35 protein-coding genes and 2 pseudogenes are annotated in these 42,577 nt (G+C 41.5%); 26 read left to right on the plus strand and 11 right to left on the minus strand.

Annotated elements, in window-relative coordinates:
* The first annotated feature begins 955 nt into the window (after positions 1–955).
* Both H6G92_RS15425 and H6G92_RS15430 read left to right on the plus strand, forming a co-directional pair.
* Positions 956–2,722 (plus strand): multicopper oxidase family protein, encoded by a 1,767-nt coding sequence (locus tag H6G92_RS15425; protein WP_199344834.1) that lies wholly within the window; start codon positions 956–958, stop codon positions 2,720–2,722.
* Positions 2,723–3,143: 421 nt separating this feature from the next.
* Positions 3,144–4,268 (plus strand): hypothetical protein, encoded by a 1,125-nt coding sequence (locus tag H6G92_RS15430; protein WP_190894528.1) that lies wholly within the window; start codon positions 3,144–3,146, stop codon positions 4,266–4,268.
* 431 nt (positions 4,269–4,699) lie between these two features.
* On the opposite strand, the gene H6G92_RS15435 is transcribed toward H6G92_RS15430, so the two are convergent.
* Entirely contained in the window at positions 4,700–6,340 is a 1,641-nt protein-coding gene (locus H6G92_RS15435; RefSeq protein ID WP_190894529.1) for an iron uptake porin, read from the minus strand.
* An 898-nt stretch (positions 6,341–7,238) separates the two neighbouring features.
* Here H6G92_RS15435 and phnC point away from each other — a divergent pair.
* The 3 genes from phnC to phnE all read left to right on the plus strand — a co-directional run bounded on the left by phnC (position 7,239) and on the right by phnE (position 9,930).
* Entirely contained in the window at positions 7,239–8,036 is a 798-nt protein-coding gene (phnC, locus tag H6G92_RS15440; RefSeq protein WP_190894530.1) for a phosphonate ABC transporter ATP-binding protein, read from the plus strand.
* A gap of 43 nt (positions 8,037–8,079) precedes the next feature.
* Positions 8,080–9,081, plus strand: coding sequence for a phosphonate ABC transporter substrate-binding protein (phnD, locus tag H6G92_RS15445; RefSeq protein WP_190894531.1), 1,002 nt, complete (start codon positions 8,080–8,082; stop codon positions 9,079–9,081).
* Between the two features lie 75 nt (positions 9,082–9,156).
* Complete coding sequence (gene phnE, locus H6G92_RS15450) at positions 9,157–9,930, plus strand: phosphonate ABC transporter, permease protein PhnE (RefSeq protein ID WP_190894569.1); 774 nt, start codon at positions 9,157–9,159, stop codon at positions 9,928–9,930.
* A 10-nt stretch (positions 9,931–9,940) separates the two neighbouring features.
* Here the strand turns inward: phnE and phnF are convergent, their stop codons facing one another.
* Complete coding sequence (phnF, locus tag H6G92_RS15455; protein WP_190894532.1) at positions 9,941–10,699, minus strand: phosphonate metabolism transcriptional regulator PhnF; 759 nt, start codon at positions 10,697–10,699, stop codon at positions 9,941–9,943.
* A 106-nt stretch (positions 10,700–10,805) separates the two neighbouring features.
* On the opposite strand from phnF, the gene phnG reads away from it, so the two are divergent.
* The 11 genes from phnG to phnM all read left to right on the plus strand — a co-directional run bounded on the left by phnG (position 10,806) and on the right by phnM (position 19,781).
* The gene (gene phnG, locus H6G92_RS15460; RefSeq protein ID WP_190894533.1) at positions 10,806–11,264 is read left to right on the plus strand and encodes a phosphonate C-P lyase system protein PhnG; all 459 of its coding nucleotides are present in this window, start codon (positions 10,806–10,808) and stop codon (positions 11,262–11,264) included.
* Between the two features lie 49 nt (positions 11,265–11,313).
* On the plus strand, positions 11,314–11,916 hold the full coding sequence (gene phnH, locus H6G92_RS15465; protein ID WP_190894534.1) for a phosphonate C-P lyase system protein PhnH: 603 nt from the start codon (positions 11,314–11,316) through the stop codon (positions 11,914–11,916).
* On the plus strand, positions 11,906–12,358 hold the full coding sequence (locus tag H6G92_RS15470) for a GNAT family N-acetyltransferase (protein WP_190894535.1): 453 nt from the start codon (positions 11,906–11,908) through the stop codon (positions 12,356–12,358). Before phnH ends, H6G92_RS15470 begins: the two co-directional genes overlap by 11 nt.
* 109 nt (positions 12,359–12,467) lie before the next feature.
* A complete protein-coding gene (locus H6G92_RS15475) occupies positions 12,468–13,670 on the plus strand; it encodes a carbon-phosphorus lyase complex subunit PhnI (protein ID WP_190894570.1) in 1,203 nt (400 codons plus the stop codon).
* Complete coding sequence (locus H6G92_RS15480; RefSeq protein WP_190894536.1) at positions 13,667–14,089, plus strand: fosfomycin resistance glutathione transferase; 423 nt, start codon at positions 13,667–13,669, stop codon at positions 14,087–14,089. The genes H6G92_RS15475 and H6G92_RS15480 overlap by 4 nt, the downstream gene beginning before the upstream one ends.
* Positions 14,086–15,294 (plus strand): alpha-D-ribose 1-methylphosphonate 5-triphosphate diphosphatase, encoded by a 1,209-nt coding sequence (locus tag H6G92_RS15485; RefSeq protein WP_190894537.1) that lies wholly within the window; start codon positions 14,086–14,088, stop codon positions 15,292–15,294. The genes H6G92_RS15480 and H6G92_RS15485 overlap by 4 nt, the downstream gene beginning before the upstream one ends.
* Positions 15,295–15,332: 38 nt before the next feature.
* Entirely contained in the window at positions 15,333–15,893 is a 561-nt protein-coding gene (locus H6G92_RS15490; RefSeq protein ID WP_190894538.1) for a phosphonate degradation HD-domain oxygenase, read from the plus strand.
* A 47-nt stretch (positions 15,894–15,940) separates the two neighbouring features.
* Positions 15,941–16,813 carry an alpha-D-ribose 1-methylphosphonate 5-phosphate C-P-lyase PhnJ gene (locus H6G92_RS15495; protein ID WP_190894539.1) on the plus strand — a complete coding sequence of 291 codons (873 nt, stop codon included), beginning with the start codon at positions 15,941–15,943 and terminating at the stop codon, positions 16,811–16,813.
* Between the two features lie 71 nt (positions 16,814–16,884).
* A complete protein-coding gene (gene phnK / locus H6G92_RS15500) occupies positions 16,885–17,658 on the plus strand; it encodes a phosphonate C-P lyase system protein PhnK (RefSeq protein ID WP_190894540.1) in 774 nt (257 codons plus the stop codon).
* Positions 17,659–17,748: 90 nt separating this feature from the next.
* On the plus strand, positions 17,749–18,474 hold the full coding sequence (phnL, locus tag H6G92_RS15505; RefSeq protein WP_190894541.1) for a phosphonate C-P lyase system protein PhnL: 726 nt from the start codon (positions 17,749–17,751) through the stop codon (positions 18,472–18,474).
* Positions 18,475–18,491: 17 nt separating this feature from the next.
* Positions 18,492–19,781, plus strand: coding sequence for a phosphonate metabolism protein PhnM (gene phnM / locus H6G92_RS15510; protein WP_242059150.1), 1,290 nt, complete (start codon positions 18,492–18,494; stop codon positions 19,779–19,781).
* Positions 19,782–19,856: 75 nt separating this feature from the next.
* Here the strand turns inward: phnM and H6G92_RS15515 are convergent.
* A pseudogene (locus tag H6G92_RS15515) lies at positions 19,857–20,120 on the minus strand (hypothetical protein); the annotation flags it as partial.
* A gap of 346 nt (positions 20,121–20,466) precedes the next feature.
* Positions 20,467–20,568: pseudogene (locus H6G92_RS40855) on the minus strand (short chain dehydrogenase); the annotation flags it as partial.
* Positions 20,569–20,685: 117 nt separating this feature from the next.
* Between H6G92_RS40855 and H6G92_RS15520 the strand changes: the two are divergent.
* The 4 genes from H6G92_RS15520 to H6G92_RS15535 all read left to right on the plus strand — a co-directional run bounded on the left by H6G92_RS15520 (position 20,686) and on the right by H6G92_RS15535 (position 24,112).
* Positions 20,686–20,931 carry a transposase gene (locus H6G92_RS15520; protein WP_190894543.1) on the plus strand — a complete coding sequence of 82 codons (246 nt, stop codon included), beginning with the start codon at positions 20,686–20,688 and terminating at the stop codon, positions 20,929–20,931.
* A 253-nt stretch (positions 20,932–21,184) separates the two neighbouring features.
* A complete protein-coding gene (locus tag H6G92_RS15525; RefSeq protein WP_190894544.1) occupies positions 21,185–21,691 on the plus strand; it encodes a DUF4112 domain-containing protein in 507 nt (168 codons plus the stop codon).
* 153 nt (positions 21,692–21,844) lie between these two features.
* Positions 21,845–22,777, plus strand: coding sequence for an alpha/beta fold hydrolase (locus H6G92_RS15530; RefSeq protein ID WP_190894571.1), 933 nt, complete (start codon positions 21,845–21,847; stop codon positions 22,775–22,777).
* A 669-nt stretch (positions 22,778–23,446) separates the two neighbouring features.
* On the plus strand, positions 23,447–24,112 hold the full coding sequence (locus H6G92_RS15535; protein WP_190894545.1) for a class I SAM-dependent methyltransferase: 666 nt from the start codon (positions 23,447–23,449) through the stop codon (positions 24,110–24,112).
* 299 nt (positions 24,113–24,411) lie between these two features.
* Here H6G92_RS15535 and H6G92_RS15540 read toward each other — a convergent pair whose 3' ends face one another.
* The gene (locus H6G92_RS15540) at positions 24,412–26,127 is read right to left on the minus strand and encodes a fasciclin domain-containing protein (RefSeq protein ID WP_190894546.1); all 1,716 of its coding nucleotides are present in this window, start codon (positions 26,125–26,127) and stop codon (positions 24,412–24,414) included.
* 1,150 nt (positions 26,128–27,277) lie between these two features.
* Positions 27,278–30,535 (minus strand): PAS domain-containing protein, encoded by a 3,258-nt coding sequence (locus tag H6G92_RS15545; RefSeq protein WP_190894547.1) that lies wholly within the window; start codon positions 30,533–30,535, stop codon positions 27,278–27,280.
* Positions 30,536–30,746: 211 nt separating this feature from the next.
* Between H6G92_RS15545 and H6G92_RS15550 the strand changes: the two genes are divergently transcribed.
* Positions 30,747–31,172, plus strand: a complete 426-nt coding sequence (locus H6G92_RS15550) for a hypothetical protein (protein WP_190894548.1) — start codon at positions 30,747–30,749, stop codon at positions 31,170–31,172.
* A gap of 155 nt (positions 31,173–31,327) precedes the next feature.
* Here H6G92_RS15550 and H6G92_RS15555 read toward each other — a convergent pair whose 3' ends face one another.
* On the minus strand, positions 31,328–32,536 hold the full coding sequence (locus tag H6G92_RS15555; protein ID WP_190894549.1) for a NupC/NupG family nucleoside CNT transporter: 1,209 nt from the start codon (positions 32,534–32,536) through the stop codon (positions 31,328–31,330).
* Between the two features lie 121 nt (positions 32,537–32,657).
* On the opposite strand from H6G92_RS15555, the gene H6G92_RS41135 reads away from it, so the two are divergent.
* Positions 32,658–32,756, plus strand: coding sequence for a hypothetical protein (locus tag H6G92_RS41135; RefSeq protein ID WP_390625445.1), 99 nt, complete (start codon positions 32,658–32,660; stop codon positions 32,754–32,756).
* Between the two features lie 2 nt (positions 32,757–32,758).
* Here H6G92_RS41135 and H6G92_RS15560 read toward each other — a convergent pair whose 3' ends face one another.
* The 4 genes from H6G92_RS15560 to H6G92_RS15575 form a co-directional block, all read right to left on the minus strand.
* Entirely contained in the window at positions 32,759–33,616 is an 858-nt protein-coding gene (locus tag H6G92_RS15560) for a hypothetical protein (protein WP_190894550.1), read from the minus strand.
* Positions 33,617–33,747: 131 nt separating this feature from the next.
* Positions 33,748–36,015, minus strand: coding sequence for a caspase, EACC1-associated type (locus H6G92_RS15565; protein WP_190894551.1), 2,268 nt, complete (start codon positions 36,013–36,015; stop codon positions 33,748–33,750).
* 57 nt (positions 36,016–36,072) lie between these two features.
* The gene (locus H6G92_RS15570; RefSeq protein ID WP_190894552.1) at positions 36,073–36,453 is read right to left on the minus strand and encodes a hypothetical protein; all 381 of its coding nucleotides are present in this window, start codon (positions 36,451–36,453) and stop codon (positions 36,073–36,075) included.
* 611 nt (positions 36,454–37,064) lie between these two features.
* Positions 37,065–38,465 carry an amidohydrolase gene (locus H6G92_RS15575; protein WP_190894553.1) on the minus strand — a complete coding sequence of 467 codons (1,401 nt, stop codon included), beginning with the start codon at positions 38,463–38,465 and terminating at the stop codon, positions 37,065–37,067.
* Positions 38,466–38,546: 81 nt separating this feature from the next.
* Between H6G92_RS15575 and H6G92_RS15580 the strand changes: the two genes are divergently transcribed.
* The 4 genes from H6G92_RS15580 to H6G92_RS15595 all read left to right on the plus strand — a co-directional run bounded on the left by H6G92_RS15580 (position 38,547) and on the right by H6G92_RS15595 (position 42,418).
* Positions 38,547–39,326, plus strand: coding sequence for a cysteine hydrolase family protein (locus tag H6G92_RS15580; RefSeq protein WP_190894554.1), 780 nt, complete (start codon positions 38,547–38,549; stop codon positions 39,324–39,326).
* Between the two features lie 152 nt (positions 39,327–39,478).
* Positions 39,479–39,934, plus strand: coding sequence for a cupin domain-containing protein (locus H6G92_RS15585; RefSeq protein WP_190894555.1), 456 nt, complete (start codon positions 39,479–39,481; stop codon positions 39,932–39,934).
* Between the two features lie 420 nt (positions 39,935–40,354).
* The gene (locus H6G92_RS15590) at positions 40,355–42,016 is read left to right on the plus strand and encodes an ISL3 family transposase (protein WP_190894556.1); all 1,662 of its coding nucleotides are present in this window, start codon (positions 40,355–40,357) and stop codon (positions 42,014–42,016) included.
* Between the two features lie 51 nt (positions 42,017–42,067).
* On the plus strand, positions 42,068–42,418 hold the full coding sequence (locus tag H6G92_RS15595; RefSeq protein WP_190894557.1) for a four helix bundle protein: 351 nt from the start codon (positions 42,068–42,070) through the stop codon (positions 42,416–42,418).
* The last annotated feature ends 159 nt before the right edge of the window (positions 42,419–42,577 follow it).

Raw genomic sequence — 42,577 nt, forward strand, 5'->3', positions numbered from 1 at the left:
TATGAAATTTCAAAATTCGATATCTCAAACTCTTACTCTCTGTGTTTCTGCGCGACGCTACTTGCTTGCGCAAAGGCGAGACGCTCTTGCTACCTTGCTTCCCCATAGGGGTAAAAGTTTCTTAACCTGCTCAAGGCAGTGGCTGCTCTGCATCAGATAAATTTATACCCGAATTCAGCAACGCCCTCTACTGAATCTGTTTTGTCAGCTTCATCCTGCCCTCCCAGAGTCCAGATGCAACGCCAAAATTCGCTACTAACTTGTGAAAATCTCTGCTAAGTTTTTCCCTAAAATCAGGATCTTATCTGGTCAAAAATTTTTTGAAAGTGAAAACTATATTCAAATCTAATTCACATCAGGTGCGAACTGAAAACGCCTTTTCTCCTTTAACAGGGCAAACGCATCTAAAATTAACAAAACTAAATCCACAAAAGTCCTTGTTTGTGTAGTGACTTACGCACTGTACAAATGAACCCTAATGTGTTTTAGGGTATTTGGTTGTTTCAAGCGCTTTGCATAACCCTAATTTCTTCGCATATTTATATTTGCGTAGGCGTAGCCCGTCTTAGATATCGCTGGATGCTAAAAATGGCTGAAATAACCAAATTGCCTATATTACTTATGTACAATGCGTAAATTCTATGTGTGTTCAACGCAGAAATCAGATTTTTCGTTCATCTTATTTTTTAACCGTATATGGAAGCTAAAAAAATCATGTCATGTATTCTCAATTAGTAGTATTTATAGCGAAAAAATAGAACCTTATTGAGAAAATGGCATTTTTGAGGAATCCTACCTGATTCCTCAAGAGACTCCATGAGTTGTAATCACTTGGAGCAATGAAGATTTATTTTCCCTATTCCCTATTTTCAAGGCAGGATTTCAGATCAAACTCTGATCAAACAGGCTTTTCAGTCTCAGTATTTTTTCAAAAATCAAATCTGAGTCCTATATTATGTATCCCCATACAAAAAAAGTACCAATATTAACCAGAAGACAGTTTATCTTTGCAAGTGCAGCCAGTGGAACAGCATTCCTTGCTACTGCCATGCTTAAAGCAAATAGAACTCATGCAAGCATCCCTGCGGAGATCACAAAGTTTACCGAACCTCTACCCATCCCATTCGCAGCTTCTCCACCCAGCACTTTGACCATCGCCCGGAGTTCGCATTCGTTCCACAGCAACTTAGGGGCAGGCCCAACCTTGGCTTATGGTGGTTTATCTATTCTTGGGCCAACTATCGAAGTTACAAGAAACACACCCCTTAGCATCAACGTATTTAACAATGTTGTTGGAGACCATCCGTTTTTGCAAGCAGTTGACACGGGGTTGCATGGTACTCTAGAGTCTGACAAAACCAGCCCAAGAATGTCGTTGCATCTGCATGGTAGCAACACTGAAGCTAAAAGTGATGGATACCCAAAGGATACCTTTACACCAGGGCAGACTTACCTGTACAACTTCAACAACAATCAGGAAGCAGCCACGCTGTGGTATCACGACCATGCGATGGGAATTACTGGTTTGAATGTCTTAGCCGGTCTTGCTGGGTTTTACTTCATCAGGGACATTGACGATCCTGTGGGTGGCAATGGACCACTGGGCTTGCCAGCTGGCGCTCCCTATGAAATACCGCTGGTAATACAAGACCGTTCTTTCAACAGCGATGGCTCCGTGTCTCACCCCAATCAGCCACCCTGGTTAGTAGAGTATGTCGTTGATGTCGCTACTGTCAATGGTAAAGCGTGGCCGAATCTGAATGTAGACCGTACTTTATACCGATTTCGGATTGTCAATGGCTCAAGCGCACGGACTTACAATCTCAAGCTGTCATCAAAACAGCCAATCATCCAAATCGGTACCGACCAGGGTATGCTCAATGCTCCGGTGTATTTATCCCGTCTGCTGCTCTCTCCTGGTGAACGGGCTGATGTGTTGATCGATTTCTCCAAAAGTCTGCCGGGAGACAAAATTGTCCTAGAAAATGATGCCATTTCACCATATCCATTTGGCAGGGCAAATTTCATCATATTTAGTCCCGAATTGCCCGAAATTATGCAATTCACAGTGAACGCGGGTGCTGCTGCTCCCAAGCCAGTCCCTAATATACTGCGACTGTATAAGCCACCGATAAAACCAATTGCTGTTAAACCTACACGGCAAAGGTTCCTGACACTGGTAGAGATTGCAGGGCCAGATGGGCCGATTGTATTGTTGATGAACTATCTCTACTGGGATGAGCCACTCAAAAACCCGGAACTCATGGAGCGGCCGAAAGTGGACACCGTGGAGCAGTGGAACATCATCAATCTTCAGCCTGTTGCCCACCCAATGCACTTGCATCTAGTGCCATTCCAGATATTGAATCGACAAAAGATTAATCCCACCAAGTATCTCAAAGCATACTATGCTACCGGGCCTCGTACAGTCATTTCAAGTCATGGAATGGGTGGCTCCACGATGCCAGGTGGTTATCCACCACCTGATCCTACGTCTTTTGCGATCGGGCCGGCAAGACCGCCAGCAGCAAACGAAGCCGGATGGAAAGATACAGTACTAGTCAATCCCTATGAGGTCACCCGCCTGATCGTTCCATTTGGAGCTCAAGCAGCAGAGAACTTACCGTTCGGCAACTCGTTTGTTGGAACCTACGTTTGGCACTGCCATATGCTTGGACATGAGGACAATGAGATGATGTTGCCTTACGAGGTAATAGCTTAGACCACTACTGATTCAAAAAATCAAGTAGTAAAATTCGGCGTAAATAAGCTACGCATTTTAAATGTCTCAAAGTCTTAATGGGGCATGAATTAAAAATTGCGAATTACCGAAACAGTGCTGAGTGCCCAGTTAGAGTGCTGAGTAAAAACAATAAAAATCGCACTGGTTCAACGCCCTAAAGATTGCTAACAGCACTCAGCACTCCTGAAGAATTACGCAAAGCGATACTAGCTTCTAGAACACTGATTCAATAATCCCAAAAACCAAGCGGATGTGGTTGGAAAGAGCGAAAATTGCTGACTTAAATTTCAAGAAAGCCAGGTTTTTAATCCGTATTTTAAATGCTGAATCAGAGTTCTAGAAAAAAGTTGTGAAAGTGTACATCTTATGTATAACAGCATTTAGCTTCCAGGTAAATTTCATGAAAGTACTCTCCACGCTAGCTATTAATAGTTATTCTATTTCCGTCTGTTTTCTTGGTATTGTTTCACCTGTTTATGCAGTATCCCTAAGCAAAAATGATAATTATTTTACTACCGAAAACACTCTCTCATCTGCTATCAGTAGTGTAGAAGGACAACTAGAAAATGAAAACGTTGACTTTTACAATTTTTCAAATTTGGATACTGGAAATTTATTTACTGTAGAGGTAGATTCACAATCATTCGATCCACTTCTAGGCCAGTTGGATGATTTTGGTAATATCATCGCAATCAACGATGATCAATCTGATAGCAATGTTCTACCGATACTAACCGGAGAGATACCCACTAGCGGCAGCCTGAACTTTGCCGTATCTGGTTTGAGAGACATTTTCCTTAGAGGAGACCACTTTGAATCTGGTTCATATACATTCTCATTAAAAACATTTCCTTTTCCCAGCACTTCAACGAATGTAACACTGGCCAACAGTGGCTTTGAAAGTGGCAATTTTACGGGATGGACAACACTAGGATCTACTAGTATTGAAACCATAACATTCGGTAGTGGTTCAACAGAGGGAAATTTTCAAGCTTTATTGTCAACTGGTGGTGCTACATTTGATGGTTCAATTATAGAAAAACTTCTGGTATTAGAAGATAATTCGTTGAATAATTTTGACGAAAAAGAAGTGATTAAAGGCTCCGCTATTCAACAAAAATTCACAGCTAAATCTGGAGATGTTTTGAGCTTTGATTGGAATTTCTTGACCAATGAGGTCTTACCACCAGTTACTTTTTCAGACTTCTCTTTTGTTTCAATCAGTTCCTCAGATAATTCAGTTAGTTCATTATTAGAATTAGCTGATGTAACTGATACCACATCGGAATTTTCTCTGACAGATTTTTTTCAAGAGACTGGTTTTGGCACTTTTTCCTTAAAGTTGCCCACCACAGCAACATACACCTTAGGACTTGGGGTTATAGATGTGGGAGATAACGATTTTGATTCTGGACTTTTAGTTGACAATTTTAAATTAACCTCTGTTCCTGAACCCACTAATGAGCTAGGTTTATTGGGCTTTAGTACCTTAGTCCTATTAAGATTCTGGAGAAAAATCTTGTAGCTTCGTAGATAAAGGTGACTATTTTTGGGCGACTGGGTAATTAAACAGGGTAAGAGCATCTCAATTAGGCTTGACATAAGGGCTGAGAGGAATTTAATGTAGAGTCAATGAAACCGGAACTGAGAATTCGAATCATGTAATCGTTATCCATATCAGTCCGTTTCATTTTTTGTCGGAGACTACGTTTGTAAGCTTCATGTTTCTTATGTGACATTAAATCAATCAAAGTTTGGAAACTTCGTTTAACTTCAATTGCATCAAGACCTGTTTTGTTGTCAAGAATCTCAGCGGCTTGATGAACCCAGTGATAAGCAACAGTAATTGGAGTGAATAAAGTTCAAAGCTGTCCCTCTCCGGCTCGGAGAGGGACGATTTTGCGTAGTAAAATCAGGGAGAAATCTTTTTGATTGAGCTTCAGCAAAGACTTTGGGTTAGAAAGTAAAAGTAGTACGCACTACTCCCAGATAGATATTAGAGTTGTTGCTGTTACCCTCAGGATTGAAGATGGTGATTAATCCTGGGGTAATAGCAATATTGTCATTCAGCCTATATCTATAAAAAGCCTCTAAATGATAGGAGATATCATCGTCTTGACGGCGATTATTATCACTGACGAATTGATTGTCAGCAACGTAAGGCGGTACACCAAAGACAAGACCACCAAAATTTCCTTTCCTACCCAAATCAGGAAAGCCTAGCTGAACGGCCCAGTTCCAAATATCTGCATTACTCCTAGCAACAGCTGTATTTTCAGCTTGGGCATTGGCGTAACTGCCCCAAGCAGTGATGGTAAACTTAGGACTAAGTTTGTAATTTGCAGTCACACTATAGTTATTTACAGAAGTTCGCGCCCCGTTGAATGGGTTGTTGGCAAAACCAGTACCAGTGCTACCAGTAACTCCGCTACCATCAGTGTAATAGGCATTGACATAAGTGAAAGCCAAACTTAATTCTGAGGTTGGTTGGAAAGTCAGTTGACCTAATGCTGAGTAACTACCATTAAACATACCTCTACCGTTACTGGGGTCATTACCAACACCCGATGGCACAACGTAACCAGCAGTTAAGGTGAGAGCATCATTGAACTTTTGATTAATGATGATACCTGGCCCTTCTGCTGCCCGGTAAATTGGGTTATAACGCCCAAAACGAGATAGCGCACCGGAACCACTAGAATCAAAGTTGCGACTGAGAGCAGGTACTTCATCAATGTATTCCAATCCTTCGGTTGCGATGTTGAATGTTGTGGAGTTGCCTACAGGGAAACGGTAAAACAGAGCTGATACGCTGACATTGTTGGATTCATTGCCATCAAACCCTAAACGAGTTTGGTTAGTACCAGTTACGGCTGTATTGAATGAAGTGATATTTCTCGCTTGTAACCTAACTCTAAGGCGGTCTTTACCAGTGAAGCTACTATCAAAGTTTAACCGGACGCGATCGGCAAAAATCACATTTTCATCGAGTTCTGGTCTGGTATCACCACGATTTTGAGCATCGGTGTTGATTGCTCTATCGGAGCCAAATGCACCAGCCAGTGCAAAAACTGCTTCTCCCCGCAATTGAGTAGTTGTGGAGAATTGTTGCGACTCTAAAGTGGCGCTACGAGCTTCTAGAGCATCTACTCGACCTCGCACAGTTTGCAACTCAGCAGTATACTCTTCTTGCAGCTTTTGCAGCGTTGCTAGGTCTTCTTTGTTCACCAGATCAGCCGTACTAGTAGCTATAAGTTGGTTGATCTGATCTAAACAAGCATTCAAACCAGCAGCAAACTCATAGCGAGTCAAAGCACGATTACCCCCATAAGTTTGGTTAGGATAACCTGTAATGCAGCCGTATCGCTCAACCAAGGATTGCAAAGCTTGAAAAGCCCAGTCTGTAGGTTTGACATCAGAAAGCTGTGAAACTGAAGTTACTTGTCCGATATTCTCAGCACTGCTAAAACTGGACGGTTGATTTCTTGCAGGTGCTTGATTTAAAGGTACTTCAGAACCCATCGCTGGTAGCGCAACTATAAATAAGCCCAAAATCGCTGGACTAAATAACAAAGAATTCAACCAAAACTTCTGCACGAATGTACCCTCACACCTGATAGAAATTAGTGAAAAATCAAAGTTTTTCTAACATTAAAAATCTGCTAATTGTTAAAACACAAATATTAGCAAGATTGATTTAATTAAGGCGTGGTTTTAACCTTTACATAAGAAAAGCTAATGTTAGATATAGAAAAAATGAATCTTTTATAAGAAAATTTTTTCAAATCAACTTTAACAATATCAAAGCACAACTATGTACCACAATATAAAGATTATTATGAAATCAAAACATTGTCATTTGTTTACCTATTCTTAACTCAATGGATATTGATATATTAAAGATTGTCTGTGTTTCCTAGCTCAATCAATAACCAATATTTAAAATCCAGCCAATAATATATTATTAATGTTTTTTATAGCAACAAAGCTTATTTACTAGGACTTACGTATTGACAACAAATGCCAAATATAGATGCTTTAAAAAAGTACATATGTGGTAAGGGCAATACTCTGCGGGTGACGCTCCTTCTCTGCGAGACGCTACGCGAACGTCGCTACCGCTGAAAGCGTTCTCGTAAAAGTAGCCGCTTTGCGTTGCGTACACATGAATTGTCCCTACCAAAATTCAAACAGCTATACAGTAGAAGCATTTTATTGATTTGGAATGGGTGGTTTATTTACGCCGTGCTGTACTAATTCCTAGCGGGTTAATTGCCTTTTTACCAAAAATTAGCTTTTTGTTAATTAAATTTTAATCAAAAAATGGATGTCAGTCTATGTATTATAAGCCTTACATTATATTGATGTATATCTAGAATTGGCTCATTCATTAGGCTGATAACTTAAAAATTAAATCAGTAATTATCCTTTTCTTAATTAGTTCTTAACTCAAAAATATTATTCAAGTTAATCATAGACATCTCAATGTCAAAAAATGGCAAATACAGTGGCTATCGAAGTTAGTAATCTCTCGAAGGCTTTCAAAGGTAAGACAGCACTTAAAAACGTAACTTGCACAATTCATGAGGGAGAACTGGTTGCGCTAATAGGTGCATCTGGCTCAGGCAAATCTACCCTTTTACGGCATATTAATGGCTTGCATATTTCAGATGCAGGAACTGTTTATATTTTTGGCTCAATACTACAGAGCGAGGGCAAAACACACTCTAAAATTAGGTCTTTACGAAGCCAGATAGGTTGTATTTTTCAACAGTTTAATTTAGTCAATCGGCTAACAGTTATCGAAAATGTACTCGTTGGTAACTTATCAAGATTGTCTATCTTACGTTCAACATTCCATTTATTCACCAAAGAAGAAAAAATCCAAGCTCTTGCTGCATTAGAGCGAGTAGGCATTCTTCAACACGCTTATAAACGGGCATCTATGCTTTCTGGAGGGCAACAACAACGAGTTGCGATCGCTCGTTGTTTAGTGCAAGGAGCGAAAATCATCCTCGCAGACGAACCAATCGCCTCTCTCGATCCTGAATCGGCACGTAAAGTCATGGAATTACTTGTGCAGTTGAATCGCCAAAGCGGTATTACTGTAGTCGCTTCTTTACATCAGGTTCAAATGGTGCGTAGTTACTTTGATCGAGCGATCGCTCTCAAAGATGGAGAAGTGATGTTTGATGGTGCAACCACAGAGATGAATGATAAAAAGCTCAATGAACTTTATGGCACAGCTGCCGAAGAACTCATTATGAGAGGACACGGAGAACTGGTAGTGTAACCCAAAAATACAGAATTTTCACTCACATATCACAACTAAACTTATGGACAGAAGATTATTTATTCAACAGGCTTCTTTATTTACTATAACTTTGGCAAGTACTAAGATCCTTTCAGCTTGTACTTCTAATGCTGATAATAGTACAGCAGCAATTAAAGAAATTAACTTTGGCGTTCTGTCTACAGAATCTCAAGCTAATCAAAAACCAATTTGGGAACCTTTTGCTGCTGCTATGTCTCAGCAAATTGGTATTCCCATAAAACCCTTCTATGTTACACAGTATGCAGCAGTTATAGAAGCGATGCGTTTTGGTAAGGTTCAAGCAGCTTGGTTAGGTGGTAAATCTTATATTGAAGCAGCAAAAATTGCTGATGCAGAAGCCTTTGCTCAAGTTGTGAGTGCAGATGGTACTAGAGGATACTATTCTCATTTAATTACTAATAAAGAGAATCCTCTCGCAGCAGAAGCTATAGCAGTAGGTGGCGATAAATATGTGATTAAAAATGCAGCCAAGCTCACCTTTGCCTTTAATGAGCCTAATTCTACCTCTGGGTTTTTAGTTCCCAGTTACTATATTTTTACTAAAAACAATGTTGACCCTAAGAAAGCTTTTGAACGCTTGATTTTTGCTGGTAATCATGAAGCTTGCGCTCTAGCTGTAGCTAATAAACAGGTAGATGTAGCTACTGTCAGTAGTGAAGCATTAAGTCGTCTAGAAAGTACTAATCCTACAGCCAGGCAGAAGATTGAAATTATTTGGAAATCACCTATAATTCCCAGCGATCCGATTGTTTATCGTCGAGATTTATCTGATGATATCAAAAAGAAGTTGCAAAACTTTTTCTATAACTACAAAGATGCAAAAGTTTTAACACCATTTAAAATTTCTGGCTTTGTACAGGCTGAAGATAAAAATTGGCATACAATTCGAGAACTAGAAATTGCTAAAAAAATACAAGAGACTCAAGATAAAGAAAATCTTAGTGATAAAGAAAAACAGCAAACAATAGCAGAACTCAACCAGCAACTTAAAGAAATTCGATAAAACTAGAGCTATAGGGAGAAAAAAGTGCGCCCACGAAATCAGATAATTACTTACGCATCTCCTAATGTAGTAGCAATGTTAGAGAAAGAAGCAAAGCTTGTGACTACCCAAAAAGTTCTGTTTCTTTTAGTGATTGCTGCTGTATTGATTTTCGCCTATACTCAAAGTGAGTTAAATTTCCCTGTACTTCTGCAACGGGGAGACAACATGGTGGAATATATACGTTCATATTTCCCGCCAGACTTTAGCGATTGGAATTATTATTTCTCAGAAACACTGGTTACTATATCGATGGGAATTTGGGGAACTTTAATGGCTGCGATCGCAGCTGTTCCTTTATCTATTTTAGCATCTAATAATATTTGTCCAATATGGGTTGTTCAACCAACACGTCGCTTATTAGATGCTATGCGTGCGATTAACGAAATCGTCTTTGCACTAATCTTTGTAGTTGCTGTTGGGTTGGGGCCATTTGCTGGAGTTTTGGCATTATTTATTCATACTGCCGGTATTCTGGGTAAGCTGTTCTCAGAAGCAGTAGAATCAATTGAGTCAGGCCCGGTAGAAGGAATTAGAGCTACTGGTGCAAGCCAGATTCAAGAAGTAATTTATGGAGTGATTCCCCAAGTAATGCCTTTGTGGACCTCTTTCACTCTCTACAGATTTGAGTCAAATGTGCGTTCTGCTTCTGTATTAGGAATTGTTGGGGCTGGCGGTATTGGCGTTTCACTATATCAGAGTTTTGGTGCATTTGAATACCAAAAAGTCTGTACAATTCTGATTATTTTGATTGCTACTACTGGTGCTATTGATTTATTGTCTGCAAAGGTAAGAGAGTGGCTAATTTAGTCATTAGTTACTAGTCATTAGTTGTAACTCCACCCTTTTTCAAGTCATTTTCAAAAAATAACTCCATACGATCGCCCCGCAGTCGAGTTACACCATATTCAATAACATTACCTGTTTCATCGACGTTCACTGACTCCGCCAAAAGAATGGGTTGATTAAGGGGTATTTGTAGCCACTTAGCATCTTGAGGCTGGACTAGACGAGCAGAAACGCAGGTACTACGGCGGATATGATCGCATCCATACACCTGTTGTAAAAACTGAGATATTGATTGCTGTTCTTGCAAAATCTTGATATTTTTTGGATCTAAAATATCAGGGAATTGCTTGAGGGGAAAATACCCAGTACCCATACTTATAGGTTCTTCATCTGCAAAACTTAAGCGTTCAATTAACGCTACCGACTCACCATAAGGAATTTCTAGCCCTTTGGCTACAGCATCATCGGCAGGTACTTCTAAAACACGCAGCAGTTGAAACCTCACTTGCCAACCCTGTGCTTTCAGCGTTTGGTTGTAACGCACTCGCTTACCAATCGCATAGCGGATGGTTTTAGCCGCTACAAAAGTTCCGCGTCCTCGGTCAACTCGCAACAATCCCTCGTCTTTTAGGAGAGCGATCGCTTGTCTAATGGTATGGCGATTAACTGCAAACTGTTCTGCTAACTTCGTTTCCGTTGGTAGTCGTTCTCCAAGCTGATAAACCCCCTGATGAATGTTTTGTCGCAGTTGATCAGCAATCTGGGCATAAATCGGCATTATTTCCTTCATATATCAATATTAGATTGTCAATTTGTCAGAATTGCGTTAATCTACTTTCATCTAGATGTCTAGACAAGTTAAGAAGAGTTTAAAACAAAATACCACAAACCAACTTATGCCTACTGTGACGCAGCGACAAGCATGGATGGCAACATTAGCTAAAGCCGAGTTAGAGCTATTAGAAAAACTGGTAAAAAAATTGGTTACTTTGCCCAACTATAGCTTTTTACGCTGCCCAGAGATTGGTCTAACAATGGTGCGGGGACGCGCTGGGGGTACAGGAGAGCCATTTAACTTAGGAGAAATTACCATGACTCGCTGTGTTGTGCAGTTAGAGAGCCAAGGAGATGAAGCAATTGCTGGATTCGGTTATGTCGCAGGGCGATCGCACCGTCATGCAGAACTAGCTGCTGTTTGTGATGCATTACTACAAACTCCAAACTGGCACGATCAGATTCAGACTGAGGTAATTCAACCCTTGCAAGCAGAACACCAAAAGCAGCAGGAACTCAAGCAACGTCAAGCAGCCGCCACTAAGGTTAATTTCTTCACGATGGTGAGAGGAGAAGGGTGAATCAATTAAAAATTAAAAATTAAAAATTAAAAAATTGGATTATTGATTGATGTCAAATATAGTTACGTACTTACCTGGCTTTCAAGACTTAATTCATGATGGCCAGAGAACATTTCGGGCGTTGCTTGATGCTAATGCTCGACCGGGGATAGCTTATCAGATAACTGCTGATATGAGTGTGCCATTGTGTTTAACGCCTGCTTGTGGGGCTGCTTGTTTGACGTTGCTGGATTTGGATGTTGTGGTATGGCTACAGCCCAGTTTTGCAGATCAAGTGAGAGCTTGGTTGTTGTTCCATACAGGCTGTCGCTTCACGCAGTACCCAGAAAAAGCTGACTTTGCCTTAATTCAAGATTTGGCAGCGTTGCCAGAATTATCTATTTTTAACTGGGGTACAGCAGAAAAACCGGAAGCCTCAACAACATTATTGGTACAAGTGGAAAGTTTTGAGATGGGACAACCTGTCATTTTGACGGGGCCAGGAGTTTTAGACCAGCAAGCGATCGCCCCGACACTTCCCGCCCATTTTTGGGATTTCTGGATGCAGAATCATCAAGCCTATCCACAAGGCGTAGATGTATTTTTATTTACACAATATGCAGTAATGGGACTACCACGCACAGCCAAATCAGAGGTCTACCATGACTCTTGATATTCGCATTGCTACCCGTGAGGATTGGCCTCTATTGAATCAGCTTTATGCTGACATGGATGGTGAGTTACCTTTACCAAGCGACGATGTAGAAAAAATCTTGACAGAAATCACACAAGTTCCTAACTACTACATCTATATTGCTTTTTTAAATCAGCAACTTGTAGGTACTTTCAGTCTCCTCTATGCGCCAACAATGATGCACCGGGGCTATCACAAATTTGCAGTTCTAGATGCAGTGACAGTTATTTCTCAAATGCGAGGAGAGGGAATTGGTAGCCAAATGGTAAAAGCCGCGCTCCAATTTAGTGCCGAGGCTGGGTGTTATAAAGTCACACTCTCTTCTAATTTAAAACGCGATCGCGCCCATCAATTCTATCAATCACTAGGATTCGAGCAACATGGCTGGAGCTTTAAATGCCTACTTCAACCAAGCCTGTAAAGCAAAAATTGCGGAGGATAAAAATATAAATAATGAAAATCTTAAAACCCGATTAAAGCCTAACTTTCTTAATCAAAAATTACGAATTACGAATTACGAATTAAAAACTATGCCATACGTTGCAGTCAAAGGCGGTGAACAGGCAATTCAAAATGCAGAAGCGCTCCTGCAAAGCAGACGCAGAGGTGATCCTGCAATTCCCGAATTGACCCTAGACCAGATTGAACAACAACTTACCCTAGCAGTAGAACGGGTGATGTGTGAAGGTAGCTTATATGATCGGGAGTTAGCAGCCCTTGCTATTAAACAATCTTGGGGTGATTTGGTAGAAGCAATTTTCTTGTTACGAGCCTATCGGACAACACTACCCCGCTTCTACTATAGCCAGCCATTAGATACCAGCAAAATGCAGATTCAGCGCCGCATCTCTGCCATTTTTAAAGATGTACCAGGAGGACAAAGGTTAGGAACTACTTTCGACTACATCCACCGCCTACTAGACTTTAAGTTGATAGCAGAAGGACAAGTCCCTACAGCACCAGAAGCAGAAGCAATTACAGAATCAGTTCCACGTGTAATTGACACTTTAGATCGTGAAGGCTTGATGCAAGCAGAAGAAGGGCAGGGGAGCAGGGGAGCAGGGGAGCAGGGGGAGCAAGTAAATAATGATTCTCCGTTATCTCCTTCATCTCAACCATTTGATTTAACTCGTCAACCATTAACTTTTCCGGCTGGACGGGATGCGAGACTGCAAAATCTAGCGCGTGCAGATGAGGGTTTTTTGCTATCTCTGGCATATTCTACACAGCGAGGCTATGGCAGAAACCATCCTTTTGCTGGAGAGATTCGCATGGGGGAAGTAGAAGTGGTAATTTGCCCAGAAGAATTGGGGTTTGAAATAGCGATCGCAGATATTACTGTCACCGAAGTGCAAATGGTAAATCAGTTTAAAGGTAGTAAAGAATTACCTGCTCAGTTTACCCGTGGCTATGGACTAACCTTTGGTTACAACGAACGTAAAGCGATGTCGATGGCGCTAGTAGATAGGGCAATGCGAGCAGAGGAATTAGGGGAAACAATTCAAGGCCCAGCCCAAAACGTCGAGTTTGTACTTTCCCACTCCGATAACGTGGAAGCACAAGGTTTTGTCCAACACCTCAAACTTCCACATTACATTGACTTTCAAGCGGAGTTAAATCTGGTGCGGAAAATCCGAGAGCAGCAGCTAAATAATCAATCGTCATTAACTGTTGCTGCCCAAGAATCTCAGCCTTTAGAAACTAGTGATTTGGTTTTGGAACAAGCGAAATGATTACAGGAATTAACCATATTACTTTGTCTGTCTGCGACTTGGAGAAATCTTTTAGCTTTTATACCGAAATTCTAGGTTGTCAAGCGATCGCTAAGTGGAAAACAGGTGTTTATTTACTGGCAGGTGACTTGTGGTTGTGCCTATCTTTAGATTCCAACACACGCACAAATCCTATGGACGAGTACACTCATATTGCTTTTAGTATCCCTGAAGATAAGTTTCCAGAATATAGCGATCGCCTCAAAGTTTTAGGAGTCAAACAGTGGAAAAAAAATACAAGTGAAGGCGATTCTATATATATTCTCGACCCCGATCACCACAAGCTGGAACTGCATATAGGTGATTTATCTTCCAGAATTGCCGCCACTCAAAAAGCTCCCTATGAAGGCATGAAATTTTTTACTGAGGTAAGTCAGTGACAACAACTAAAAATATTCAAATATTATCAAAGCCAACCAACACAAAAATTGCTATTCAAGGAGTAAATGTACTAACTCCCGATGGTTGGCTGGAAGATGCCACAGTTTTAATTGAAGATGGGCAATTTACTAGCATTGATCAGGCCAGTAGTCCTAATGGATTTCATCTGGTAAATGCTCAAGGACTCCAGATGTTGCCAGGAATTATTGACTTACACGGCGATGCTTTTGAAAGGATGATTTGCCCTCGCCCTGGAGTTAACTTTCCTCTGCCAATAGCGATCGCAGATAATGACCGCAACCTCTTAGCATCGGGGATCACAACTTTTTACTGTTCAATTACCGACTCTTACGAACCAGGTTTACGCAGCCGAGATTCTGCTCGTGCTTTAATTGACTTCATTTTAGGGACAGGAAAACAAGTTTTAAATTGCAATCATCGTATTCATATCAGGCATGAAGAAGCAAATATCATAGGTCATCAAGAATTGTGTGATTGGATGGTATCCGGCCGCGTGCATATTTTGTCTATCAATGATCACCTACCACCCCTAGGAAATCAAAAGAGATTGAGTCGATATCTCAATAGTGTGAGGCAAAGATCATCGATGTCCATAGAAGAAATCGAAGAATTGGTCAACCAAGTAACAGAACGGCGACATGAAGGAGACGTGCAAATAGAACAACTCGTGGATTTAGCTCATACCTACAGTATTCCCCTCGCTTCTCACGATGATGATAGCCCAGAGAAAGTAATACTAAGTCAACAACGCCGAGTAGCGATCGCAGAATTCCCTGCTACTGTAGACTTAGCTGCTAAGTCTCGTGAATATGGTGCAGCAGTTCTTATGGGTGCGCCTAACTTAGTGCGCGGTGGTTCTCACTTAGGTTTGATGAGTGTCGCTGAGGCGGTGAAAAATAATGTTATCGATTGTCTTTGCTCAGACTATCATTATCCTTCCTTGTTTTACGCCCCCTTCAAACTCCAAGAATTAGGCTTAATGCCCTTTGAACAAGCATGGTCATTAGTTTCTAGCCGACCAGCAGAAGCGGCGGGGATAAGCGATCGCAAAGGTAAAATTGCCCCTGGTTTAGACGCTGATTTCCTGTTGATATCTCCTGATAATTCTTTACCATCTGCGATTACTGCCATCTCATCCGTATACGTAGCAGGAAAAGAAGTTGCTCGATATCAAATTCAATAAATATCCAGTCAACAGTCAACAGTCATCAGTTACCTATTATGAAACCTACCATTGAAAGCATTGTTGAACTCTTCACCGAAAAGGGTTCCCAATCCTATGGTGCAGAAGCCGTCAGTCAGCTAGAACACGCCTTGCAATGTGCTAGCCTCGCTGAAATATCAGGTCAAAACCATGAATTGATTACCGCTTGTCTACTTCATGATTTAGGACATTTAATTCATAACTTGGGAAATAATCCCGCCACCCAAGGCATAGACGATCAACATGAACATCGAGCCATTCCTTTACTAAGTCAGATTTTCAGTCCAGCAGTCACACAACCAATTAGGCTTCATGTCGTCGCCAAACGCTATCTTTGCTCAGTTGTTCCTGAATATTGGGAAAGTCTCTCAGCCGCATCCAAACGCAGCTTAGAACTGCAAGGAGGCATATTTTCCCCTGAACAGGCAGAGAAATTTATTCAGCAACCTTATGCTCAAGATGCTGTGCAGTTAAGGATTTATGACGACAAAGCCAAAATCACAAATTTGCCAACACCAGATTTAAACCACTTCACCCAATTTATAACAGCCTCTTTAAATAAGCTGTCGCGCATCTAAGTTCTATATACATCTTTTCGTATCGTCTGTTAACAGTCATCAGTCTAATGAATATCTCTCCCAATCCCCATTACCCCTTATCCCCAGAAACAGGCTTTAACTTTGCTTATTTAGACGAGCAAACAAAACGTTCTATTCGTCGCGCCTTGCTGAAAGCCGTAGCGATTCCAGGACATCAAATTCCCTTTTCTTCCAGAGAAATGCCCATGTCTTACGGCTGGGGTACTGGGGGAATTCAGGTAACAGCTGCTGTGATTGGTCAAACTGATGTTTTGAAAGTAATTGACCAAGGCGCGGACGACACCACTAACGCTGTTAATATTCGTCGCTTTTTTCAAAAAGTTTGTGGTGTAAAGACAACAGAACGCACACAAGAAGCAACTTTAATTCAGACTCGCCATCGTATACCCGAAACACCACTACAGGAAGGACAGATTTTAGTTTACCAAGTACCGATTCCTGAACCTTTGCGCTGGCTAGAACCTTCATCTGTAGAGACAGGCAAAATGCACGCCCTAGAAGAATACGGAGCTATGTACGTCAAACTGTACGAAGACATTACCACACATGGACATATTGCTACATCCTACGACTATCCGGTAATGGTGCATAACCGCTATTTGATGAGTCCTAGCCCGATCCCACGCTTTGATAATCCCAAAATGCAGATGAGTCCGGCATTGCAATTATTTGGTGCAGGGAGAGAAAAGCGCATATATGCAATTCCACCTTACACCAAAGTTAAAAGCCTCGACTTTGAAGACCATCCCTTTACCGTAGAAAAATGGGATAAAGCCTGTGAGTTATGCGGTTCTAGAGAAAGCTATTTAGATGAGGTAGTGATTGACGACCAAGGTGGGCGAATGTGGATCTGTTCAGATACAGACTTTTGTAGAGAAATGATGACGGATGACTGTTGACAGTTGACTGATGAATCTGGACTATTTATTGTACAGACGCGATGAATCGCGTCTCTAATCACTATTTACCAATGAATAAACCTCTTTTACAGGTTCACCAACTGAGTAAATCTTACGGCACAATTAAAGCGTGCGATCGCATTTCTTTTAATCTTTATCCTGGGCAAGTTCTCGGTATTGTTGGAGAATCAGGTTCAGGTAAGTCCACTTTGCTCAGTGCAGTTGCCAATCATATTGCTGTTGATCAAGGTAATGTTACTTATACTAGCCGTAGGGGTGAAGACTTAGAAATTTTTCAACTTGCGGAAGCTAAACGGCGGTTGTTGATGCGAACTGAGTGGGGTTTTGTGCAGCAAAATCCCCGTGATGGTCTGCGAATGAAGGTCAGTGCTGGAGCAAATATCGGCGAACGCTTACTAGATATTGGGGTACGCCACTATGGCAATATTCGGGATGAGGCTGCCCACTGGCTACAACAAGTGGAAATTGACCCAGCACGGATAGATAATCTGCCAGTCCACTTTTCTGGAGGGATGCAACAAAGATTACAACTCGCCCGTGTGTTGGTAACGCGTCCTCGATTAATATTGATGGATGAACCGACAGGCGGGTTGGATGTGTCGGTACAAGCGCGTTTATTAGATTTGTTGCGATCGCTTGTCCGCAATTTTAACCTCAGCGTGATTATAGTTACCCACGATATCGGCGTAGTCAGACTGCTGGCACACAGATTATTAGTCATGCAACAGGGACAGGTGGTGGAATCAGGTTTAACTGACCAAGTACTTGATGATCCACAACATCCATACACTCAATTATTAGTCAGCGCCGCTTTAACACCCTGATGTGTTGACGGTTAACGGTTGACGGTTGACGGTTGATTGCTCAACAAAGTGTTTACCGTCATCAGTCATCAGTCATCTATTTTCTTAATTATGCAATCATTAACTCTTAATCATCATCCAGTAAACTTTCCTAGCCAAGCACTTTTGCAAGTTGAGAATTTGCGAAAAAGTTTTACTCTACATCAGCAAGGAGGCATTAATCTATCGGTGTTAGAAGGAGTGTCTTTGAGCGTTAATGCTGGGGAATGTGTCGCCCTTTCTGGAGCATCCGGCAGTGGGAAATCTACATTTATGCGCTGTTTATATGCTAACTATCGCGTCGATAGTGGTTCAGTCTGGATAAAGCATCAGGAAGATTGGGTTGATTTGTGTCAACTCGCTCCCCACGAAATTTTAGCAGTCCGGCAGAAAACCATTGGATATGTCAGTCAGTTTTTAAGAGTAATTCCCAGAGTGCCAGCGTTAGAAGTTGCCGCAGAACCACTGTTGGAATTAGGGGTAAATATAGATGTTGCATATAACAAAGTTAAAGACTTATTTCATCGCCTCAACCTCCCGGAAAGATTGTGGTCTCTTTCTCCCACTACCTTTTCTGGAGGCGAAAAGCAACGGGTAAATATTACTCGTGCTTTAGCAGTTGATTATCCCATTTTGCTACTAGATGAACCAACTTCAGCCCTAGACGCTACCAATCGCCAAGTAGTAATTGAACTGTTGCAAGAAAAAAAAGCTAAAGGCTGTGGCTTAATTGGCATTTTTCACGATGAAGAAGTGCGATCGCAACTTTGTAACCGCGAATTAATTTTTAATAGTTGATGGTTGACGGTTGATGGTTGACAGTTAATTGCTCAACCAGCCCAACCAAGTGTTTACCATCACCAGTCATCAGTCATCAGTCATCAGTCATCAGTCACCAGTCACCAGTCCCCTCAGTCATCAGTCACCAGTCACCAGTCACCAGTCACCAGTCACCAGTCACCAATATTATGAATGAACAGATTTACACTAACTATCGTCTGCAACTCCCAGACAAAGAACTACTAGGTACTTTGGTAGTGCGAGATGGATTGATTGCTGATATTCAGCCAGGGATTGTGAGTCATGGTCAAAATGGACAGGGAGATTATCTATTACCAGGGTTGATTGAGTTACACACCGATAATCTCGAACGCTGTATGTCTCCCCGTCCCGGTATTCGCTGGCCTTTAGAAGCCGCAGCAGTTTATCATGATCGAGATTTAGCCAGTGCAGGAGTAACAACAGTATGTGATGCGATCGCAATTGGTGATATAGCAGCTAGTTCTCCTCGCTTATCTAACTATGCACCGATGATTGATGTCATCTCGCAAGGACAAGCCGCCGGAAACTTTTGTGTAGAACATCGCATTCATCTGCGGTGTGAACTGGCTTTTGACAAGGTTTATGAGATTACAGCACAATACGCAGATCATCCTCTTTTATCAATGATTTCGTTGATGGATCATACTCCCGGTCAACGGCAGTTTACCCGGTTAGACAAGTTTAAAGAGTATTACATAGGAAAACACGGTGTTACTCCTGACAAAATTGACGAGTTCATCATCATTCGTCAGCAACAGCAACAACTATATGCACAAAAAAATCGTATGGCTTTAGTAGAACTTACCAAAGCCAAAGGTATTTCCTTAGCAAGTCATGATGATGCTACCGTGGAACACGTCCAAGAAGCGGTTCAAGATGGAGTAGTGCTAGCCGAGTTCCCAACTACATTAGTAGCTGCCAAAGCAGCGCATAATTTAGGATTACAAGTTTTGATGGGTGCGCCTAATTTAGTGTTAGGTGGTTCTCACTCTGGTAATGTTTCAGCTATGGAACTTGTGTTGCACAATTTAGTGGATGTAATTTCTTCTGATTACGTTCCGCAAAGCTTATTACAATCCATTTTTATGATTGCCGAGAAGACGAACAAGCCGATTTACCAAGCTATGCAATTATTTACCTGCAATCCAGCCAAAGCCATTAATGTATTTTGCGATCGCGGTAGTCTGGAAGTAGGTAAAAGAGCCGATTTTATCATTGCTCATGATGATGGTATTGTACCGCGCTTGAGTGCAACTATCTGCCGAGGCGATCGTATTTCTTAAATTAAAAATATTACATATAAATATAACCTTTATGCTTAGAATTGCTTCTAGAGCAATCCCAGCTATCTACATCTTTACATCAGCTGCGGCAATCAAATAATTTGATTGTTGCCGACTATGCCCAAAGCGATCGCGGCAATAATCTTCAAATGTTTTATGCGTGGAGCGATAAAGCCGTCTGTCCCTCAATTCCGTCAGCGCTTTCCCCGCCTCAAAAAACGCCCGTTCCACTTTCCTCTCCAGGAGTAGGCGATCGCTCTGTTCTTCCTCTGTCAACTCTGGAACTTCAACAGCAGTAAGCGTAATTGTTGCTGAACTTGGATCTACTTGCTGGGAGATATCCTCGTTTACGGGAGCGATGCGATTTTGTTAGATTAGACTTAAATTCTCAGTTCCAGAGGTAGATTCTCAATAAAAACAGTTATTTAGCTGCGATCGCAGCTCTAAATAGGTGACTTAGTACCCGAATTTTAAGCACCTCACAAAATGGGGTTTTTTGTACAAACCCTCGAAAAAGGGGAATAGGGAAATTAGTGAACCGGGGCTTGGGTTAGCTGCTGAACAATATCATCCAAATTGATCGGGTTAGAAAATTTCCTAAACTCATAACGACCATATAAATTTATGTGCTGCCAAGCTACAGGAGAAATGTGTTTCAACTCCTCAATTCCTTGAACATCATTAGGTCATAAGTTTGCTCTGTTTGCTCTGCTAGCAAGGCATTTTCACCCAGTAACCCCGCATTATTAAAGGCGATATCAAGCCTACCAAACTTATTGACGACGGCGGTAAACCGCGTCTTTGTGATCTATCAAAAAACCTTAACCGAAACGTATTGGGGTGGATCTAGCGAAGACACTAAGGAAAAGGTATCCTCATTCACACTCTGACTGAGGGCAATGGAATGCCCTTAGCTAATTCCACTACTCCAGCCAACGGAAACGAGAGAGAACAAGTCTTACCTCTAATTGATAAGGTAAAACTAAAAACTTTGAAGCGCGGGCGACCACGTAAGCGAATCAAGGTACTGGCTGCCGACAAAGGTTACGACTCAAAGCAAAAACGTGCTGACCTACGCTTTCCGAGTATTCGTCCTCAAATCCCAAAACGAGTCTGGAAAACTAAGAAAAACACTCGGTTGACCCATTAAAATCTCCGTTCCGAGATTTCAGCAGGAGCGGTGTTTTGCTTGGTATCAACGCAAATACCGTCGTCTCGTTGTTAGATGGGAACGTCAAAAGGTTTATTTTGACGCATTCATTGACCTCGCTACCATTCACATCTGGATTAACAAAATATTATTAGTGGGATAGGTTCTAGTAAATCCCTGAGAAAGTTTTTGCAAAAGTTCAGTAGGGGAGTAAAATGTCTAACGATTCAATACAAAGTTAGCGATCGCCTTCATGCCTGATTCTCCTTTTCGGTTTTCGATGATTGAACCTGATGCCAAAGCACCCACATTGAAGCGCCTGCGTCAATTAAGCCGACTGCTGGATAATGTTATTACCATTCCTGGCACGCAGGTTGGTTTTGGTCTAGATCCAATTATAGGATTAATACCTATTGGTGGTGATTTTTTGGGAATCATGTTTTCTAGCTACATCATCCTAGAAGCGGCGCGGCTGGGTGTATCTAGAGCCACTTTAGGCAAAATGGTTCTGAATGTGATCGTTGATGGCTTGGTAGGCGCTGTCCCAGTTTTGGGAGACTTTTTTGATTTTGCCTGGAGAGCTAACACTAATAATATCAAGCTATTGGAAGATTACTTAAAGTTTCCTAGCCAGCAAAAGAGTGCAGATGGGTGGTTTATCTTTGCAGTTTTGGCTGGATTGTTGCTGATTGCCATTGTCTTAGTAGCATTGCCCGTGATACTAATTAGAATGCTGTGGAATGCCCTAACAGGGGGTTAAAATAATTCGTAATTCGTAATTAAGTTTTGTAACGGTGATAAACACAAGTACCACAAAACTTGCCTTGACTCGACAGAGTGCTTACCGAGCTTCTTATTAGTTGCTATGCAACTTAAACCCACAGAATTAGTTAAATTATTTATTGATAACGGAATGAAAGATTGGTGGCAAGCTACCTTTCCTAAAGGGCGGCAAAGTCTAATTATTACTGATGCTAAAGGCTATCCTGTACAAATTTCTTATGGTGAAAAAGGTAAAGGTAAACCGCTAATTTTATTACATGGCATGGGTAGTTGGAGCTATAATTGGCGTTACAGTATAGAACCATTATCTAAATATTTTCGGGTAATTTGTTTTGATGCCAAAGGTTTTGGATTTTCCGAAAAACCATTGTCTCGGAGAGAACACAATGGTCATCAAGTTATTGAGTTTCAAAGAGTTATTCAGGCATTATGTGATGAACCCGCAGTGATTGTAGCTGAATCTCTGGGGGGATTAGTTGCCCTTGCCCTTGCTCAAGAAAATCCGCAGTTAGTCGGGCAGCTTGTAGTAGTAAACGTACCTGTTTTTGCCGAACGTCTACCCCATTGGGCTATGTGGTTACTTGCCCAAACACCCCTGGAAATAATCCAAACAATTGACTCCTTACGTCTGGCATATTTGTTTGCACCTCTATTGAGAGAAATTATGGCAATAGAAAGACGTGGGGTATTATTTGATCCGTCAATTTTGACACAGGAAGATGTCTATTGGATAACTTACCCGTTTATTGAATTTCCTGGTACTATTGCAAAAGTCGCCGAAGAGTTACAAATAGCAGCGCGAGAAATTGAAAATTGGCAAGTAAATAAGCCAAATATGCTTACCCAAATTCAAAATAACCTGAGTGCTATTAAGTGTCCTACACTAATTTTGTGGGGTAAGCAAGATAGCTGGTTTCCTGCTAGTCATGGTGAAAAATTGCATCAGCATATCCCCAATTCTAAATTACAAATTTTGTCTAACTGCTGTCATGATGCTTCAACTGGTGCTTCTGAGGTGTTGAATGCAGCAATTATTGAGTTTTTACGAGATACTCATTTCTAAAGATAGTTCATATTTTGATGAGAGCATCCCAAATACGTAAAATACCTCACAATTACGCGCGAGTATTTCAACAATAATTACGAATTACGTTAGCGCAGCGTTAGCGAGACTTTGAGCGTCATTACGAATTACGAATTATATAAAAAGAGAATGGGAGGAAGCATATCAGTCAGCTTTCAAACTCCCACTCTGCCATTTGCCACTGAAGTGAACAGGAATGTATACAGACGTTGCCCGTTATTTGAGGGCTAATGCGTACTTCAACAACAACGCCCGCACACATTTAATATTCCTGTTGCAGCAAATGCCAAACCTAATTATTGATATTTATCTGCTGAGAAAAATACTCTGCAAATAATTGGTAGAGATAGTTTTTTCTTGTAAATCACTTAGTAGATAGTGTTTTACAAAAGGAATTTGCTTACGTGGTAGTCCCTGATAACAAAACCCTTGAAGTCGTTTATCTTTGTACAATTTAACTTGGTTAATTAGAATCTGGTTGCCATTTTGGCAGGTTTTTAAATTACCGAATTGCTCGCCTTTCCTATTGCAGCACCATCCGAAATAGATCCAGACTCAGACGACAGAGATTAAGTTCACAGAGGATTCCTAAAAAACTACTCTTGGGCGATAGTATAGCTGTAGATTCTTTCAATTCTCTGATCTACCATGCCAAAACAGTCTATAGGCCTTGATAACCAACTATATAATTACCTTTTATCCGTTTCGCTGCGGGAACCGGAGATTCTTTTGAAGTTGCGCCAAGAAACAGCCAGCCATCCTCGTAGCGGAATGCAAATTTCACCAGAACAAGGGCAGTTTATGAGACTACTGGTGCAGTTGATTGGAGCTAAGAAAACCCTGGAAGTTGGAGTATTTACAGGTTATAGCTCACTTTCTGTAGCTTTGGCACTACCAGATGATGGCAAAATTATCGCTGCTGATGTGAGTGAAGAATTTACTGCGATCGCCCGGCGTTATTGGCAAGAAGCCGGGGTTGCCGATAAAATCGATCTGCGATTAGCACCAGCTTTGGAAACTTTAGATCAACTGTTGGCAACTGGCCAAGCCGAGACATTTGATTTTGCCTTTATTGATGCTGATAAAGAAAATTATGATGGATATTATGAGCGATCGCTGCAATTGGTGCGTCCAGGTGGATTGATTGCTATTGATAACGTTTTATGGTCAGGACAAGTTGCCCAGGAGCAAAATCAAGATGAAAGCACCCAGGCTATCCGGGCGCTCAACGAAAAGTTACATCATGACGAACGGATTACCCTCTCCCTTATCCCCATTGCTGATGGACTTACTTTAGCAATCAAGCGACCTTAATCCAGTTTGATGCCAACTTACTGTTATAGCTGTTTTTTATTTGTTGGAATAGAGTATGGCTGCACAGATGTGCATTGGTGTCAACTTAACGTGAAAGTCAGGCTAGAAGCAGCTTTTAGATATTGTCTCGTTCCCAGTCAAAGACTGGGAATGCCGTCCTAGAGACTCCGCCTCTCTTGCTGGCGGCAGAGACGCTTTTGAGTTGCATTTCCAGCCCAGAGGCTGGAAACGAGATTTGAAAAGGCTTTTAGCTTAAGTTGACACCAATGATATCTGTTCGCCCCTAATGCGTTTTCTACTTAGAAGTTGTAACCAAGTCCAAATAGTAGCCCTACATCAGTTTGATCCATAAAAGCAGCATTTACAGCACCTGTCACCGTAAATCTGTTAGCTATAGGAATGTCTACACCACCAGTTAGCAGTAAGCCAAAATCAGTGTCGAGATTAGCTTCGATGGCTACGCCAGCACCCACATAAGGAGATATAGCGAACGTTTGTTCACCCACTGCACCTGCTGTGCGGGGAGAAAAATCTAAAGTCAAGGGAACCAAAAATATTGTATCGCCACCAAACAGCACCGATGGCCGCACTGATATGTTACGTGTCAGACCAATTTTGCTGATCACTGCAAAGTTGCCATCGCTCACAGCTGTATCATTACCGCTCAAACCAATATTACCAGCAACACCGATATAGCTAGGCCCACCAAGAGTGGTTCTACCTGGCGTAACATCAGGCGTTGTACCATTTGTGGTTCCTGTTGGTGGTTGATTTAACTGACTGATGTTAATATCAGGCGGGATCAGGACTTGGTTAATTGCATGGATAACACCATTGCTAGCTTGGACATCCGCCTGAATAACTCTGGCATTATTTACCGCGACTTGATTGTTAGCGCGATCAATTTGAATATTTACAGGGCTTTCTTCATAGGTTTTCAGTTCTCCAGCCGAGAGTTGACTAGCAGTTACTGCACCAGGAACCACATGATATCTCAAAATCTTAATCAATGCTTCTCTGTTCTCTGGTTGCTGCAACTGTTGTAGGGTAGCAGCAGGTAAAGCAGCAAATGCTTCATCGGTGGGAGCAAAAACTGTATAAGGGCCAGGCTGTTGCAAAATATCTGCTAAACCAGCTGTCTTTAATAAAGAAGTCAGAGTTGTCAAAGAAGTACTGGATGCAGCAAGAGAAACAATATCGCTACCTGTTTGGGTACCGCCAGTAGTTCCACCGACAATATATTGAGTAGCTGGAAGATTGCTAGCAATGGGTTGCACCCGTCCCTGTCTAGCCAAAGCTTGATATAAAAGTGCGGCAGCTTCAGCACGAGTCAGGGGCTGTTGCGGATTGAGTTGTTTTACATCTGGATAATTAACAACAATATTAGATTGTGTTGCTATTGTCACACTATTAACAGCATAGTTTGGGATAGCTGAAGCGTCGTTGTAGTAGGTGCTGAGGTCAGTGCTGGTTCCAGTGGTGCTAGCAGTTAAACCCAAACCATTCGTTAAAGCAACGATCGCCTGTACCTTGGGTATTTGTTGATTTGGCGAAAACACATTCCCAGGATAGCCTGCCAGAAATCCGGTTTCGTAGGCGTACTGAATTGCAGAAGCCGCCCAGTAGCCAGCAGGGACATCACTAAATCCGCCTGCGGTTAATTGCCGAACTCGGTTTTGGTTAGGGAAAGCTTTTTGAAGTAGGGCGGCAAACTCGGCACGAGTCACAGCTTGATTCGGCCGAAAGCTGCCATCAGGAAAGCCAGTAATCACGTTATTGTCAGCTAGGACTTGAATGAAGGGACGCGCCCAATAATCTGAGGAAACATCAGACAAGTTAACTGTTGAAGTAGGCGATGGTGTTGCAGATGGTGTTGCAGGTGATGGTGTCGTAGATGGAACAGTATTTTGAGATGAAGCTGGGGCAGAAATTACGATGGGGGTTATTGTAGCAGCTGTCATTCCCAGAACTAGTAAAGCAACCCTTGCTGATGACCAACGAAAGAAACTAAACATAGAAATATCCTCTCTTCAAATTCTTGGATTGACTATTGGAAAATACTGGATGCAACGTTAAGTGAATACAAATATCGAGATGATTGTTTGGTTTGCCTCGATATGGAAACCACAAATACAACCATTAACTCTGTAAAATTAAAATGTTGGACATTATGAGTAGCTGCTCTGATATCTCATAACTCATATTTATCCAAATGCTCACCACACATATAAAACTCCTATTTGATTTTTAAAGAAACGCAGATAACACTAATAAGCATAAGCAGGTGTATTGTAGTAACATGCTATGTTGCAAAAATAAAGATAGTTATTGCAAATATGCGGTTTTATCAGTTCTAAAATCGCAGCCAAGCAGTAAAAAAATTGGCTTTTAATAGCCGTCTCTTTATAATTGCCCAGGAGGGTTAACGCCGTCAAGCTCAATGCATCATCATATTGAGCAACATTTAAAAAATGAAATGTGTCTTGGCGATATACCTGATTATTAAGCTTTGATCCAAATAATACAACTAACTAATGGCTGGATTTCAAAGAAAGACTTTCACTCTTTAGATAGTTGTCTGTGATGGAAAATTTTAAAATACTAAACTGGAAATTAGCGATCGCAATCAAAAATTTGGGGCATGATTTCGTCAAGTTTTTTGCCTAGTGTTTATTTTTTTGCAAAAGACAATTTCATGAAAATGAAGCCACGGATAAACTAGGATTTTTGAAAGGTGGCTAATCTGTGTCAATCTTGCTCATAACTCCTCTGGAGGTAGGGCAATAAATCCGCTTTTGACTCCACGCTAGAACACCAATTCAGTAATCCTGGAAGAACCTCTCCCCCAACCCCTCTCCGCATCGGAGAGGGGAATTTGGCTCCCCCTTCCCTGCTAGGGAAGGGGGCTGGGGGGTTAGGTTTTTGATTACTGAATCGATGCTCTAGGAGCTACGCATTGATAAGAAATACGAAATATAGCGCTTCTCGGTTGAGTCCAAGCCCCTTAAGAGCTAGCGTTGGGGAGTAAAATTCAAAGCTTCTCTCCTTTTAGGAGAGAGGTTTAGAGAGAGGTCAAAGTGTATTGCTTCCATTCGAGAACCGCTATATAGGTGATTTAAAAAACCATATCTGTCGTTCGCATTTTGAGCCAGTCAGAAGCATTACTTAGTCTTGACCCAGCAAATCTGCAATTGAGGTTAGTAATTCAGTTGGTTGTACTGGTTTAGCAAGGTGTTTCTGGAAACCAGCTGCTAAGACTCGATCGCGATCGCTTTCTCCAGCATAGGCGGTAAGAGCGATCGCAGGAATTTCCCCTCCCTCCTCCTTTGGCATTGCTCTGATGACCCTAATCAGGTTGTAGCCATCCATCTCTGGCATTCCTAAATCACTGATTAATAGATTAGGTACAGTCTGGGCGATGAAAGCCAGCGCCTCTGTTGCCGATGCTGCAACAGTTGTCAGCGCTCCATTCTGTTGTAGCAAGAAGTGCAAAAACTCCCGTGTGTCAGCATCATCATCAACAATCAATATCCGTAGTCCGCTAAGAAGTGACGAGTTAAATTTCTCCCCCACTCCTCCACTCCCCTGCTCCACTGCTCCTCTGTTCCTCTGCTCCCTCGCTTCCCCACCCTCCTTCATCAGAGGCAGCCTAACAGTAAAAATTGCTCCCTGTCCAATTCCCGGACTATCTGCTGTTACAGCCCCACCATGCAACTCTACCAAGTGACGAACTATTGCCAATCCCAGTCCCAGACCACCAAATTTTCTGGTTGTGCTGCTATCGGCTTGGCGAAAATATTCAAATACGTGGGGTAGGAATTCAGGCGAAATACCTAGTCCTGTGTCTTTAACTTGAATCAGTGCTGAGTGGGAAGCCAATTCCCGACTCAATGATAGGCTGACTTCCACTGAACCATTCGGGGGAGTGAACTTGACAGCGTTCGAGAGTAAATTCCCCACAACTTGCTGTAAGCGATAATAATCGCCTAACACTTTGCCAACATTGGGGTCAAGCTGTATTTTTAACTGGATGGATTTGGTTTCTGCTGTTAACCGGACTGTTTCTGATGCAGCATCAATTACAGATACCAGGTTAACAACAGCAAAAGTCAGATTCAATTTACCGCGAATAATTCGGGAAACATCCAGCAACTCATCAATTAATTGAATCTGCAATTGAGCATTTCTTTCAATGGTTTCTAAAGCACGATTTGTAGTAGCTTCATCAAATTTGCGACTTTTGAGTAGCGATGACCAACCAAGAATCGGGTTAAGGGGCGATCGCAATTCATGGGAGAGAATAGCAAGAAACTCATCTTTGTTGCGGTTTGCCTGTTTGAGTTCCTCTGCTTGTTGTCTAAGTGCCTTTTCTAATTGCTTCCTGGGGGTTAGGTCAAGAATAAAACAGATCCAAGATGCCGGATCTCGCTCCACTAAAGCACCACCAATTAGTATGGGAATACGGGAACCATCCTTGCGGATGTATTCTTTTTCATAGGGTGTACATACCCCAACCGTTAAAAGTTGCTCTATCCCTTGCTCATCAAGAACATGATATTCAGGCGGGGTAATATTTTTTCTGCGTACTTGGCCCGCCAAGAGTTCCTCTCGGCTATAACCCACCATTTCTAAAAAAGCCTCGTTCGCCTCAGTAATGTAATTAGGAGTGGCGAACATAATGCCAATAATGTTGGAATCAACTAATCGTCTTAATTGAGTTTCGCGCTGGCGCAAATTATTTTCTGCCTGTTTGCGCTGGGTAATATCCTGGGCAGTACCCATCAAGCGTACTGCATTACCCTCGGCATCGTAAAAGACACGACCTTTAGCAGCAATCCAATGAATGCTACCATCAGACCAAACGCTGCGGTATTCTATGTCACACTCAACCTTTTCTTCAAAAGAGCGAGCGATCGCTTCATGGATGCGTTGACGATCTTCTGGATGTATACAGTTGAGGAAAATCTCATAGCCCATTTCAGCTTCTGGGGACAGTCCAAACAACTGCTTACATTTCTCTGTCCAAATTAACTCCTTGGTGGACATATTCCAAAACCACATACCCAGTTCCGCAGCGGTAGTGGCCAACCGAATCCGTTCTTCACTCTCGCGCAGGTTTGTTTCAATTTGTTGGCGTTCGTGCAGCGCAGCTTGCTGTTCAGTAATATCATTACTAGCACCAACTACCCTAATTACCTGACCATTTGCATCCCTGACAGCAAACCCCTGGTCTTGTACCCACAAATAGCGACCATCCTTGTGACGAATTCGATACTCGATGCTATAACGGTTTCCAGCAAGCATACTAGCCATGAACTGGTCATTAACTATTTGTTGGTCATCGGGATGGATGCGTTCTTGCCACCATTCGGAGGTGGGTTCAGCTTCTTGTTGTGTGTAGCCAAAAACCTGGGTTAAACCCTGAGTTCTCTCCACCGTATTTGTATGAACATCCCAGTCGTAAATTAGGCAATTAACCGCCGCTGCTGCTAGCTCAAATCTTTCGTTACTTTGCCGCAGGGAAATTTCTATGTGTCGTCGCTCTGTAATATCAAAAGCGGTTCCCAAAAGATATTGCGGTAATCCCTCAGCAGTTCTGCTGTATAAAGTGTCATAGCTACAAAACCAGCGCCACTCTCCATTAGCGTGTCGAATTCGGTATTCAAAGCTGATGACTTCGCCCTGAGGAGCAGAATTAAATTTTTCAAAATAGCTAGGGAGTCTAGCCAAATCTTCAGGGTGTAGAAGTTGGGTAAATAACTCCTTTCCCATTGCCTGGATTTCTGCTGGTGTGTAGCCCCAACCTTGAGTAATCTGGTAATTAACGTAAGAATTTCGTTGCTCAATTAGGTCATAAATATAAAGTATCCCCGGAAGAGTGCCAGCAATTTGTTGAAGCAGAAGTTGACTATCCCACGCTGGCTTAAATTCATCTGTATCAACTAGTTGAGTATTTTGAGCATAGCTAGAGTTTTCCTCAAGCTGCGCGTGCTTAGATTCTGTAATATCCGAAAAATTTGTAACGATCGCGTAGGGAGTGCTTTCTCCAGCTTGGAATAGAGGTTGTGAAGACAACAATAGCCAGACTAGTTCACCATTTGGCTTATAAAAGCCACACACTACATTCAAGCAAGGTTTACCTGTTTTGCAGGCAACGATCGCTGGGTGAGTCTCACTGGGCAAAGGAGAACCATCTTCATGAATAAATTGCCACTTGGAATTGAGCAAATTTTGCCCTACAAGCTGTTCTGCGGTCAGTCCCAGAATGCGAGCGCAAGTTGCACTGCAAGCCTGGATAGTGCCATCAGCTAACTGAAGCACCATTCCCTCTTCTACCAGCGAATAATTTGCTTTGTTACTAACTTGCCGATTCAGCAGCTTCTCATTAGCCAGCTGGTTTTGGGACTTTTCCGCGTCTGGCATTCTAAAAAGATAAATAAATTTAAATAAGATTCAGCGGCTCATACTTACATAAATTTTAGGGCAATTTCTTCCAACTTTAGGCTGAATATAGTTGATTAGCGAATTGGCATTATGGCTGGGGACTTAAGGTGTTTCAGTTAATCTAGTTTTAGAGTATCTGAACTGTACAAAAGTTGATTATGTGGATGCAACCTTTACAGGAGATGAGATCGTGAGTAATTTGGGTAAGAAAAGATTGGAAGCTGTTTTAGCGATCGCTACTTACTCTATTGGTAACGCTACTGCTTCAGCTGCACCAACCCCTGGCGGAGAAATTTCCAAACAAATTGTGTTAACTGCGTCTGATGTGGCTATGTACACCACTATCTGGAAAATCTATTTTCAAGAAGATTTATCCAATCAAGGAGTTTTAGATATGTTGGCAGAGTTGGGTTTAGTCACCCTTGCTGCCACTGGAACTGCTTATATTGTTGGCAAAATCACTACAGCGATCGCCTGTGAGATCACAGACTGGCTAGGCCCGGTGGGATGGGTTGTTGCAGCAGCAATTGCTACTTCTATCACTGGTTTATTTACTGCTACATGGGCACTCTATTGCGATCGCGTTTATTCTCAAAGAAAACCTCAACCAATTTAACTTTAAGCTGTTAAGCATTTAATTTGCACATTGAGATCGCAAGGGGGCAGGGAGCAAGGGAGAGGATTTGCAGCTTTTATTACCATGAAAATGATGCAATTTAAATGTCGATTAGCTTACTTCAGCAAAAGTTGCTGTCCAGATCCCCGATTTCTTCAAATCAACACCCCAGCAATACAAGCGGTGATAAAACCCGCTAACAATCCGCCAATCATTGACCTTACACCCATGCGAGCTAAATCATGCTGGCGATGAGGTGCTATCCCAGCAATGCCGCCAATGGTAATTCCTATTGAACCTATATTTGCAAAATTACATAAGGCATAGGTCGCAATAATTACTGCACGTTGGGAAATTTTACCGCTTTCGATTAGTGCCTTTAAATCCAAAAAAGCAATAAAGTCATTCAAAATTGTCTTTGTACCTAATAAAGCTCCAACTTGCCGACAATCAGCCCAAGGTACGCCCATCAGCCACGCCACGGGAGCCATAACAAAAGACAAAATCCACTGTAATGACAGTTGCTGTAAGCCCACAAATGCCCCCAACCATCCCAGCAGTGCATTGAGAGCAGCTAATAATCCCAAAAAGGCAATAATCATCACCCCAACATTAACTGCTAGCTTCACGCCGTCAATTGCTCCGGTAGTAGCAGCATCAATTACATTTACATAATTGGTTTTTAGATCCACTTTTGCTTTACCAGCCGTCTCTGATATTTCTGTTTCTGGATACAATAATTTTGATACCACCAACGATGTGGGAGCAGTCATAAAAAAAGCAGCAATCAGGTGTTCTGCGGGTATCCCAAAGGAAAGATATGCCCCTAGAACTCCACCCGCAATTGTGGCAAAACCACCCGTCATCAAGGCATGAAGTTCGGATTGCGTCATCTTCGCTATATATGGTTTAACCATCAGCGCCGACTCTGTTGGCCCCAAAAAGATGTTACCTGCACAGGATAAAGATTCAGAACCCGATGTTTTCATTGTCTTCATCATTACCCACGCCATCACGTTTACAACTCGCTGTAAAATGCCGTAGTAATACAAGACGCTGACGAAGGCAGAAAAAAAGATAATTGTCGGCAGCACTTGGAAGGCAAAGAAATGATCCTTAAAATTTTCTCCAAAGACAAATTTTGCACCCACATCAGAAAATGCTAAAAATTGGCTGATAAAATCTCCTAGGGATTTAAACACATTGAAACCCCAAGGAGTTTTAAGAATCACCAGCGCAAACACAAATTCCAACCCCAAGCCCCACGCCACTAAGCGCCAACGCACTGCTTGACGATTAACAGAGAAGGCGTAAGATATACCAATAAAAACTAAAATTCCCAATGCAGAAATGGCACGTTCCATAATGACTCCCGGAAATGTATCGCTAAGGCACATGGTCACAGAGCATACACAAAAATCCGCGTGTTTTTATGGTTTTGTAGTCAATTACTAGAGTTTTGATGGTGTAAAGAAGGATTTAGCGATCGCACACCAAATTATTGTAGAAAAACATGGCGGCACTCTGGAAGTTAATTCTGTACAGGGAGAGGGTACAGAGTTTGTAATTCAAATTCCGATTTAAAATTATCCCTCCTGGCGCGGGTAGCCAAAGCTGAGATGGCTGCCAATAAGTGTGTAGAAGTCATTTGGCGCGTGTGCAGCACCCCCTGCACAACCCGGAACCTTACACTTATCGCTAACAATTTGGGCGACTTTGTAAAGCTTGGTAGTGTGTGGTGCCATGTCCCATCCTTCGCCACCATAGCTGCTTGTGGTTTTTTCAATATTATGCAAAACAATCACTTCCAGCCGCCAACCATTGATTTTGCACTCGCCCAAGCGATAAATTTTAGATAATGCCGGATCTGATAAAGCTAGACGTAATTCTCTTTCTATTTGCGTGAAATCAGGCTTTTCTGGCTTCATCTGCAAGTAAGCAAGCAGTTCTGCGGCTGATGTGCCAGTTCTAAAAAACACTGGTGCATAACCGTCTCCTCCAGAAACGACTCTCCAATCAACTAAGGTGAGTTGTGGTGATTGCGCCAGCGCCACAATCAGTGAAGTGTCAGCTTGGTTATCTGTGCCAGTTATGCCACCATAACCAGACTCAATGCCAAAATTGCGATCGCAAACACCAATAATTTGCCAGACATAGTGTGCAACAGTAACTATAGGTTCATCTCTTTGTATACCCGACATAACTTCAGCATAGTTGCTCTGGTCAACATACAAATCGTAAGAACCTGGAGTATTGGAGTTTCCACATGGTGCATTGATTAATTTGCCAACAAAGTGGCAGTGTTTAAAGCCAGACAGTGGATGCTGGCGCACCATAGCAGTAAGGCGTTCAGCATCAGACGGAGCAAAAGTGGCACTGAAGTAGTAATGAGGGCCTTGGCCGCACTCTTTGATTTCCCAGAACCAATCCTGAAATGTACTCATCTATAAAGGCACACACAACGAAATAAGACCAAGATAACTGGTGGCAGATAACATTAAACACCCAGGATATAACCTCTAGGCGATCGGGTTCTGTTTCTCCATATTGGCTCTACAAGCAGCACTTCTCAGAATTACTTTCCTAATATCTGCTTTCTTAAAAACTCACTTTTCTCTTGAGATAAACGATAAATTGTAGGTTCTGCCTTTCCAATTATATGACCTTGTACATAGCTAATACCTAATTTTTTCAATTGATTTAGTGTAACTGGTGAATTTTCATCTAATCCCTCAACAATTATACTTGCTGGGTTTAGTGGATTCGTTGTTGCAACTATTTTTTGAACAAACTCGATAATAACATTAACGGGTTCTTGATAAAGAATTTCACGGTCAATTTTTACATAAGGTGGATTAAGTCCTGCTAATCGAGAGACTGACGCATAACCAACTCCAAAATCATCAATGCCAAATTTAATTTTTAACTCTTGAACATATTTAGACAATCTAATTTTAAATGTATCTAAAGGAGATTTAAGCTTCACTCCATCCTGATAAATTGGCAAATCAGTTTTTTCGGAAATTTCTAAAATTAGTTTTTTGGCTGTAATGTGATTGCTTGTTCCTTCTTTAACAATCTCACGAACCGTCTCAAAATAGGCGGTTCGCATCAGAGACTCTGGATACACATTCACTGATAGAGGAAGTATTTCATGGGATCTACTTTGTTTTGCTTCAATTAATGCTCGTCTATAGCTATCAGCCGCCAGATTGAGAAGAACTTGGTCTAACTCAATTGTAAATTTACGTCCCCATAACTCAGCAGCATAGAATAGATCAACAGGAGCTATCAAGCTATCTGGATCACGAGCAAGAGCTTCCCAACCGCTAATTGAAAATGTATCTAAGTCAAGAATAGGTTCAAAATATATAACAATTTTAGCTAGACGATCGCAAAAAAGATTAAACCTTTTCTCATAGAAAGAAAAAGGAACAAAGCCATAATTCTTTTTCAAATTGTCAAGAATTGTTGCTTCAACTCTTGTAGGTTGGAGATATAATTCCTGGCTAGCTTCATAGAAACTAGATATGATTGTACAGTAAGCATCGCTAAGTAAATAAGAATCTTTTAATAAACCACAGACTAATATAAATTCATTATCTAAGGTATCTAAAGGTATCAATATAAAAGCTTTAGATGCTGATTCTTGCTCATCATAATGAATTCTATAAATCCCCTGATGATCTGAAGTAAAAATAGAGTTAATTGGAATATTAGAAAGAATTTTGTTTTTGAGAATATTCGCATAAGCATCATCATCAATAATTTCACTAAAATTGCTTTGTGCCTTTATATTCCAAGTATTTTGATTTTCGACGCGATGCATTACAAACACTAAGTCTGCATCCGAAGTTTGTCTAATAACTTCAAGAATAAAATTTTGAACTGTAGCTGGTCTATCTCCATTGTTATGAGATAAATATTTAACAGAATATTCTCCTAATCGTTCAGCTAATCTGCTAATAAAGGATTCAAAAGGTTGTAATAAGCTTGGGATAGGATTATAGTACCTAGTATTACTTAGCTTTTTAGAGTATTCTAATTTAATTTCTCCGATGTGAATCTTGGTCTGAATTGTTTCTAAAACTGGAATGGGCATAGATTTTGCTTTCGCTAATATGATTTCAAAGCCCTTATCTCTGAGGACAATGATTTTAGGAGTCATACTAGGAAGAACTTCTCTGATTTTGCTAGTAGCATACTCATGAAGCTCTAATATTGATACTTGTCCATCTTTATTAAGATCGCCTGTTCCTGTTTCTATGCCTTCTACTAAATAACGAGTATAGACAGATAGTTCTGAACCTTGTTGTTCAAAAGCATACTCAGTAGAACTAGAGGATGTCAGAACCACTCTTCCTTCTGAACCTAGTTGTCCTTGTAAATCAACGGAATCGTCATTCTTAGTAGATAGGCTTGGATCGAATGCTCCACTAAAACAGCAATCGAGTATGATTACCTGCCGCTTCGCACGGCTACGTTTCATTACTTCATGAATAAAGGTTGCAGGGACAGCAGTTGACCGTACTAATTCTCCCTTTGGGGTTTTCTTTGTTGCGCGAGTTGCAAAGTATAAATTACCAGTGTCATCCTTAATACCATGCCCAGAAAAATAGAAAAGTATTAAATCTTCTTTAGTTCGCTCTGAGAAAAGTGCTTCAATTTCATACTGCATTGTCTGGGGATCAGGATTTTTTAAACTCTTTAGCTCGTTAAAATCTCCCATGTCAGGGTCTTGTAAAACCCGACGTAATGCTTCGATATCTTTCGTTGCGGCTGGTAGAGGGCTTAATCCAGGTTCGTATTCATCGACTCCAATTAACAATGCTATTTTTGCCATTTTAATATCTTTAACTTCTGGTAAAAAACAAAATTATTTACTATTTTTCTAGTCTTTTTATTTATCTGCTATAAATTCTTGAGCAGCTTTAATAGCAAGTTCTAATTCTTCTCGACTATGAGCAGATACTTTCAATTTCTTGCCATTTGCCTCTACTTCTAGCTGAATAGACTTTCCGCCAAGACGATCACCCAAAAACCTAAATAATTTTTTTGTATTATCTACATTGAATTCTGCTGTTAACATTCCTACTAAAAAACCACCTAAAGCTTTATTGCCTTCTGGAGGATTGGGATCGTGTACACGAGCAACATTTTCTATTTCATCCATCTCTTTCAGTTCAGCTATGAACCATTGAACCTGCTCATCTTGCTCTGTAGGTTCTAAATTTAGATCGTTGAAATTGAACGTAAGTCTTACATTAGATTTATTCGTCATTCTTTTTTGCCTTATTCTATTCATTTATAAGGGGTTGTTTGAAAAGTGTTTCCCTGTGACTTGAGGCACTTTTAGATCCCCCTCAACCCACGCCAAGGGAGAAGACCGCGCTGGCTCCCCTTAAAAAAGGGTAAACCGGAGTCAAAGTCCTCCTTTTCAAGAGGGATTTAGAGGAATATAAAACTTTTGATACCGACTAGGGGACTTTTCAAACATCTTCTAAGGGTAAGGGGGATCTACGTAATTGCTTTTTTATGAGAGATTGTAGGTCATTGATATTACCTGATCAAGGTTGGTATCAAAAATTATACAATTTAATTCTAGCTTGACCATAACCCGGATTTCTCACTTGTGAGAAAAATCATTTACATAACCTGGATGACAGATGATTTTTTTGATACATCACTAGCTTATATTCAAGAACAGAAGCACACTACGCATGAATCCTACATAAATAGATAAATAAAGCACAATTTATGAACTTATACGGAAATTATAATGATGTAGAAATAAAATTAAGCAGGTCAAAATTAGGCTTGAAAAAAACTAGAAGCAGAGGGACTGCTTGAATTAATACAATTTTTAACTCTGCTTCAGTTACGATCGCAGTTTCACAACCCCATAACCGTCCGATAATGAGTCTCTATTTGCGCGACGGTTTCAGACTTGCGTTTTGTCTCCCATTGACTACGATTAAATAATTCTTGTCGTAATTCATCAACGTTAATTGTGGTAATTTTGCCATTAGCAACAATTTGCTTACCATTTACCCAAGCACTATCTACAACATTACTAGGACGACCTAAAACTAGCAAACCAATAGGATCTGTACGGGGTAATAATGATAAATTGGTGAGATCATAAAGTACCAAATCGGCTTGTTTACCTACAGTTAAAGAACCGAGTTTATCTGCTATATTTAGCCCCTTTGCACCTCCCAAAGATGCCATCTCCACTGCTTGTCTGGGCGTAATCCAGTGTTGATAATCTGAGTCTGTAACATTGTGCAAGATAGAACCCATTTTGATGGCTTCTAGCAAATCTTGAGAGTCATTACTAGAAGCACCATCACAACCAAAAGTTACATTTACTCCAGCTTGGCGATATTTTAAAATTGGGGCGATGCCACTACCTAAACGCAGATTACTTAAGGGATTATGGACGACTGTAGATTGAGTTTCGGACAGGATGGCGATATCAGCATCATTTAACCAAACGCAATGGGCAAGTGAAGTACGATCGCTCAAAAACCCGATTCGTTTCAAATGTTCCACAGCAGTACAACCGTACTTTTCTTGAGCGAGTTTTTCCTGTGCCCTGGTTTCGAGTAAATGGGAGTGACGACAAAGATTATAGCGATCGCTTAACTCAGTACACCCCTCAAATAAAGCATCAGTACACAATTGTATCCCTGTTGGTGCAACTAAAATATTTACACCCTCATCTGGGCGATGAAATTGCCTTACCGCCTCTTCGATGATTTCCAAAGTTGCCGCAGTTGAGCGAAAATAAGGCTGATGAGTTTGGGTTGATTCCCCGGATGGCATACCTGCGGTAAGGGATTCATCTTGAATTAAGGGGGCGATAAAGGCGCGAATTCCCACTTCTCTATAAGCGCGAGTCGCAATGGCGATCGTTTCTAACTCAAGTCTGGGAATTAACACTAGATGATCTACCACACTCGTCCCGCCGGAAAGTAAGGTTTCCACCGCCGTTCCCAAAGCGCTGAGATAAACCTGTTCGGGATCGAGGGGGGCAAAATCATAAAGTTCCGCCAACCATAACTCTAAAGGAAACGTTGACATGATTCCTCGCTGCCACATTTCTGATGAGTGGGTGTGGGCGTTGAAAAAGCCAGGTAGCAGGAGCTTATTTTTGCCATCTATGGCAGTGCCAATTACTTGTAGATTGGGGGCGATCGCTGCAATCGCACCATCTACAATCTGTACATCTACCGTTGCATAATCATCACTGACGGCAATCAAAACATTTTGAATGGTGAAATTTTCCATATTTAACCTTGATTAAGTAATTGTATTTTGAACTGAATTTCAAGTTACAAAATAGAAAATGGTGTTGGGTATTGCAATTTTATGAATTTACCATTACGGACATTGGGAGTTCCACCAAATGCGTGGACAGTGAATGATGCGATCGCAGATATCACTCGTCCCCAAAAGACCCCACAACCCGTTATTTTATCAACAGAAACTAAAACCCTGCGCCTAGACTTAGCAAAAGCTGCTATCCTCGTCATTGATATGCAAAACGACTTCTGTCACCCTGACGGCTGGTTAGCACATATCGGCGTGGACGTAACTCCAGCGCGTCAGCCTATTGAACCTTTGAACAACTTACTTCCAGAACTGCGTGAGGCTGGTGTTCCGGTAATTTGGATAAATTGGGGAAATCGTCCCGACTTGCTTAATATTAGTGCTGGTTCGCGTCACGTCTATAACCCCACAGGGGAGGGTGTGGGATTGGGCGATCCACTGCCAAGCAATGGTGCTAGAGTACTCATGGCAGGTAGTTGGGCCGCAGCAGTAGTAGACGAACTAGAACAAATTCCTGAAGATATTCGTGTGGACAAATACCGCATGAGTGGATTTTGGGATACGCCATTAGATAGTATCTTGCGGAATCTGGGAAGGACAACATTATTTTTTGCTGGTGTTAATGCTGATCAATGTGTACTCACTACGTTATGTGATGCCAACTTCTTAGGATATGACTGCGTGTTAGTTAAAGACTGTACCGCTACCACTTCTCCTGAATATTGTTGGCTAGCGACATTGTACAATGTCAAACAATGCTTCGGTTTTGTCACTGACTCGCAAGAGATTTTAACAGCGCTGCAAAAGGGTGAGGGGTGAGGAGTTAGGAGAGACGCGATTAATCTCGTCTGTACAGGAGTTAAGAGTAATTAGTGATTTTGTGATTTAGAGATACAACTAACAACTCAATATTCAAGACTCGGATTTTAGGAATTTCCGTACCCATCGATAACTTCAGAGGGGATAAATAAATGTACGCTACTCGTTGTGTAATTCCGGTTATCAAATCTACCAAAGATTACCAAGTATATCGCATCAGTCCCAACGACTCTAATCGATTAGCAATTATTTTCGATTCGACAAATGCTAATACTTCCTTGACTTGCTGCATAGAAATTTTTGATGTTGGTGGACAAACACCGCCAAATCGCCATCAGTGGGCGGTAGAAATGTTTTTTGTCCTCAAAGGGGAAGCGATCGCTATGTGTGACGGCAAGAGTGCCATGATCAAAGCTGGAGATAGTTTATTAGTGCCTCCCACCGGTACTCATTTGATTAAAAATACTGGTTCTACTCGCTTGTACACGTTGACTGTTATGGTTCCCAATGAAGACTTTTCGGAATTGATTCGCAGTGGGATTCCAACGGAGTTAGATGAAGAAGATATGGCAGTACTAGGGAGATTCGATACTTTGATGCCCTGTTAGAATAATTCGTAATTCGTAATGACGTTCCTGTGTCGCTAACGTAATTCGTACTCACATCTGTCATGCTTCCCAAATGCACCAGTTTACGTCATTTTCAAAAATACAGCATTTGCGATCGCCTACAGCGAGCGGGTACGCCATCGAACTGCCGAATATGGACTGCTATAGCAATCTTAAATCATTCGTGAGAAACAATATCCCCGATAACTTTTACGAAGTCGGGGATCTGCGGGTTGCAATCCTCACAAATCAAATAGGATTGCTATATTTATGGGTTCTTGGCAACTTTTGGTGATCATGAAAGGTTACGCGCTTTAAGGCAGAAGGCAGAGGGCAGAAGGCAGAAGGAGGGAAAAAAAGAAGGAGGAAGGGATACAATTGAATTACTAACTTCAAACTTCACTCCATCAAACTTTTGGTATGGAATTGCTATACCACCTGTTACCTGACACAACAAACCTTCAACTGAAGAGATGGCAATTTGACAAAGTACAAGGGACGATTACGTTGATTGTCTCTGCGGTGCAAACTGTCATTAATTGCCCAGTTTGTAACCACCCAACTCACCGAATTCATAGCCGCTACGAACGTAAGTTAACAGACCTGCCCTGGGCTGATTACAGTATTACCATACAGTTACGGGTGCGAAAGTTTTTTTGCATTAACACTTTATGTAAACGGCGCATTTTTACCGAAAGGCTGACAAGTGTAACCGCACCAAGGGCTAGAAGGACTCTGCGTTTAGCGCAACGACTGAGTGCAATTGGTTTATCTCTGGGCGGTGCAGCAGGGGTAAGACTCTCAGAGCATTTGGGGGTAACAGCTTCTCGTAACACGCTATTAAAATTAGTCCGCTCAATCCCACTTTTGCCAATCGTAACGCCACAGATTCTTGGGGTAGACGACTTTTGTTTTCGTAAATGCAAAACTTACGGTACAGCATTGATTGACCTGGAACGTAGCCGACCAATCGCTCTACTTAAAGACGCAAAAGCTGAAACCTTAGCAGAATGGTTAAAAGCTCACCCTGGTATCAAAATCGTCTCACGAGATCGGTCAAAAACTTATGAAAGTGGTATTCGCCAAGGAGCGCCAGAAGCCATTCAGGTTGCAGACCGTTTTCACTTATTACAGAACTTAGCTGAAACACTTAACGAAGTTTTCGCTACACATCATCAAGCTCTCAAAACCGTCGATGAAGCATACAGTCTTTCATCAGTAACCCAAACAGACGGTACTGTAGTTGTGCGAGTACCACGGCCAACCCGTGAACAACAGGCACTACAATTAGCAGAACAAAGCCGTGCCAGACGACTTGCTATACATCAGCAAGTTTGGGATTTACATCACCAAGGTTGGAGTGGAAAAGCCATAGCTCGTCAAGTTGGGATTGGTGTAACAAGTGTATTTCGTTATTTACGTACTTCCACTTTGCCAGAACCAACTAGACGAAGAAGCCGAGGTCGAAGTATCTTAGTTCCGTACCATGAATATATCCTTAAACGCTGGAATGAAGGTTGTCACGAAGGCTTAATTTTATTTAAGGAAATTCAAAAACTAGGTTACAAGGGTAGTTATGATACTGTAGCTCGATACATACGACGTATCCGTACTGTCCAAAAAATCAAGCCAAGAAAACGGTATTCGGTTAAGTCTTTACCAAAAGTCGCTCAACCCAAGAAACTTTGTCTTACACCTCGTCGTGCAGTATGGCTAGTGCTGCGGAAACCAGAGTCGCAACAGCCAGAAGACGAGGAATTGCTTGCGCTACTAACAGCACAACATCCAGATTTAGCTGAAGCTATTCAGTTATCGCAAGGCTTTACCTGCATTGTGCGCCAACGGCAGCATTCACAACTTGATCCTTGGCTCACTCAAGCTCTCATGAGCAATCTGACTGCTTTTCGTCGCTTTGCTAAACGATTGCGTGAAGACTACGACGCAGTGAAGGCGGGTGTAACTATGTCAGTTAGTAATGGCCCCGTTGAAGGGCATATTAATCGACTGAAAATGTTAAAACGACAGATGTATGGTCGCGCCAAGATAGACCTACTTGAGCGACGATTTTTGTTGGCTACCTGAAGGATAAGGTTTCACACTTTAAACTTTTTGCTATTAACTTCAAACTTAATTATGAGCTATAGAAATCAGTTCATTTGGCAAAGAGCAGTTCAACTTGCCATCAATTGCTATAAATTTACACGCCTATTTCCTCAATCAGAATTGTATGGCTTAACCAGCCAAATTCGACGTTCTTCTGTATCTGTAGCATCTAATATAGCAGAAGGCTATGGAAGACGCTCAAAGCCAGAATACATACAGTTTTTACATATTGCTTTAGGCTCTTTGAGAGAGCTAGATACGCAATTAATCATTGCAAGAGTTGTAGAGTTAGCTGACAAAAACCTTTTCACTCCTCTATTGAATGAGGTTGAGGAAATGCAAAGTATATTAGTTGCTAGCTTAAACAAACTCAAAGCTTGAATTTATTATTTCCTTCTTTCTCCTTCTGCCTTCTGACTTGAAAATCAAACTTCGGCTTAAATCCAACAAGGATATGTGGCTGAAGTCATTGAATGGCGACACAGCCGAAACAAAATATTGATTACAGGTTTAAATTGCGACCGGAACAGGTTCAACACT

Source organism: Nostoc foliaceum FACHB-393 (assembly GCF_014698505.1).
Classification (GTDB): domain Bacteria; phylum Cyanobacteriota; class Cyanobacteriia; order Cyanobacteriales; family Nostocaceae; genus Nostoc; species Nostoc foliaceum_A.

Coding starts and splice junctions, on each gene's coding strand:
- H6G92_RS15425 (WP_199344834.1), top strand. CDS start 956: ATGTATCCCCATACAAAAAAAGTACCAATATTAACCAGAAGACAGTTT.
- H6G92_RS15430 (WP_190894528.1), top strand. CDS start 3,144: ATGAAAGTACTCTCCACGCTAGCTATTAATAGTTATTCTATTTCCGTC.
- phnC (WP_190894530.1), top strand. CDS start 7,239: ATGGCAAATACAGTGGCTATCGAAGTTAGTAATCTCTCGAAGGCTTTC.
- phnD (WP_190894531.1), top strand. CDS start 8,080: ATGGACAGAAGATTATTTATTCAACAGGCTTCTTTATTTACTATAACT.
- phnE (WP_190894569.1), top strand. CDS start 9,157: ATGTTAGAGAAAGAAGCAAAGCTTGTGACTACCCAAAAAGTTCTGTTT.
- phnF (WP_190894532.1), bottom strand. CDS start 10,699: ATGAAGGAAATAATGCCGATTTATGCCCAGATTGCTGATCAACTGCGA.
- phnG (WP_190894533.1), top strand. CDS start 10,806: ATGCCTACTGTGACGCAGCGACAAGCATGGATGGCAACATTAGCTAAA.
- phnH (WP_190894534.1), top strand. CDS start 11,314: ATGTCAAATATAGTTACGTACTTACCTGGCTTTCAAGACTTAATTCAT.
- H6G92_RS15470 (WP_190894535.1), top strand. CDS start 11,906: ATGACTCTTGATATTCGCATTGCTACCCGTGAGGATTGGCCTCTATTG.
- H6G92_RS15475 (WP_190894570.1), top strand. CDS start 12,468: ATGCCATACGTTGCAGTCAAAGGCGGTGAACAGGCAATTCAAAATGCA.
- H6G92_RS15480 (WP_190894536.1), top strand. CDS start 13,667: ATGATTACAGGAATTAACCATATTACTTTGTCTGTCTGCGACTTGGAG.
- H6G92_RS15490 (WP_190894538.1), top strand. CDS start 15,333: ATGAAACCTACCATTGAAAGCATTGTTGAACTCTTCACCGAAAAGGGT.
- H6G92_RS15495 (WP_190894539.1), top strand. CDS start 15,941: ATGAATATCTCTCCCAATCCCCATTACCCCTTATCCCCAGAAACAGGC.
- phnK (WP_190894540.1), top strand. CDS start 16,885: ATGAATAAACCTCTTTTACAGGTTCACCAACTGAGTAAATCTTACGGC.
- phnL (WP_190894541.1), top strand. CDS start 17,749: ATGCAATCATTAACTCTTAATCATCATCCAGTAAACTTTCCTAGCCAA.
- H6G92_RS15520 (WP_190894543.1), top strand. CDS start 20,686: ATGCCCTTAGCTAATTCCACTACTCCAGCCAACGGAAACGAGAGAGAA.
- H6G92_RS15525 (WP_190894544.1), top strand. CDS start 21,185: ATGCCTGATTCTCCTTTTCGGTTTTCGATGATTGAACCTGATGCCAAA.
- H6G92_RS15530 (WP_190894571.1), top strand. CDS start 21,845: ATGAAAGATTGGTGGCAAGCTACCTTTCCTAAAGGGCGGCAAAGTCTA.
- H6G92_RS15535 (WP_190894545.1), top strand. CDS start 23,447: ATGCCAAAACAGTCTATAGGCCTTGATAACCAACTATATAATTACCTT.
- H6G92_RS15540 (WP_190894546.1), bottom strand. CDS start 26,127: ATGTTTAGTTTCTTTCGTTGGTCATCAGCAAGGGTTGCTTTACTAGTT.
- H6G92_RS15545 (WP_190894547.1), bottom strand. CDS start 30,535: ATGCCAGACGCGGAAAAGTCCCAAAACCAGCTGGCTAATGAGAAGCTG.
- H6G92_RS15555 (WP_190894549.1), bottom strand. CDS start 32,536: ATGGAACGTGCCATTTCTGCATTGGGAATTTTAGTTTTTATTGGTATA.
- H6G92_RS15560 (WP_190894550.1), bottom strand. CDS start 33,616: ATGAGTACATTTCAGGATTGGTTCTGGGAAATCAAAGAGTGCGGCCAA.
- H6G92_RS15565 (WP_190894551.1), bottom strand. CDS start 36,015: ATGGCAAAAATAGCATTGTTAATTGGAGTCGATGAATACGAACCTGGA.
- H6G92_RS15570 (WP_190894552.1), bottom strand. CDS start 36,453: ATGACGAATAAATCTAATGTAAGACTTACGTTCAATTTCAACGATCTA.
- H6G92_RS15575 (WP_190894553.1), bottom strand. CDS start 38,465: ATGGAAAATTTCACCATTCAAAATGTTTTGATTGCCGTCAGTGATGAT.
- H6G92_RS15580 (WP_190894554.1), top strand. CDS start 38,547: ATGAATTTACCATTACGGACATTGGGAGTTCCACCAAATGCGTGGACA.
- H6G92_RS15585 (WP_190894555.1), top strand. CDS start 39,479: ATGTACGCTACTCGTTGTGTAATTCCGGTTATCAAATCTACCAAAGAT.
- H6G92_RS15590 (WP_190894556.1), top strand. CDS start 40,355: ATGGAATTGCTATACCACCTGTTACCTGACACAACAAACCTTCAACTG.
- H6G92_RS15595 (WP_190894557.1), top strand. CDS start 42,068: ATGAGCTATAGAAATCAGTTCATTTGGCAAAGAGCAGTTCAACTTGCC.